Consider the following 49,865-nt stretch of genomic DNA (forward strand, 5'->3'; position numbering starts at 1 on the left):
GGTGCGAAGTTGTGTTACAACGACTACAACACCGACGGGATCAACGCGAAGTCGACGGGGATCTACAACATGGTGCGGGACTTCAAGTCCCGTGACGTGCCGATCGACTGTGTGGGTTTCCAGTCGCACCTGGGCACGTCGTTGTCCAGTGACTACCAGGCCAATCTTCAGCGTTTCGCCGATCTCGGCGTGGACGTGCAGATCACCGAGCTGGACGTGATGAGTGGCGGCAACCAGGCGAACGTCTTCGCCGGGGTCACCCGCGCGTGCATGAACGTCTCGCGCTGCACCGGCATCACCACGTGGGGCGTGCGCGACTGTGACTCGTGGCGTGGGTCGGACAACGCCCTGCTCTTCGAGTGCAGCGGTAACAAGAAGGCCGCGTACACCAGCGTCCTGAACGCCCTCAACGCCGGCCCCGCCATCACCCCGTCGCCGACGACCCCGGGCCCGACGACGCCTGGCCCCACCACCCCGCCGCCCACGACGCCTCCGCCCACCACCACGCCTCCGCCGGGCCCGGAGGGTTGCACGGCGGCGGTGTCGGTCAACTCGTGGACCGGTGGTTTCGTGGCCAGCGTGAAGGTCACCGCCGGTTCGGCCGGCACGAACGGGTGGAACGTCAGCGTCACGCTGCCCAGTGGCGCGAGTGTCACCAACACCTGGAGTGCGACGGCCAGTGGCTCCACCGGCACTGTCGGGTTCACCAACGTCAACTACAACGGTCGGCTCGCCGCCGGCCAGGTCGCCGAGTTCGGCTTCCAGGGCACCGGCAGCGCGGCTGGCATCACGCCCACCTGCACCGCCTCCTGACCGAGCACTACTGATCGAGCACTACTGACCGACCCGTCCCCGTCGGCCGGTGTGCGGGACCGTTCCTGGTCCCGCACACCGGCCGTTCGCGGTGCACGAACCGATCAGGAGTACGGCAGCCGCACCACCGACTGGTTACCGATGCCCACGGTGCTGGGGTTGTTGCCGATCGCCGACCAGATCTCCACCCGGACCGTGCCGTTGCGCAACGTGTCATGCGTGCCGGTGGCCGAGGCCAGGCCGGCGCTCTGGGTGTAGTGCTCGTAGCCGGGCACCGGGTCGGTGGCGAAGTAGCGCAGCGTCTCCACCCGGTCCCAACTGCCGTTGCCGGTGAGATCGTAGGAGATTCGCGCCTGCACACCGTTGCCGACCGACGTTCCGGCGTCCACGAACAGGTCGACAGCGGACTGCCCGCCGGCGTAGGCGAGGTTGAGGCCGGTCGCCGTGAAGACCTGGGCGTTGGTGGGCGTACCGTCGTGGTTGCCGTTGGCGGCCGCGACACTCGTCGTGGCCGCGCCGCCGGCGGCGCCCAACCCACCTCCGGGCAGCAGGTACCGGGTGGGACCGCCAGTCGTCGGCGGGGCCGTCGTGGGCGGGGCCGTCGTGGGCGGCGTGGTCGTCGGCGGCGTGGTCGTCGGTGGGGCTGTCGTCGGAGGTACGCCGCCGGAGGCGTTGCCCCCACTCCAGGTGTACGCCCCGGTGGTCGCCGTCCGGCCCGCTCCCACGGTGAGGGTGGTGCCGTTGGAGAACGTCACGGTGATCGGTGCGGCGGTCGGGTTCGACGCCACGTAGGTGCGCGCGCCGTTGCGCGAGAACACCGCCGACAGCGGGTGGTTGCCGGTCACCGTGGTGTCGACGGTGCCCAACGCCGCGAGGTTGCGGATCCAGTGGAAGGTGTGTGCCCGGCTCTCGCCCTCCTCCGGGGTGTAGCCGGGGTTCGCGCGGAGGTTCGCCAGCGCCGCGTCGGCGTCGCCGAGGGCCTGGAACTGCCAGAGGATGTCCTGCCACACCGTCGGCGGCCCGCCGTTGTTGCGGACCAGCTCGGCGTAGTTGGTCCGCACGTATGCCGGGTTGTTGCCCAGGTAGAGGTGCCCGCCGGTGATCGGCAGCAGGTTGATGCCCTGGATCATCTCCGGCTCGCCGCTGAACCAGGTGGCGTACGCGCCGCCGTCGCCCCAGACCATGCCGACAGTCGAGTGCCCGAAGGCGGCGGGGAAGTTCTGGTCGCTGACGTCGAACCAGTACTCCTGGATCGCGGCGGCCTGGGTGGTGTAGAGGAACACGCCGGCGTCGCGGACGGCGGTGTCGCCGGTGACCTGTCCCCACTGGATGAGGGCGCTGGCGAAGTTCATCCCCTCCGACGAGGACTCCTGGTTGTTGCCGGAGCCGAACGAGCCGTGCCCGGACGCCCAGTCGTGGCCGGCGTAGATGTCGAAGTCCCGCAGGTAGGGGAAGCGGGTGTCGTCGCGGCGGTAGTTGTTGGCGTCGCGGATCAGCAGGTCCACCATGCCGCCGTAGCGGCTGCTGGTGGCCCAGGTCGGGTCGAACTTCGCCAGGGTCGCGGCGGCGGCGATGAAGTAGCCGTAGTGGAAGTGGTGGTCGTTGAGTTCCTGGTCGGAGCCGTATGACGCCGGGTAGCCGATCAGGGTGCCCCAGTTGTTGTCGTAGTAGAAGACCCGGCTGGTCTTGCCGCTGGACGCGGTGAACCAGTCGGTGAGCGTGCCCCGGATGGCGTTCAGCGCGCTGTCGCGGGTCGCGGTGTCGTTGACCAGGTCGGCGATCTCGGCGATGCGGGCGGCCCGGCCGAGCCCCTTGCCGGTCCAGTAGGTGTCGTTGCCGCGCTGGTCCATCGGGTTGGCGCGGGCGGCGGCGAGGTGACTGTTCACCGTCGCCAGGTCGGTGCCGCTGCCGTCGCCGACGGCCGGCAACTCCGGCAGGATGCCCTGGAACGTCATGGCGGTACGGAACTGGTTGACGCCGGTGAGCACCCGCATCCGTCCGCGTGCCGACGGGTAGGTCGGCGTGATCGCGGTGGACCCGCTCAGCGACTTCCACTGGTGCGGGTAGAGGCTGACCACGGTCCGCGTGGCGGTGCCCTCCCGGGCGGTGGTGGTGAACGCGTACGTGGTGCTCAGGCCGCTGGTCGCCGGGTTGTACGCGTACGACACCTGGGTGCCGGTCACGTGGGCGTGCGCGTACCGGCCGTAGGTGGCGGCCAGGTCGGCGCGTTCCGTGGCGCTGGACGTCGGCGGCAGCAGGGCGACGGAGAAGTAGCCCCGACCGGCGAGAGTGGACGAGATCCGGCCCCCGGCGACGGTCCAGGTGGCGCCGCTGGGCGCGTACCCGACGTAGTCGTGACCGTTGACCCGGAAGCCGATGGTGGCGCCGCCCGAGGACCACACCTCGGGGGTGCCGGCGGTGCCGATCACCGCGTCGCCGCCGGTGGTCTGGAAGTACGCGAAGGGCAGTCCGTGGCCGATGGTGGCGCGCATGGTGCGGGTGCCGTCGCTCCAGTGTGGGCTGACCGTCCAGTCCGTCCAGCCGTCCACCTTGACCTGGGGCGCGGCGAGCCCGGCCACACCGACCCGGATGTCCTGCACGTAGGGGTAGTGGTATTCGCCGACGCCGGTCGCGGTGCCGCTGATGGCGGGCGTGGAGTTGGCGGAGAAGCCCAGGCCGTCGGTGAACGTGTCGTACGAGATCGGGTGGGCGTGCAGCGGTTCGCTGAAGGAGCAGTCGGTGCGCTTCCACAGCAGCGAGGACCACCAGTCGTTGGTGGGTATCGGCCCGGCCGGCGCGTTGGCGGTGGCGAACTGCCGGGGGTTGCTGGACATCGCGCCGCATCCACTGGGAAGCGGGCCGACCGCGGTGGTGGTGTAGCTGCCGGCGCCCACGGGTGCGGCCTCGGCGGCGCGGGTGACGGGGATCGCGAGACCGCCGACGACCAGGGCCAGAGCGGTGGCCGCGGCCAGGGCCCAGCGGCGGCGGGGGACGGGAGGTGTCATGGTGCCTCCATCGCGCGCCGGGATGCGGCCCTTGCCGGGCCCGACGCGGTGCGTCTGAATTGGGGGGAAGGTCAAGTGAGAGAGCGCTCTCACAGGTCACGGTAGTGGAGCACCGAGATCCCCGTCAATGTGTCGAACCCGTTGCGTACCGATGTCGCTAGGGTCTGGCGCCCGCTTCCGTCGCGGCGACCGACGCGCCGTCGTCGACGTCGCCCAGGAGCGCCTCGGGTGCCCGCATCCGCCACGCGTCGGTCACCAGCTCGCGCAGACGGTCCAGGTCCACCGCCGCCAGCCGCAGCAGCACCAGGGGCAGGCCGTGGTAGCCGGCCGTGGTGAAGAAGAGGTCGGGCTCGCCGAGCAGGAGCGCCTGCTTCTCGGCCTCGTCACCGACGAACAGCACGGCGATGTCGAGTCGGATCACCCGGGGCTTTCCGGGGACGCGCTCCGGGTAGGACCAGACGAAGCCCTTGTCGGCCACCCGGAAGTCGAAGCCGTCACTGGGATTCTCCACCACGTGCGGCAGGGCCAGCGCCACCCGGCGTACGTCGTCGGCGTCAGCCACCGAGGCCCCCCGCACCGTGCACGATCAGCATGTGCCGAGATTACGCGGTGGACAGGTCGACGGCGGCGGCACCGAGGATGGCCCGGGTGCCGCTCTCCTGCACGTAGCCGACGACAGTGGCGCCGCGCGGGTCGAGATCGGGGGGCGCCGCCAACTCCACCCGTCCCCGCTCGGTGTGCGGATCCACGGACGTGAAGGCGCGGACCACGTTGTCCTGTCGCAGCGTCCGTCCGGCGTTCTCCCCCCGGGCGATCTCGCTGTCCAGGCCGCGTTCCACGATCGCCACGTGCAGCACCGCACCCCGCGGCGGCTGCGCGGTCTGGTAGTCCACAGTCAGCCGCTGCCCGTCGAGGTCCGGTGCGGTGAGCGTGACCGGCGTGGTGGCGGTCGACGTCAGGGCGGAGGCGATCGCGCCGGCCGCACGCCGACGGTCGGACCCGACGAACTCGACGGTGCCGTTGACGACCATCTGCGGTGTGTACAGCCGTCCGGTGCCGAAGGCGCGGGCGTACGCCTCCTGCCGTGCGGTGTACGCCGCGTCCGCGAAGCGGTCGGGCCAGCCCAGATCGTCCCAGTAGTCGACGTGGAAGCCGAGGGCGAAGACGGGTTGCCCCCGTTGCCGGGCATCGCGCTCGATCTCGGTCAGCACCTCCTCCGCGGGAGGGCAGCTCGAACAGCCCTGCGAGGTGAACATCTCCACGACGGCGAAGCCGAGGTCCCTCGACGGGTTCGTCATGCGGCGCGTCTCCTCCCAGGTGACGACCGGCGACGCTGCGTTTCCCGTTGCCGTCCGGAGAATGCGCGCGGCGTCACCTCACCCCGGCCGCGCGGTGGGCGGGGGCGGGGTGGGGTGATTGGATGGGCGGGTGCAGATCACCGTGACAGACGCGCCGGAGCGGGAGCGTTTCGAGGCGCGCGACGAGGCGGGTGCGCTTGCCGGCTTTGTCACCTACCAGCTGACCGGCAGCATCATCGCCTACACCCACACCGAGGTCGATCCGGCGTTCGAGGGCAAAGGCGTCGGGTCGACACTGGCGCGCGCGGTGCTGGACGACGCGCGGGCCAGGGAACGGACAGTCGTGCCGATCTGTCCGTTCCTCGCCGACTGGGTCGTCAAACACCCGGAGTACGAGGGCATCGTGGTCCGGACCACCCGGAAGATCAAGTAAGCACCGCCTGACCGCACCCCTTCGGGAGAGTCCAGCGATGACAGCGTCCACCTTCCGCGCCCTGCACCACGGCCGTGCCGTGGGGGACCCGCTCGTCCTGCCGGGGCCCTGGGACGCGGCAAGCGCCCGGGTGTTCGCCGACGCCGGTTTCCCGGCGCTCGCGACACCGAGCGCCGGGGTCGCCGCCTCGCTCGGGTACGAGGACGGCGCGACACCGCCGGAGGAGATGTTCGCGGCGGTGGCGCGGATCGTCCGCGCGGTGTCCGTTCCCGTCTCCGCCGACGTCGAGGGCGGTTACGGCCTCGCCCCTGCCGAGTTGGTCGGACGGCTCCTGGAGACCGGCGCCGTCGGCTGCAACCTTGAGGACTCCGACGGGCACGGCACGCTGAAGGACCCGCGGCGGCACGCGGACTGGCTGGCCGAGGTGCGGGCGGAGGCGGGTGACGCGCTCGTCGTCAACGCGCGTGTCGACACCTTCCTGGTCGGGACGGGTGACCCCGCCGACGCGGTGGAACGTGCCCGCCTCTACGTGGCGGCCGGGGCCGACTGCGTATACCCGATCCTGGCGCCGCTGGCGGTGCTCCCGGCGCTGCGGGAGGGCATCGCGGGCCCGCTCAACATGGCCGCCGACCCGGACCGGGAGTCGGTGGCCGAGCTGGGCCGCCACGGCGTCACGCGCGTCACCTTCGGCCCCGGGATGCAGCGGTACGCGACGGGCGCGATCGGCGACCTCGCCGCGCGGCTGCGCGCCTGAGCGCGGGCCGCCCGCGCCACGGTCAACGGCGGCGACCACGCCCGCCTGCGCCGCCGTGGACGGCGGCGACCACGCCCGCCTGCGCCACGGTCAACGGCGGCGACCACGCCCGCGGCCCTGCGCAGCGGGCCCGGCGTCGCGGATCGGGCGGTCAGGCGGCGTCGGCGCGGGCGGCGAGGGCGTCGACCAGACGGCGGGCGGAGCCGGCCAGGTTCCAGCGTTGGGCGAGCGCCAGCAGCCGGTCCGGGTCGACCGGGGCGGTCGGCAGCGCGGTGGTCAGCTCCGGCAGCGGCACGTCCAGTGCGACACGGACCACCGTCGGCGCGACGGCCAGGTAGTCGCGTGCCGCGGCCAGCTTGGTGCGCAGGCCCGGCGCGAAGGACGAGTCGGAGTCGTCGAGCGCGGCCAGGATGCCGGCGATGGTGCCGTAGCGCTCGATGAGCCGGGCGGCGGTCTTCTCGCCGACGCCCGCCACGCCGGGCAGCCCGTCGCTGGGGTCACCGCGCAGCGCGGCGAAGTCGGCGTAGCGGTCGGCCGGCACGCCGTAGCGGGCCCGCACGGCGGCGTCGTCGCAGTCGTCGAGCTTGGCCACGCCGCGCCCGACGTAGAGCAGCCGGACCGGCCGGGTGTCGTCGATGAGCTGGAACAGGTCGCGGTCGCCGGAGACCACCTCGACCGGCCCCGGTTGGGTGACCGAGAGCGTGCCGAGCACGTCGTCGGCCTCGTAGCCGGTCGCGCCGACGGCGGTGATGCCGACCGCGGCCAGCACCTCCAGGATCATCGGCACCTGCGGGGAGAGGGTGTCCGGAACGATCTCGTCGCCCTGTGGCGCGACCCGGTGCGCCTTGTACGACGGCAACAGGTCGACCCGCCACGCGGGACGCCAGTCGTGGTCCAGTGCGCAGACCATCCGGTCGGCGCCGCGCCCGCGGATGAGGGTGGCGAGCATGTCGAGGAAGCCGCGCACCGCGTTGACCGGGGTGCCGTCCGCGGTGCGCGCGGCGGACTCCGGGATGCCGAAGTAGGCCCGGAAGTAGAGGCTGGCTGCGTCGATCAGCAGGATCGGGGGTCGGTGTGCCACGCCGGACAGCCTGGCACAAGCCCCCGACGATCCGGGGTACGCCCGGCCGTCGGCGGTGTCAGCGCCGCTCGTCGTGCCGGTAGACGGTCGCCCGCCGGGCCAGGTGCTGCACGAGGTAACTGGTCACCAGCAGCAGGATCGCGACCACCACCTCGACCCAGGCCGCGACGCCGTCGGCCACGGTGACGCCGATGATCAGCAGGACCAGGCCGACGAGCGCGAGGACCCCGGCCCACAGTTGACGGCGTCGGCGGGTGGCCGTCCGGTTCGCCTCGTTCGTTGCCACGTGATCCTCCCGGCCGGGTGGCCCGCGCGGGCGTCCCCGGAACCAGGCTATGGCCCCGTCCGCCGTTCGAAGGGGAAAACCCGCGGCGCTGGCGGATCCGCGCGCACGCGAAGTCGCGCCACGGGACAGCCAGGTTGGACCGGCATCGGTACGCTCGTCGCTCGTACGGTTCTGACGGGGGTGACGGTGAGTGTGAGTGACGAGACCCGGGCCTGGTTCGGGCGGTTGGTGGCTGACACGCGGGAGCGGTTCGCGGGGCTGGCCGAGCTCGGTGACGACCCCGAGCGGCTCTACGGCGAGGCGCAGTCCCCGGAGGGCGTCGTCGCGGTGGTGGCACCCGGGGGGATGCCGGTCCGGCTCACGCTGAGCACCTCGGCGTTGCGGCTGGGGCCGCAGGAGTTGGCGGAGCGCATCGTGGCGACCCAGCGGGAGGCCGCGGCCGAGGCCGGGCGGCGGCAGGCCGAGGTGGTCCAGGAGCTCATCGGCCCGGCCACCGGCGGGGCCGTCGACGTGCGGTCGATGGTCGACCGGGCTGTCGACAAGGGCCGGTTCCGCGCCGCCGCGGAGCAGCTCGACTCCGCCGACGACCAGTTCGGCAGGCGTCGGTGAGCGGCGACGGCTTCACCGTCCAGCCGGCGGCGCTGCGCGCGGCGGCCGCTGCTCAGGAGGCCGTGGCCGGGGCCGCCGAGTCGACCGCCCGCACCGTCGAGTCGGCCACCGCCCAGGGCAACCTCTTCGGCGTGATCGGGCAGATGGCCGGCCTGGATGCCGGCTACCGCGGCTGGGTGGCCGACGAGGTGACCTCGCTGGAGGCGCTCGTCCAGTACCTGCACGACCTGGCCGACGGGTTGCACGCCAACGCCGAGGCGTACGAGCACACCGACTCGGGCAACGCCGACCACCTGGCGAGCCAGTACCCGGAGCGGTCATGACCCAGCCCAACGCCGTCGACGTCGCCACTGGTTACCAGCAGGCCCGCGACACCTGGGACCAGGTCACCAGTCCTGCTTCCGAGGCGCTCAACACCGGGTTGGACGCGCTGCTCTACCCGTTCGTCTGGCCGCTGCTGCAATTGCTGGAGCTGTGCGTCGGCGACCCCGACCAGCTCGACGCGCACGCGGGTGCCTGGCGCAACGCCGCCACGCAGCTGCGGCAGGTCGCCGAGCGGGAGCGGCAGGGCCTGGACGCGTTGCGTCCGGAGTGGACCGGGCAGGCGGCCGAGGCGTACGCCAAGCGGATCGACGCGCTGGTGCAGGGGTTGGACGCGGCGGCCGCGGAGATGGCCCGGACCGCCGACAGCCTCGGTGACACCGCGATGGACCTGCGCGACTGCGAGGAGATCATCCGGACCATCATCCGGGAGCTGGTCGAGTGGCTGGTGATCACCTGGCTCGCCGCGCAGGCGCTGGCGATCATCACCGCCGGTGCGTCCGAGGCGGCGGCCGCCGTCGCCTCGGCGGCGGAGACCGGCATCGCGGTCAGCCGGACCACCCGGATCCTGGCGCAACTGCACCGGGCGCTGGAGGCGTACAAGGCCATGATGGAGGCCCTCAAGGCGCTGGGCACCGTCGGCAAGATCGCCGCGTGGACCATCAACAAGCTGTACGGCCCGAAGCACTGGCTGAAGGTGGGCATCAAGCTCGCCACCCCGCTGGACGGGTCGATCGTCGGCGAGGGGTTGGAGTCGGTCGGTGACCTGGTCATCAACTCCTCCGCCGACGAGTACGAGGACCGGCGCCGCGGTGACGACGGCGACGGCAGTCGTTGGCGGCGTACCGTGAGTTCCTGGACGGACCCGGCAGCCGACCGGGCGCCGTGACGCGGGGAGGATCGATGGACGAGCAGGCGGCGCGCCGAGCGGAGCTGCTCGCTCAGGTGGGGGCCGTGTTGGCCCCGGGCGAGACCCTGCGGGACGCGTGCTGGTTCACCCGCGTCCCGGGCCGCCGCTCGGCGGGGGAGGTGTTCCGTGCCGAGTTGAACCCGCTGCGGGTGGCGGAGGGGCTGGCCTGGGACGCCGTCGGGGTGACCGCCTCCACCGGCCCCGGGGTGGAGTGGTATCAGGCGGCCCGCAACGGGGTGCTCGGCGGCCCGCCCGGTTCGGTGGGCGTCGGGCTGGACGAGCGACTGCCCGAGCCCACTGTCGCCCAGGTGCTGGCGCTGACCAACCGGCGGGTGCTGGTGTTGCGCCGTCAGGGCGGGCGACCGGCCCCGACGCAGCCGCCCGCCGGCGGCGGTCTGCGGGATCGCCTCGCGGCGGCGGCCGGCCAGGTGCGGGCGGCCTGGCAGGGGCCCGGCCCGGTGGGCCGGGACGTGCCCCTGGAGGTGGCCTGGCAGGTGGGCGTGGAGTCGGTGGTCCGCCTCGACGCGCTGCCCGGCGGCACGATCGGGCGTCTCGCCGTGCTCTTCGCCGACGGCTCGTGGATCGTGCTCGGCCCGCCGGACGCCGCGACCGCGCTGCGGATGGCGTCGTCCCGCGCCGGATGATCCCGGTGGCACCGCCCCGACGGGCGTCGGCGGCAGGGCCACCGGGCCGGCCGTGCTTGTCATACTGGCGGTCCGCCAGCGGCGGAAGACTCCGGCCCGATCGTCGACGCGCAGGCCGTCGACCCCCGTTCGTCGAACCAGTGAGTCCCAATCTGGAACGCACTATAGTCGGGTGGGACCGACGGAGGTAGCGGGTGCGGCGAGAGGATCTCGCCGATGCGGACTGCGGCATCGCGCAGGCGCTCGGCGTACTGGGGGACTGGTGGACGTTCCTCATCGTGCGCGACGTCGCCGGGGGGACGACCCGCTTCGACGCGCTGCACCGTGAGCTGGGCGTCAGCCGGCGGGCGCTCACCGAACGCCTCGCCGCCCTGGTCGAGCACGGGGTGCTGGAGCGCCGGCCCTACTCGCGACACCCACCGCGCCACGACTACCTGCTCACCGCTCGGGGCGAGGGGCTGCTGCCGGTGCTGATCGCCCTACAGGACTGGGGAACGAGGCATCTCATGGGTGACGGTGACCTGACCGCCACGGCCGCCGCCGACTCCGCCGAGGCACGCCGGGTGCACCACCTGGTCGGGCGGCGACTGCCCGAGATCGTCCTGCCCGGTCCCGACGGTCGGCCGGTCGCGTTGGCGACGATGGACACCTGGGCGGTCCTCTACCTCTTTCCCGGGGCGTACGCGCCGGGGACGCCCGGCTATCCGCCGGGCTGGGCGGAGATCCCCGGCGCCCGGGGCTGCACACTGGAGTCGAGCACGTACGCCAAGCGTCACAGGGACTTCCAGGCCGCCGGTGTGCGGGTGCACGGGATCAGCACCCAGCGCCCGGACCAGCTCGCCGACTTCGCCGCGTACGCCGGGCTGCCGTTTCCGTTGCTGTCCGACCAGGACGGCCGGTTGGCCGCGGGGCTGCTGCTGCCGGTCTTCCGAGCCGGCGGTGTGACCCGGTTCAAGCGGCTGACGCTGCTTGTCGACCCGGCGGCGGTGGTGCGTGCCGTGCAGTTCCCGGTCACCGACCCGGCCGGCTCGGTGCAGGAGATGCTCACCCTGGCCCGCGCGCACGCGCGGGTCCCCGGCTGACGCGGGGCGTCGGCCGGGGACCGGGCGGGCCGTACGGTCAGGCGGGAAGCGTCCAGCGCTGGTTGGCGCCGGCGAAGCAGTCCCAGATCTGTAGCCGGGTGCCGTCGGCGGAGCTGTTGTCCGTGACGTCCAGGCACTTGTTCGACTGCGGGTTGCGCAACGTGCCGTTGGACTGGGCCTGCCACACCTGGGCGCCGCTGCCGTTGCACTCCCAGAGCTGGACCTTCGCGCCGTTGGCGGTGGAGCCGCTGGCGATGTCGGCGCACTTGCCGAGGGCGCGCAGCGTGCTGTCGCCGGCCACCGTCCAGGTCTGGGCGTTGGTGCCGTTGCAGCCGTAGAGCTGGATGGCGGCGCCGTTGGCGGTGCTGGCCGCCGCCACGTCGACGCACTTGCCGCCGAGGCCGGTGATCTGGCCGGTGCGACCGGTCGGCGGCGGGGTGGTGCCGCCCATGATCGTGTCGTACATGGCGCTGAGCAGTGAGGTCGAGCCGCTGGTGTCCTGGCTCAGCTCCCAGTTCATCACGCCGCCGGCGTTGGCCAACGCCCACTGCGTCTTGCGCTTGACCGTCGGGATGCCGTTCCAGCACTGCTGCGACCCGCCGATGGTGGCGCAGTCCCGGTTGGCGTTCGCCGGGTCCAGGCCGACGATGTACGAGTAGTTGTAGTAGACCGGGCGGCTGTAGAACGGGATGCCGAGCACCGCCTTGCTGGCCGGCAGGCCGCGTGCCTTCCACAGGTTGATGCTGTTGATCGACCAGTCGTAGTTGGCGTGGGGGTTGCCGCCGTCGTACGCCATGATGTTGAGCCAGTCGACCTGGTTGAAGACGGCCGTCTGCACACCCTGCACGCTGGGGCCCTCGGAGACCACGGCGGCGGTGAGCAGCTTGCCGCGGCTGTGCAGGGCGCCGCCGAGCTGCGTCATGAGCGCCGTGTAGTTGTTGGCCGAGGTGCCCGGGTCGGGGTACTCCCAGTCCATGTCGACGCCGTCGAGGTTGTACTGGTTGACGAAGTTGACCAGGTTGTTGACGAAGGCGGTCCGGCTGCCGGAGTTGGCGGCCAGGGCTTCGAACGCCGAGTCGTTGCCGTCGTTCCACCCGCCGACCGCGATCGACACCTTGACGTTGTTGGCGTGTCCCTGCGAGACCAGCGAGGACAGTCGGGCCCCGTCGACCCCCTGCAGGCTGCCGTCGCTGTTGGGCAGGACGAAGGCGTAGTTGATGTGGGTGAGCTTGTTGTACTGGATCGTGTTGATGTTGCCGGCCCAGGAGGGCATGTAGCCGACGCTCTTGAAGTTGTTGGGCAGCACCACGGCCTGCGCGGCGGTGGAGGTGACGGTGAGGGTGGCGCCGGCGGTGGCCAGCGCGAGCAGGCCGGCGGCGAGGGCGCGGCGCAGTGGTGAGGACATCGGGGGCCTTCCCGTGGGCGGGGGACGACGCCACCCGCGCAGGGTTGTCGCGGGCGGAGGTGCGGGACGCAGGAACGGGTGGGCCTCGAGGCAGCCAAATCTTAAAGAGTGTTAACTGTCCGCGTCAATCAACACCTGTGGATTTCCGGCGCCGGAACCGATATGGGGGTTTACCCAAACGACCGTTAAGCTTGTGCAACGGCTCACCACCACCCCCACGGAGCTCATCGCGCTATGACTGTCGACCGGATCCTGCCCACCGACGAGGCCCACGACCTGCTGGGTCTTGCCACCGAGCTCGCCGACCGCGAGCTCGCGCCGAAGGCCGCCGCCTTCGAGGAGCGCGCCGAGTTCCCCCGCGAGGTGCTCCGGACCCTCGGCCGTGCCGGCCTGCTCGGCCTGCCCTACCCCGAGGAGTACGGCGGCGCGGCCCAGCCCTACGAGGTGTACCTGCAGGTGCTGGAGATCCTGGCCAGCCGCTGGCTCGCGGTCGCCGAGGCGGTCAGCGTGCACACCCTGTCCTGCTACCCGGTGTTCGCGTTCGGCAGTGACGAGCAGCGCAAGCTGCTGCCGGACATGATCGGTGGGGAACTGCTGGGCGCGTACTGCCTCTCCGAGCCGCAGGGTGGCTCGGACGCGGCGGCGCTGAGCACCAGGGCGGTTCGGGACGGCGACGCGTACCTGGTGTCCGGCACCAAGGCCTGGATCACCCACGCGTGGACCGCCGACTTCTACAACGTCTTCTGCCGCACCGGCGGGTCCGGGCCGAAGGGGATCTCCTGCCTGCTCGCCGACGCGGGCACGGCCGGCATCACCCCGCAGACGCCCGAACGGACGATGGGGCTACGCGCCTCCCCGGTGGCGCAGATCGCCTTCGACGAGGCGCGGGTGCCTGCCGACCGGCTGATCGGCGGCGAGGGCGTGGGCTTCACCATCGCCATGTCCGCGCTCGACTCCGGTCGCCTGGGCATCGCCGCCTGCGCGGTCGGGCTGGCCCAGGCGGCCCTGGACTACGCGGTCTCCTACGCCCGGGAGCGGCAGCAGTTCGGCCGATCCATCATCGACTTCCAGGGACTGGGTTTCCTCCTCGCCGACGCGGCGACCCAGATCTCCGCCGCCCGTGCGCTGGCCCTCGCCGCGGCCCGGCTGCGCGACGCCGGCCGCCCGTACGCGATCGAGGCGGCCAAGGCGAAGCTCTTCGCCACCGACATGGCGATGCGGGTGACCACCGACGCGGTGCAGGTGCTCGGCGGCGCCGGTTACGTGGCCGACCACCCGGTGGAGCGGTACATGCGCGAGGCCAAGGTGTTGCAGATCGTGGAGGGCACCAACCAGATCCAGCGGATGGTGATTTCCCGGGCGTTGGCGAAGGGCTGAGCAGCGCCGGGTCGGCGGCGGTGGGTCCCACCGCCGCCGACCCGGCGGGTACCTCGTCGCCGTCGGGCCGTTTTCCCGGTAGGTTGCACGCCGTGGAGGAGATCGACCGCGCTATCGTCGCCGCGCTGACCGCCGACGGCCGACTGTCGTACACCGACCTGGCCGAGAGGGTGGGGTTGTCGGTGTCCGCGGTGCACCAGCGGGTGCGTCGGCTGGAGCAGCGTGGGGTGATCAGGGGGTACGCCGCCCGGGTGTCGTTCGAGGCGCTGGACCTGCCGCTCACCGCCTTCGTGGCGATCCGTCCGTTCGACCCGTCGCAGCCGGACGACGCGCCGGAGCGGCTGGCCCACCTGCCCGAGATCGACTCGTGCTACTCGGTGGCGGGGGAGGACTTCTACCTGCTGTTGGTGCGGGTGGCGAGCCCGACCGACCTGGAGCGGGTGCTCCAGGAGATCCGCACGTCGGCGAACGTGACGACCCGGACCACTGTGGTGCTGTCCACCCCGTACGAGAATCGGCCGCCGAAGATCAGCGCCGCGGCACCGGGGCAGCTCAACGCGGCGGCACCGAGTCGGTCGCGGTCCCGGGCGCCGGAGGAGCCGGCTGGTTCCAGCGCAGGATGACCTGCCGGCCGTGCTCGTGACCGAGCGCGCTGACCGTGGCGGTCTCCAGGCGCAGCCGCCCGCCGGCGGACGGGGGGAGGCCGATCCAGCGGGCGCCGAGGACCCGCAGGCTGTGCGCGTGCCCGACAAGTGCGACGGTGCCCTGGTCGAGCAGGGGGGTGACCCGCGCCAGTACCCGGTCGAGTCGTTCGCCCACCTGCGCGGGTGACTCGCCGCCGGGGCAGCCGTCGGTCCAGATGTTCCAGTGCGGCTGGTCGGCGTGGATGTCGACGGTGGTGCGGCCCTCGTACTCGCCGTAGTTCCACTCGCTGAGGTCCTCGTCGACGGCGTCGACGGTGAGGCCGGCGAGCTGTGCGGTGCGCAGCGCCCGGGAGCGGGGGCTGGCCAGCACTCTCGCGAACCGCCGCCCGGCCAGGAACGCGGCGAGGGTGCGCGCCTGTCGCTCGCCGTCGGGGGTCAGCTCCAGATCGGTGTACGAGGTGTGCCGCAGGCTGGCGCTCCAGGTGGTTTCGCCGTGTCGGATCAGCAGGAGCTCTCCCATGCGGCAAGTTAACCATCGTGTCCGGCCCCGGCAGGCGACCCTCCCACAACCTATCTTCCTAGGATGCCATAACGGGTGTGCCGACCGGCACCGCCGTTTCGACACCCGGAGAGCGGGCAAGCGAGCGAGGACAATCGCCAGACCGAGGAGGCGCGATGAGCTTCACCGAGAAGGCCAAGAACAAGGTCGAGCAGATGGCTGGCGCCGCACGGGAGCGCGTCGGCGACATGACCGACAACGAGCGGATGCGTGGCGAGGGCGCCAGCCAGGAGAGTGACGCGCGCGCCAAGCAGGCCGGTCAGAACATGAAGGACGCTGGTCGCAACGTGAAGGACTCGTTCACGAAGTGACCTGAGCGGCTCACGGGTCCCCGGGTGGCACTGCCGCCCGGGGGCCTGTCGCTGTCCGCGGCTAGTGTCGGCGGGTGACGGTGCTGCGTTCCCTGGTGTTGTTCGCGTTGGCGGCGTTGGCCGAGATCGGTGGCGCCTGGCTGGTGTGGCAGGGCTGGCGCGAACAGCGGGGCCTGTGGTGGATCGCCGCCGGTGTGGTCGCGCTGGGCTGCTATGGGTTCGTCGCCACGTTCCAGCCGGACGCGCACTTCGGCCGGATCCTGGCCGCGTACGGTGGGGTGTTCGTGGCTGGCTCGTTGGGCTGGGCGATGGTGGTGGACGGTTTCCGCCCGGACCGGTGGGACCTGGCCGGTGCGGCGCTCTGCCTGCTCGGCGTGGCGGTCATCATGTACGCCCCCCGGGGCGGCTCGGCGTAGCCGCGCCGTTCGGGTGATCGACTCGGGTTTGATGATGTCGGGGTGTCCAGGCGGATGGGACAGCGCGGTATTGGCAAACCCGAGTGGATCAGCGGCGACGACCGGTGATCCGGCCGGTCCGGGGCGGTGCCGAGGGGCAGTGAGCCTCGTTCACTTCTGCGATGATCTGCCGCGTGATTCGACAGTGGAGTCGCCCGCTGTGGGGCGTCCTGGTGGCGGCGGCTGTTCTCGGCAGCGCCGCGTGCTCGGCGTCCCGGGTGCCCCCGACGGAGCGACCGGCCTTCGTCGGCTCATCCGAGACCACGGCCGCCCCGTCGGTCAGCGCCACCGCGCCGCAGGGGGCGTCGGCCGTCCCGGGGGCGACGCGGGTGGGGACCCGGGCGCCGGTGGTGGATCACGGGCCACGTCGGGGCAACCGGGTCGCGTTGACCTTCGACGCGGACATGACCGACGCGATGTTGGCCAGTCTGCGTGCCGGTCGGGTGACGTCGTACGCCAACCTGCGCATCCTCGACCTGCTGGAGCGCGACGAGGTGCCGGCCACGTTCTTCCTGACCGGCAAGTGGGTGCAGCGGTATCCGGACGTGACCAAGCGGATCGCCGGCAACCCGCGCTTCGAGTTGGCCAACCACACCTACGGGCACGCGGCGTTCACCGCTGACTGCTATGACCTGCCCTCGCTGCCGGTGGACAAGTTGGCCGGGGACGTGGCGAAGACGTTCGAGGTCATCAAGCCGTACGGGGGTCGGCAGACCCGGTACTTCCGCTTTCCGGGGCTGTGCCACGACGCGGCGACGCTGGATGCCCTGGCGCCGCTGGGTGTGACTGTCGTCGACGGGGACGTGGTCAGTGGTGATCCCTTCGCTACCGCGTGGAAGCCGCTGGTGCGGGCGGTGTTGGATCACGTCCGCCCCGGCTCTGTGGTGATCATGCACGTGACCGAGGCGAACGCGGCGATGACCGACGAGGCGTTGCCGCACATCCTGGCCGGGCTGCGCGAGCGAGGGCTGGAGCCGGCGCCGTTGTCCGAGGTGCTGGCCGGCGGCTGAGGCTCAGCTCTCCCGCACGTCGTCGACAGTCAGGACGATCTTGCCGCGGCGGGATCCGCGTTCGGCCGCCTGGTGCGCGTCGGCCGCCTTCTCAAGGGGAAAGGCGGCGTCGATCGGTACCCTGAACCGGCCCTCGGTGAACAGTTCGGCTGCTGCGGGCAGGCCGTGGCGGCCGTCGGGTTCGCCCGCCAGTTGCCCCATCGACAGGCGGACGCCGTGCGTGGGGGCGGTGAAGTCGGCGAGGGTGACGACCGCTGTCGGGTCGCCGGTGAGGTGGAGCAGTTCGGGCAGGGACCCGGCGCCGGCGACGTCGAGGGCGCGGTCGACCCGGGTCACGCCGAGGGCGTCGAGGCGGTTCGTGAGGTCGGGGCCGTAGGTGAGCGGTGTCGCCCCGAGCTGGCGGAGGAGGTCGTGGTTGGCGGCGCGGGCGGTGCCGATGACGTTGATGCCTCGGGCGGCGGCGAGTTGGATGGCGATGCTGCCGACGCCACCAGCGGCGCCGTCGACGAGGAGCGTCAGGCCGGGCCGTAGGTCCAGCAGGTCGAGGGCTCGGGTGGCGGTCTCGATGCTGGTGCCAGCCGCGCCCGCCTGGGCCCACGGCATGGTGATGGGCTTGTGCGTCCAGAGCTGTAGTACCGCGAACTGTGCGCTCGCGCCGCCGAGTCTGGTCAGCTCGACGACGCCGAAGACGTGGTCGCCGACTGTCACATCGTCGACGTCGTCGCCGATCTCGTCGACGATGCCGGCCGCGTCGACCCCGGGAATGTGGGGCAGCGGTAGTTGGGCGCTCATCGGGGTGCGGCCGGAGCGGAGGCTGACGTCGGCGGGGGAGACCCCGGCGGCCTGGAGGCGGATGCGGATCTGGCCGGCCCGGGGGTGGGGCGCGTCGGTGGCGCCGAGGTGGAGTACCTCGGGGCCACCGAACCGGTCGTACTGGACGGCGAACATGAAGGGCTCCTCTGCCTGGGGTGAGGGGGCGGTGGTCGTACCGTAGGCGGGAAACGGAGCAGCTGTTCCGTTGTGGGGTCAAAGTGAGAGGGGAACTGGCCGAGGATGTCTCAGATGCGGCGTGCCGATGCCCGGTTCAACCGTGATCGGGTGGTGGCGGCGGCGCGGGCGGCGTTCGCGTCGGCGGGGCTCGGGGTGCCCATGCGGGAGGTGGCGCGACGGGCTGGGGTGGGGGTGGCGACCCTGTACCGGCACTTTCCGACGCGTACGGAGTTGGTCGCGACGGTCTTGGCCGAGCGTGTCGAGGACTGCGGTGTGCGGATGCGCCGCGCGCTCGACGACCCGGACCCGTGGCGGGCGCTGTCGGGGGTGGTGCGCGAGTTCGCTGAGCGGCAGATCCATGACCGGGCGCTCAACGAGGCGTTGTTGGGGCCGGGTGAGGTGGGTGCGGCGTTCCAGGAGGAGCGGCGGGAGCATGCGCGGGCGTTGAATGTGCTCGTCGTACGGGCGCGGGCCGCGGGTGTGCTGCGCGACGGCGTCGACGTGGGCGATGTCCGGGCCGGCCTGCTGGCCATCGCGTCGCTACGGCGGTTGCCGGCGACGACGAGTGCCCAGGTGATCGGTAGGGTCGCCGGTCTCGTGCTCGCCGGTATCCGCGCCTGACTGGTGCGGGCTGTCACGGTTTGTGGTCGCACCGGACATGGATTGGACGTGAGCTCAGGGGCAGAGCAGGACGAGGACCGCTTCCGGAGGACGCGGCTGACGTCGTCGCGGAGACCTTCCTGGTGACCAGTTCGGCGTGGGTGTGACGTCCCGGGTCGGGTGCGGGTGGATCGCGGAGTGGCAGCGGGCGCGGGCGAGCGGGGACGAGGCCGCGGTGCGGCGGGCCGCGGACGCGTTGCGGGGCAGCCACGGGTGGCGGGTGCTGCGGGATTTGGACGGGGCCGGTGACTGGGCGGAGGTGTTCTGGGAGTACGCCGACGAGGTCGCGGCGGGGACGGTGCGGGCCGGGTATGTGCGGGCCCTGGGCTGCCGGTGACGGGGAACGGCGGCACCCTCGGGGGGAATCCGGGGGTGCCGCCGTCGGTGGGTCAGTCGTCGCGGTGGTCGTGCCACCACTGCTGGCCGTCGGCGGGGAGGGTGTCGATCGGGTCGTAGTAGGCGTAGCGCTTGTTGAGCGCCTCCAGGTCGGCGGACTCGATGGAGGTGCGGTAGTTCTTGGTCCAGTAGGAGATGCCGCGTTCGCGGTCGTAGTCGGTAAGCATGTGTACCCAGCGTTTGCCGACGAAGGGCACGTCGCAGACGATGCGGGGGGTGGCGTAGCCGGGGAGGTAGCCCATGATGTCGTGCTGGAGTTGTTGGGCGTGCCAGACCGGGACGCGCCAGTGTTCGGCGTTGGGGATCATGTCGCACATGTAGAAGTAGTACGGCAGGATCCCGGCTTCGCCTTGGAGTGCGAAGCAGAGGTCGAGTAGTTCGGGTGTGGTGGCGTTGACGCCGCGCATGAGCACGCCCTGGTTGCGGACGTCGCGGACGCCGACGTCGAGGGCGGTCTGTGCGGCCTTGGCGACGAGTGGGGTGAGTGACTGGGCGTGGTTGACGTGGGTGTGGATGGCGAGGTTGACGCCGCGGCGGGCGGCGGTGCGGGCGACGCGTTCGAGGCCTTCGACGACGTCGGGTTGCAGCCAGTGTTGGGGTAGGCCCATGAGGGCCTTGGTGGCGAGTCGGATGTCGCGGACCGTCTCCAGTTCCAGCAGGCGCATGAGGTACGACTCGAGGTTGCGCCAGGGGACGTTGGCGACGTCGCCGCCGGAGACGACCACGTCGCGGACGCCGGGGTGGGCCTTGAGGTAGGCGATGTGGGCGTCGTAGCGGTCGACGGGCTTGAGGGTGAGTTTGAGTTTGTCGACGGCGGGGGTGGAGTTGCCGACGAGGTCCATGCGGGTGCAGTGCCCGCAGTATTGCGGGCAGGTGGAGAGCAGTTCGGCGAGGACCTTGGTGGGGTAGCGGTGGGTGAGGCCTTCGGCGACCCACATGTCGTGTTCGTGGAGGCTGTCGCGGCTGGCGTAGGGGTGTGACGGCCAGTCGGTGCGGCGGTCGGAGGCGACGGGGATCATGTAGCGGCGGATGGGGTCGGCGAGCAGCGCCTCGGTGGTGGGGGTCGCGAACGGCACCATCGTGTTGATCATTTGGGGTGGCACCAGCATGGACATGGTGGCCAGGGCCTGTTGGTCGGCTTCGAGGTCGGCGTAGAAGGTGTCGTCGACGAGGTCGCCGAGGACGGCGCGGAGTTGTTTGGTGTTCTTGACGCAGTTGACGCGTTGCCACTGGGCGGATTCCCACTGGTCGCGGGTGACGTGGCGCCAGCCGGGGAAGCGGGTCCAGTCGGGTTCGACGAGGGGGCGGCGGACGTATTCGTACGGTTGCCCGGCGGTCGGTGTGGGGACCGGGGCGTGACGGGGTTGGGGGATGGTCTGGGTCACGGCCCCTCCTCGGTGGTGCTGCTGATCATCGGAGCCCGAACGCTACTGGAAAATATTCGGTACAGAAACTAGTCTGCCGTAAGTTTTCCCGTCACGCGAGCCTTGACCGGGGCTTCGGGCGGCTGGGCAGGGGAGGTTGGCGTGACGTCACCGGTGGGACTGCACCGCGTCGTGCAGCCGGCGGGGGTGCTGCCGCAGGCGGCTTGGCGCCTGGACGCGTCGGCGGCGATCGCGCCGAACGAGGTGCGGATCCGGGTGCGGCGGCTCAACCTGGACGCGGCGAGTTTCCGACAGTTGTCGGAGAAGCACGGCGGGGACGGTGCCGCGGTCCGCGCCGAGGTGCTGGAGATCATCTCCACGCGGGGCAAGATGCAGAACCCGGTGACCGGGTCGGGTGGGATGCTGATCGGCACCGTCGAGGAGGCCGGTCGGCGGTCCCCGCTGGGGCTCAGGGTGGGCCAGCGGGTCGCCACCCTGGTGTCGTTGACCCTGACGCCGCTGGTGATCACCGACGGGCTGGCCGGCTGGGACGGGCGCAGCGAGCAGGTGCCGTGTGACGGGTGGGCGATCCTGTTCGCGCGGTCCATCGCCGCGGTGCTGCCCGAGGACGAGGACCCGCAGTTGTCCCTGGCGGTGCTGGACGTGTGCGGGGCGCCCGCGTTGACCGCGCGGGTGGTGTCGCGCTACGTCGAGGATCGTGGTCGCGTCGGTGATTCGACGCCGGTGCGGGTGGCGGTGATCGGTGGGGCCGGTAAGAGCGGGTCGCTGTCCCTCGCGGCGGCGCGGCGGGCTGGTGCCGCGCGTACCGTCGGGGTGGTGCCGGTGGCGGCGGAGCGCGACGCGCTGACGGCCGCCGGTCTGGCGTCGGTGGTGGCGGTGGCCGACGCGCGGGACCCGGTGGGGTTGTCCACGGCGGTGACCACCGCCCTGGGGGCGCCGGCGGACGTCACCGTGGTGTGCGTGGACGTGCCGGGGTGTGAGCACGGGGCGGTGCTGGCCACCGCGGACGGCGGCACGGTGATCTTTTTCTCGATGGCGACGAGCTTCTCCGCGGCCGCGTTGGGTGCCGAGGGGTTGGCCGCGGACGTGACGATGCTGGTGGGCAACGGGTACGTGCCGGGGCACGCGGAGTTGGCGTTGGGGCTGCTGCGCTCCGAGCCCGGGGTGCGTCAGCTCTTCGCGGCGCGGATCGCGGCACACTGAGGTCATGACGAACCCCTCGACGTTGTACCGCGGCGGCGTGCTGCACTGTCCCGCCGACCCGAGCGCCACCGCGCTGCTGGTGTCCGGTGGGCGGATCACCTGGTTGGGGACCGACGGTGACGCGCCGCCGGCCGACCGTGTGGTGGATGTGGGTGGTGCGCTGGTGACGCCGGCGTTCGTCGACGCGCACGTGCACGCCACCGACACCGGGTTGGCGTTGTCCGGGCTGGATCTGGCCGGGGTGCGCTCGGCGGGGCAGCTGCTGGACGCGGTGGCCGGGTTCGCGGCGGGTCTGCCGGCGGACGCGGTGGTGCTCGGGCACGGCTGGGACGAGTCGGTCTGGTCGGATGCGACGGTGCCGGACGCGGCGGCGTTGGGCCGGGCGGCCGGTGGGCGGCAGGTGTACGTGTCGCAGGCGTCGCTGCATTCGGCGTTGGTGTCGTCGGCGTTGTTGGCGGCGTGTCCGCAGGTGGTGGGGGCGACCGGGTACGACGCGTCGGGGTGGTTGCGGCGCGACGCGCATCATGTGGTGCGGGCGGCGGCGCAGGGGTCGGTGAGTCGGGCGCAGCGGGTCGCCGCGCAGCGGGTGGCCCTGTCGCACGCGGCGTCGTTGGGGATCGCGGCGGTGCACGAGTGTGGTGGGCCGGAGATCTCCGACGAGGAGGACTTCACCGGTCTGCTGGGCATTTCGGGTGCGGGGTTGCCGGAGGTGTACGGGTACTGGGGTGAGTTGGGTGGTGCGGCGCGGGCCCGGGAGTTGGGGGCTGTGGGTGCCGGTGGTGACCTGTTCGCCGATGGTGCGTTGGGTGCCCGTACGGCGCACGTGTCGCAGGCGTACGGCGACGGTGACGGTTGTGGGCACGGCTACCTCAGCGCCGAGCAGGTGCGTGATCATCTGCTGGGCTGCGCGGCGCACGGTTTGCAGGGCGGGTTCCACGCGATCGGTGACGCGGCGATCGGCACGGTCCTCGACGGTTTCGCGCAGGCGGCGCGGACGCTGGGGGTGGAGCGGTTGCGTGCCGCCCGGCACCGCATCGAGCACGCGGAGGTCATGAACAAGCGGTTGATCGCCGGGTTCGTGGAGTACGGGGTGGTGGCGAGCATGCAGCCGGCGTTCGACAGGTTGTGGGGTGGCGCGGGTCGGATGTACGAGTCGCGGCTGGGTCTGGACCGGGCGTTGGAGTCGAACCCGATGGGTGCCATGCACGGTGTGGGTGTGGCGTTGGCGTTCGGGTCGGATTCGCCGGTGACGCCGCTGGACCCGTGGGGGTCGGTGCGGGCGGCTGCGGCGCACCACAACCGGGCGCAGCGGATGAGTGTGCGGGCGGCGTTCGCCGCGCACACCCGTGGTGGGTGGCGGGCGGTGCACCTGGACACCGAGGGGGTGCTGGCGCTGGGTGCGCCGGCGACGTTCGCGGTGTGGTCGACGCCGGCGGGGGTGGAGCGGGGTCTGCCGGTGTTGCTGGCCGAGGACCCGGAGTTGCGGGGTCCGGACGATCCGACGCCGTTGCCGGTGTGTCGGCGGTTGGTGCTGCGCGGTGAGGTCATCTACGAGGAAGGGTCATCATGACCGGGAAGCTTGATCTTGATCCGGTGTTGGTGGCGCGGGCGCGGGAGTTGGCGCGGCGGGCCGGGCAGCCGGTGGTGGACCTGGCGCGTAGCCACACGACGGTGTCGGTGGAGCGGGCGGTGCTGCGGTTGGCCGGGGTGAGCGGCGCCGACCCGGACGGCATTCCGTGGGTCAACCGGCTCGTCGACGCGGTCGCCGCGGATGTGGGGTTGGGGCACGGGGTGGCGGTGCCGGTGTTCGACGCCCTGGCCCGTGAGGGAATCACGGATGTGACGTTGCTGGCGCAGAAGGCCGCCGCCGGGTCGGTGCGGTTCGCCGTGCCGTCGGGTCGGGCCGCCACGGCTGCCCGGTCGGCGGCGCGCAGGGCGGTCGGTGCGGGCATTCGGCGGATCGACAGGCGGCGCGCCGAGCGGGACCGTCTGGTCAAGCGCCACGGTGACCCGAAGCAGCGGCCGTGGATCTACCTGATCGTCGCCACGGGTGACATCTACGAGGACATTCCGCAGGCGCAGGCGGCGGCGCGCGCCGGTGCGGACGTGATCGCGGTGATCCGTTCCACGGGGCAGTCGTTGTTGGACTACGTGCCCGAGGGCGCGACCCGGGAGGGGTTCGCCGGCACGTACGCCACGCAGGAGAACTTCCGGTTGATGCGTGCGGCGTTGGACGAGTCGTCGAGGGAGGTGGGCCGCTACGTGCGGTTGACCAACTACGCGTCCGGGTTGTGCATGCCGGAGATGGCGACCCTGGCCGGGTTGGAACGCCTCGACATGATGCTCAACGACTCGATGTACGGGATTCTGTTCCGCGACATCAACCCGGTGCGCACGTTCGTCGACCAGCGGTTCTCCCGGCAGGTGCACGCCCGGGCGGGGATCATCATCAACACCGGTGAGGACAACTACCTGACCACCGCCGACGCTGTCGACGAGGCGCACACGGTGACGGTGTCGCAGTTGCTCAACGAGTTCTTCGCGCACGAGGCGGGGTTGGCGGACTGGCAGTTGGGGTTGGGGCACGCGTTCGAGATCAACCCGGAGGTGCCGGAGTCGTTCCGCCTGGAGTTGGCGCACGCCCTGTTGGCGCGGGAGTTGTTCCCGGACGCGCCGTTGAAGTGGATGCCGCCGACGAAGCACATGACCGGTGACGTGTTCCGGGGCAACCTGCTCGACGGGTTCTTCAACCTGGCGGGGGCGCTGACCGGTCAGGGCATCCTGCTGGTGGGGATGATGACCGAGGCGGTGGTGACGCCGTGGTTGTCGGATCGGGACATCGCCCTACAGAACGTGCGGTACGTGTTGGGTGCCGCCGGTGGGTTGCACGAGGATTTCGTGCCGGCGCCGGGTGGGTTCATCCGTCGCCGCGCCAACCAGGTCCTCGGTGAGGCGCTGGACCTGTTGGAGCGCATCGGGGAGCAGACGTTGCTCACGGCGATCGCCGAGGGCACGTTCGGGATCATGAAGCGGCCCGCCGACCGGGGTAAGGGCCTGGACGGGGTCGCCGCGCACGAGGCCGACTACTGCAACCCGGCCACCGACATCCTGGAGGCTGCCGCGTGAGCGGGGAGAAGCAGATCGTGCGGCCGTACGGGGACACCACCGGTGACGGGATGGTGCAGGTGTCGTTCACCCTGCCGGTGGGCCACGACAAGCGGGCCGAGGGCGCGGCGGTGCAGTTGGCCAACAAGATGGGCATCGACCCGGCGATGGTGGTGCACGCCAAGGGCATGGGTGACGGGTTCACGTTCTTCGTGGTGTACGGGCGGGTCAACCACCTTGTCGACCTGGGCGCGGTGCAGGTGGTGGAGCGGGACTTCGCGCTGCTGTCGGCGAAGGACGTCAACACGGTGATCAAGCAGCGGTTGCGGCGCAAGCTGTCGGTGGTCGGGGCGTGCATCGGCACCGACGCGCACACCGTGGGCATCGACGCGATCCTCAACGTCAAGGGCATCGCGGGGGAGAAGGGCCTGGAGTACTACCGGGAGTTGAAGGTCACCAACATGGGTGCGCAGGTCAGCGTGCCGGAGTTGGTGGAGACCGCCCGGGTGGAGAAGGCCGACGCGGTGCTGGTGTCGCAGGTGGTCACCCAACGCGACGCGCACCTGCACAACACCCGGGAGATGTCGGCGGCGTTCCGGGAGGCGATGCCGGCGGGGCGGCGGCCGCTGCTGATCGTCGGTGGTCCCCGGTTCGACGAGTCGATGACCGACGAGTTGGGCGTGGACCGGATCTTCGGTCGGGGCACCACGCCCGGCGAGGTGGCCAGCTACCTCGTGCACGCCCTGATCACGCAGCGGAAGGCGAACGTATGACCGACGCACGGCTCGGGTTGACGGTGACGCACCGGCGGTATGTGCCGTACTCGCACGCCCACTACGCGGGCAACCTCGTCGACGGGGCGTACGCCCTGGGGTTGTTCGGTGACGTCGCGACGGAGGTGTGCATCCGCACCGACGGTGACGAGGGTCTGTTCGCCGGGTACTCCGACGTGCGGTTCAGCGCCCCGATTCACGCCGGTGACGTGGTGGAGGTGACCGCGCGGGTGTCGCGGGTCGGCGCCCGCAGCCGCACCCTGGAGTTGTCCTGCGCGGTGGTGTGCCGGGGCCGCCCGGACCGCTCGGCGTCCGCCGCCGAGGTCCTCGATCCGCCGATCGTGGCGGTCACCGCGACCGGCACCGTGGTCGTGCCGCCCGCCAGCGTGAGTCGCGAGGAGTGAGCCGGGTTTGCGAGCCCCGCGGTCGCGAACAGGGAAACCCGTGAGCCTGGCGGTCTGCGCGGACGTCGGGTCCACGTACACCAAGGTGGCGGTGGTGGACCTGGTCGCCGGTGTCCTGGTCGGCGCGGCTGCCGCGCCGACCACGGTGGGTACCGACGTGCTGCACGGCCTGGACACCGCGGTCGCGGCGGCCACCGTCGGGCTCGGGGTGCGCGACGTGCCGTGGTACGTGTGCTCGTCGGCCGGCGGTGGGCTGCGGCTGGCAGTGGTCGGGTACGAGCCGCTGGTCACCGCGCAGGCGGGCCGGCGGGTCGGGTTGTCCGCCGGCGCGCACGTGGTGCACGTCGCGGCCGGTCGGCTCGGCGCGGCGGACCTGACGGCGTTGCGGGCGGCCCGCCCGGACGTGGTGCTGCTCGTCGGGGGCACCGACGGCGGTGACGCCGACACGGTCACCCACAACGCGACCCGCCTGGCCCGCGCCCGGTGGCGGGTGCCGGTGGTGTACGCGGGCAACGCCGACGTGCGCGCGCAGCTCACCGGGCTGCTGGAGGCCGCCGGGGTGCCGGTGACCGGGGCGGAGAACGTCCTGCCGCGCATCGGGGTGCTCGCCCCGGCGTCGGCGCGGGCGGCGATCCGCGCGGTGTTTTTGCGCCACGTCATCGGCGGGAAACGGCTGTCGAGGGGCACCCGGTTCGCGCGGCTGGTGCGCGCGGCCACCCCCGACGCGGTGCTCACCGGTGTGGAGGTGCTCGCCGACACCGTCGGCGGTGACCTGGCCGTGGTCGACGTGGGTGGCGCCACCACCGACGTGTACTCGGTGCTCACCCCCGACGAGCGGGCCACCGGGCCCGGCCGGGAGGTCGCCGGCAACCTGTGGCGGGCCCGCACCGTGGAGGGTGACCTGGGTATGCGCTGGAGCGCCCCCGGGGTGGTGCGGGCCGCCGCCGAGGAACGGCTGCTCGCCGCCGACGAGTTCGACGACCTGGGCGTCGCCGCGGCGCGTCGGGCGGCCGACCCGGCGTTTCTGGCTGTGGACGACGTCGAGCGGGCCGTCGACGCCCGCATCGCCACCCTCGCGGCGACAGTGGCGGTGCGCCGGCACGCCAGGGGTGCCGCCACCGGTGAGCGGGCCGGGCGGGACCTGCGCGACGTGCGGCTGTTGGTGGGCTCCGGTGGGGTGCTGCGGCACGCGCCGACCGGCGCGTCCGGGCAGGTGTTGGCGGCTCTCCTCGCCGATCATGCCGGCGGGTGGGCGTTGCCGCGTGCCGCCGCCGCCGTCGTCGACGCCGACTACGTGCTGGCCGCCGGGGGGTTGCTCGCCGCGGAACATCGGGGCGCCGCGCAGGCGTTGCTGCGTCACCATCTGCGCACGCATTGAGACTCGCCGACCCGACACGCCGTGGCGCAACACACGACAGGCCCGGGTGGGTTGACAACCGACGGGGGTCGGCACGTACCGTCTTTGAGTCCTACCACGGGAAGCGGCTGTTGTTCGCTTCGTCCTCTCGTCCGCTGGCCGAGCGACATTTTTGAGCGTCATCGTCGCGGCGGCCAGGTCCAGCGGGCGGGGGTCGGCGGGGCGGCGCGAACCGGCCGCGGTTACCGGTGTACGGGCAGGGTGAGGTGCACGGCCAGTAGACAACGGCCCGGCGGGGGCAGCCAGTCCACGCCTGGTCGGTCCGAAGGTCGTCGTGCCCCATCCTCGCCACACCGGCCGGGAAGGGCCTGGGAGCATCGGGGCGCGGCGTCAGCCGCGCCCCGATTTCATGTCCGCCGGGCGGTTCGTGCCGGGCGGCCCGAAGCGGCTGGTCCGCAGCCCAGCCAGGTAGCCTTCGCCCTGTGATCGAGGTGAAGCGGTGACGATTCTGGACCGGGATGAGACCCCCACCCCGGCGGCGGTGCTGCCCCCGCCGGTGATCACCGGTGGGCCGCTGCCGCTGGTCCTCGCCGTGCCCCTGGCCCTGGCCGCCGGGCTGGCCCTGCTGCTGGCGTTCCCCCCGTACGGGGTGTGGCCGCTCGCCCCGGTCGGGGTGGCGTTGCTGGCCGCCGCCGCACACCGTCGGCGGTTGCGTGCCGGCGCGGGCCTGGGCTTCCTGACCGGGGTGGCGCTGTTCGCCCCGATGCTGGCCTGGACGAACCTGCACACCGGCTACCTGCCGTGGGTGCTGCTGTCGCTGCTCCAGGCCGGTTACCTGGCCCTGCTGGGCGCGGCCACCGCCTGGGTGTCGCCGCTGGCCGACCGCGGCCGCTGGGCGTGGCCGGTGCTGACCGGGCTGCTGTGGGTGGGGCAGGAGGCGCTGCGTGACCGCACCCCGTTCGGCGGGTTCCCGTGGGGGCGGTTGGCGTTCAGCCAGGACACCTCGCCGCTGCTGCGCCTGGCCGCGTGGGGCGGCGCCCCGCTGGTGACGTTCGCGACGGCGCTCGTCGGCGGGTTGCTGGTCACCGCCGCCTGGCGGGGCTGGGTCACCGCCCGGCACACCCCGCGCGACGCCACACCGCCCGCTGACGGCCGGCCGGGGGTCACGCCGGCACGCAGGTGGGCGTCGGTGGGCGCACCGGTCGTCGTGGCGGTCGCGGTGGCCGTCGGGGGTCTGCTCGTGCCGGTGGCCACCGCCGGGTCCGGCGCCACTGTCACCGTCGCGATCGTGCAGGGCAACGTGCCGCGCCTGGGCCTGGACTTCAACGCCCAACGGCAGGCGGTGCTCAACAACCACGCCGACGCGACCATCGACCTGGCCGCGCGGGTCGCCGCCGGGCAGGAACGGCAACCCGACCTGGTGGTGTGGCCGGAGAACTCCAGCGACATCGACCCGCTGCGCAACCCCGCCGCCGGGGCCCGCATCTCCCAGGCCGCCGACACGGTCCGCGCGCCGATCCTGGTCGGCGCGGTGCTGCTCGGCCCCGGCCCCGGGCAGGTCCGCAACGCGGGCATCCTGTGGCGGCCCGGCACCGGCGCCGACCTGGGTCAGCTGTACACCAAACGCCACCCGGTGCCGTTCGCCGAGTACGTGCCGCTGCGTGACATCGCCCGGAGGGTCAGCAAGCAGGTCGACCTGATCCGCAGCGACTTCGTCGCGGGAAGCACCCCGGGTGTGGTACGGGCGGGGCCAGTCGTGCTCGGTGACGTGATCTGCTTCGAGGTCGCCTACGACCACGTGGTCCGCGACACCGTCGACGGCGGCGCGCAACTGCTGGTGGTGCAGACCAACAACGCCACCTTCAACGTGGCCGAGGCCCGCCAGCAGATGGCGATGGTCCGGTTGCGGGCGGTGGAGCACGGCCGGCCGGCGTTGATGGCGTCCACTGTCGGTGTGTCCGGGTTCGTCGCACCCGACGGGCGGGTAAGCGATGCCACCGGGTTCAACACCCGGGAGGTCGTGGTGCGGCAGTTGCGGCTCGACGACGGGCGTACCCTCGCCACCCGCCTCGGCTGGTGGCCCGAGGTGACGCTCGCGGCGCTGGCCGTGGCGGCCCTGGTCGGTGCGGCGGTGCCGCGCCGGCGGCAGCGGGTCAGGCCCGGATAGCAACAGCCGGTACGCCGGCGGGAGCGGAGGAACCGTGATCCAGGCGACCGATACGATCCGACGCCCGGACGAGGTGCCGGGGGTGGGCCGGGTGCTGGTGGTGATCCCCACCTACAACGAGGCCGACAACATCGCCGTGATCGTGGGCCGTCTGCGGCGTGCCGTCCCGGCGGTGCGGATCCTCATCGCCGACGACAACAGCCCCGACGGCACCGGCGCGATCGCCGACGCCCTCGCCGACGGCGACGCGCACGTGCGGGTGCTGCACCGCCAGGGCAAGCAGGGCCTGGGGGCTGCGTACCTGGCCGGGTTCGCCTGGGCGCGCGAGCACGGCTACCAGGCGGTGGTGGAGATGGACGCCGACGGGTCACACGCGCCGGAGGACCTGCCGGCGTTGCTGGACGCCGCCCGCGACGCCGACGTGGTGATCGGATCCCGGTGGACCAGCGGCGCCCGGGTGGTCAACTGGCCGTTGCGGCGGCTGCTGCTGTCGCGCGGCGGCAACCTGTACGCGCGCCTCGCCCTGGGCATGCCCGTCGCGGACGCCACCGGCGGTTACCGGGTCTACCGGATCAGCGCGTTGGACGCCATCGACCTGGGGTCGGTGACGTCGCAGGGTTACTCGTTCCAGGTGGAGTTGTCCCGGCTGGCGCACCGGGCCGGGGTGCGGATCGTGGAGGTGCCGATCACCTTCGCCGAACGGGAACGCGGCGACAGCAAGATGAGCCCCCGGATCGTGGCCGAGGCGCTGTGGCGGATCACCACCTGGGGTGTGCAGGACCGCCGCCAGGCGGTGCGTCGTGGCCTGCACGGCACCCCCTCCGGTCAGGTCCGGTGGCCGTGAGCGGGGCCGTGTCATGCTGGATGGGCGGGGCACGCCCACGGTGCCCGCACAGAATGGCGATGAGGTGAGATGCGCCGAGGACTGAGGTTCGTGCCGTTGGCCCTGTTGCTGGCGGTGGTGCTGGAGTTGGCGGTGTTCGTCGGTGTCGGGCGGGCGCTGGGGTTCGGCGCGGCGGTGCTGCTGGTGTTCGCCGCGTCCCTGCTGGGGTTGGTGCTGTTGCGCCGGGAGGGGATGCGCGCCTGGCGGGGTTTCCGCGCCGCCGCGGCGGCCGGGCAGCCACCCGGCGGGCAGGTCACCGACGGGCTCGTCGGGTTGGCCGGTGCCCTGCTGCTGGCGGTGCCCGGCCTGGTCAGCGGTCTGGTCGGGTTGCTGCTGCTGGTGCCACCGGTGCGCCGTCTGGCCCGCGCCGGTGTGCGACGGGCCACCGAGCGGCGGGTGTCGTCGATGGTCGCCGGTGACCTGTTCGGCCCCCGTACGGTGCGGGTGCGCCAGGGTGCGCCCCAACCGACCCCGCAACCGCAACAGCCGGTGGTCGTCGACGGCGGTCGGGCCATCGAGGGTGAGATCGTCGAGCCCGGTCGCCACTGAGACCACGTGCACGGACACGGCGACGCCCCCGGGAGAACCCGGGGGCGTCGGTCGTTGTGCGGCTCAGGCGCGGCCGCGGCGGGTCCGAACCTCCTGGAGGCGTTCCTCGAGGATGTCCTCAAGCTCGGCGATCGAGCGCCGCTCCAGCAGCATGTCCCAGTGGGTACGCGGCGGCTTGGCCTTCTTCTGCTCCGGCTCGCTGCCGTCGACGAGTCGGGCGACGCTGCCGTCGAACTTGCATTCCCAGGTCGTCGGGACCTCGGCGTCGACGGCGAACGGCACCTCGAACTGATGGCCCTTGGCGCAGAGGTACTCGCGGGTCTGACGCGGCGCGAGCTCCGTGTTGCGGTCGGATTCGTAGCTCACCGCGCCAAGGCGGCTTCCGCGCAGCATACGCTCGCCCATGATCGACTTCCCCTCGTTCGTGGTGCTGGTCTTCTGGGTGTAACGGTGCGTTCCCGTCGAGCCATTCCCGCCCGAGGGCGTGAGGCGTCCACGGGGGTGGGCCGCGACCCAAGGGTAGCCGGCCGGGACGCGTACCCGACCAGGTGATCCCCAGCCGGGCCGCAACGGGGTGTATCCGCTGCCACCGGGGAGGTTAACCGCCCGGAGGTCGCGAAGGTTGCGCCGTGTCCGGCTCGGCCGGTGGCGGCACCGACCCGAGCCGGGCCAGCGCCACCGCCAGGTCGCTGACCTGGTCACCGAGCTGCGCCACCCGCCGCTGGGCCAGGTCCCGGTCGGTCTCGGCGGCGTCGAGTCGTACCGTCAGGGCGGTGACCTGGCTCTCGGCGGTGCCCGCCGCCTGCCGGGCCGCGGTCAGCTCGGCGGTGAGCGAGTCGCGTTGCGCGGCGGTCGCGGCCAGTTCCGCGCGCAGCCGCGCCGCCACCTCCGCGGCCTCCTGCCGGGCGGCGTCGACCTGCCGGGCGGCGACCTGGGCCCGGTCGCGGGCCCGGTCGGCCTGCTCCCGCGCGCGGGTGGCGTCGGCGGCCTCGGCGCGGGCGCGCGCCGCGTCGGCGCGGGCCTGCTCGATCTGACGCCGCACGTCCTGCACCTCGGCCTGCCACCGCCCGGCCCGCTCGGTCGCGTCGGCGGCGACCCGGGTGGCCCGCTCGGCGTCGGCGCGCACCGCGTCGCGTTCGGCGGTCAGGTCGGCCACCCGCTGCCGCTCGGTGTCGCGTTGCGCGCGCAGGTCCCGCACCTCGACGCGGGCCTGGTCGCGGTCCCGTTCGGCCTGGTCGCGCAAAGCCTGCGCGGCGCTGACGTCGTGTCGGGCCTGGTCGCGGGCGGCCTCGGCGCGCTGCGCCCGCTCGTCGGCGGCGGTGGCCTGCTGGTGCGCCCGCTCGGCGCGTCGGCGGGCGTCGTCGGCCTCGGCGAGAGCCGCGCGGGCCTGCTCGCGGGCGCGCGCCGCGTCGGCGGCGGCGGTCTCGGCGTCGTCGCGGGCCTCGTCACGTTCGGTCTGCGCCGCCGCGACCTCGGTGGCGGCCTCCGCACGAGCCTGCGCGATCTGCCGCTGCACCCCCACCGGCGACAACTCGGCGTGCAGCGACTCGGTCAACGTCTCGACGATCTGGTCGAGGCGGTCCACCGCCTCCCAGGTGCGGGCCACCTGCCCCGGCAGGCCGGGGGCGTTGCGGTGCCGCATCCGGCTGTTGCGCGAGGCCCGCTGGCAGGCGCCGTCGTTGTCCCGGCAGTAGCGAAATGGTCGGCCCGCGCCGACCCGCTGCGGCACCGGTGCTCCACAGTGGGCGCAGGGGCGGGTCTCGGTGGTGGTGGGCTGGGCATCCATCGAGGTGGCAGTCTAGTGCCGCGGCGCCGGCCGCCCGCACCGCGCCAGGGTCAGCTCGCCGCCCGGGCGGCCGCGTCCAGGGTGTAGCGGCGTTGCAGCAGCAGCGCCGCGAGCATCGCCACCGCCGGCAGCAACCCGAAGCCGTAGCGGACCGCCGCCAGCGCCGCGTCGGGCTGCGTCGGCGACTCACCGGCCGTCGACGCCACGAAACCACCAACGGCCAGGCACAGCGCGTACGCGTACGGGCCCAGCGCCGCTCCGGTGGCCTCGGTGGCCGTCCACACCCCGGTGTAGGTGCCGGCACCGCTGGCGGCGCCGCCAGCGGTGGTGCTGGTGGCGGCGCGGATCACGTCGGGCAGCATCGAGAACGGCAGCAGTTGCATGCCGGCGAACGCCACACCGAGCACCGCCACCGCGCCGACGAGCACCGGCAGGCCGACCGGGCGACCCACCGCCAGCACCAGCGAGCCGAGGGCGAACGCGCCCTGCGCGCCGAGCAACGCCCGCTGCTTGCCGACGCGGCGGGCCACCACCAGCCAGGCCGGGGTGACCAGCAGCGCCGGGGCCACGAACGCGGCCACCAGCACCGTGGTCAGACCGGGCGCACGCAGCTCGTACTCGGCGTAGTAGGGCACCCCGGCGAGCACCAGGTGGGTGGTCGTGGACATGGCCAGGTACGCGGCGACCAGCCACCGGAACTGCCTGTCGCGCAGGGCGGTGCGCAACGCCCGCCGCCCGCCGTGCCCGGACGCGGCGCTGGCCGCCGCGGACCCGCGCAGCCGGGCGATGCCGGCGACGCCGACAAGCATCGCCACCAGCATTCCCACGGCGAGGACCACGCCCATGCGCTGGTAGCCGCCCCGGGTGGCGGCGTCGCCGCCGGTGAGCAGCGGGGCCAGCAGCCCGGAGACCAGGATGCCCAGGGTCAGTACGACCATCCGGAACGCCATCAGCCGAGTGCGTTCGTCGTAACCGATCCGCAGGTCGGCCGGGGTGGCCAGGTAGGGGACCTGGTAGGCGGCGAACAGCAGGTTGCCGGCGACGAAGAACACGGCCACCCAGGCGGCCGCCGGCGCGCCGGTCAGTCCGCCGGGCACCGCGAAGAGCGCGGCGAACGCGACAGGCAGGGCGCAGCCGAGCAGCAGCAGGCGTCGACGGTCGCCGCGTCGGGTCTGCTCCACGTCGGCGCGGTGCCCCACCCAGGGGTGCAGCAGCACGTCGGCGATCTTCGGCAGCAGCAGCGCGAGGCCGGCCAGCCACGGCTCGACCGCCAGCACGTCGGTGAGGAAGTACAGCAGCAGCAGGCCGGGCACCGTCACCCAGATCCCCATCCCGAGCGACCCGGCGGCGAAGCCGGCCAGGGGGCCACGGGGTAGCGTCGCGTCGGTGGCGGCCACGGGCCGCCGGTCCAGCCCGGTCATCGCCGCATCCCCTCGGTAATCCAACGGTTGCTGGATTCTAGGGGCAGAATGGCGGCCATGACCATGCCCCGACGCCGTCCCGGTCGACCACGGCGCGAGGAGACCCGGCCGACCCGCGAGGTGGTGCTCACCGCGGCGACCGCGCTGTTCGCCGAGCGTGGCTTCGACGCCGTCGGGCTGCGGGAGGTCGCCGCCGCCGCCGGGGTCGACGTCGCCACCGTCGCCCACCACACGGGTACGAAGGCGGCGCTCTACGACGCCTGCTTCGCCCGGGTCTTCGCCGCCGAGCGGGAGGTGCTGACCGAGGCCGCCGCGCAGGCCCGTGCCGCCCTCGACGGGGGGCCGGACGCGGCGCGGCGGGCGCTGCACGAGCTGGTCGACGTCTTCGTCGACTTCCTGGAGGACCGCCCGGAGACCACCGCGCTGTGGCTGCGCCGCTGGTTGGAGCCGCAGCGGCACGCCGACCTCGACCAGCGCTACGCCGAGCCGTTGTACCGGCTGGTGGCCGAACTGCTCACCGCCGCGGCGGCGACCGGCGCGCTGGCCGAACCGACCCCGCACATCACCGTCCGGAGTCTGGTGTGGGCGACGCACGGGCATGTGGTGGCGTTGGCCGCCGGCGCGCCCGGCGCCCGGGAACGGCGCGAGTTCCGCGCGTTCGTGCATCGCCTGCTCGACGGGTTGTACGGGTCGTCGGCCCCTTGACGCGTCGTCGCCGCACGACGATTATCCATCGGACGTTGGATTACGTGGGGGGCGGCGATGGGCGGACCACCTCGGGTGGCGGTGATCGGCGCGGGCGCGGCCGGGCTCGCCGCCGTCAAGGCACTGCGCGACGCCGCGGTGCCGACGATCGGCTTCGAGGCCGCCGACCAGGTCGGTGGCCTCTGGGTGTACGGGGGACCCGACTCGCCCGCGTACCGCACGCTGCACCTGAACACCAGCCGTGGACGCACCCAGTTCGCCGACCATCCGATGCCGGCCGACTGGCCCGACTACCCCGATCACCGCAGGGTCGCCGGCTACCTCGCCGACTACGCCGACCACTTCGGGTTGGGCGACACCATCCGACTGCGGCACACCGTCGAGCGGGTCACCCGGGATCCCGCCGGCACGTGGACGGTGGCCGCGAACGGGCCGCACGGGCCGGTCTCGGTGACAGTGGACGCCGTGGTCGTCGCCAACGGGCACAACCGGGTGCCCCGGCTGCCCGACCCGTCGTACCCCGGCACGTGCACCGCCGAGCAGATGCACAGTCACGACTACCGGGGCCCGGAGCAGTTGACCGGCAAGCGGGTCCTGGTCGTCGGCGGCGGCAACTCCGCGATGGACATCGCGGTGGACGCCTCGTACGCCGCCACCCGCACCCTGCTGTCGCTGCGCCGAGGCGTCTGGGTGGTGCCGAAGTACCTGCTGGGCCGCCCCTCGGACACCCTGAACGGGGCGCTGGCCCGCCGACTGCCGTGGCGACTGCGCCAACGCATCAGCCAGGCCACGCTGAGCGCCACGGTCGGCAGCCCCGCCCGGTACGGGCTGCCCGCGCCGACGCACGGCTTCCTACAGGATCATCCGACGCTCTCCGACGGCCTGCTGTCCCGGTTGACCCACGGCGACGTCGAGGCCCGCCCCGGCGTCGCCGCCCTGGACGGGGACCGGGTCGAGTTCACCGACGGTCGCCGCGACACCGTGGACCTGATCATCTGGTGCACCGGCTACCGGGTGGAGATCCCGTTCCTCGACCCGGAACTGCTCGGTGGGGGCGGCGACAGCCTGCCGCTGTACCGGCACGTGTTCCACCCCGACGCCCCGGGCCTGACGTTCGTGGGGTTGATGCAGTCCACCGGTTCGGCGTTCCCGCTGGTGGAGGCGCAGGCCAAGTTGATCGCCGCGCACCTCGCCGGCCGGTACGCACTGCCCGACCCGGACCGCCAGCGGGCCGTCTGCCGGGCCGAGTTGCGGGCCGCCACCGCCCGCTGGGGGCAACGCCGTCCGGCGATGCGCGTGGACTTCGACGTGTACCTGGCCGAGCTGACCCGCGAGTTGACCGCCGGAACCCGCCGCGCCCGGTCCGGTGCGCCTGGCGCAACCGGCGCCGCCGGCGCAGGCAGTGCGGCCGGTGCGGCCGGTGCTGGCTCGTCGGTCGAGGTGCAGCGGTGAAGGGTCGGGTGGCCAACGGGCTGGCTGGCCGGCGGGTGCTGTTGACAGGTGCGAGCGGAACCTTCGGCCGGCACCTCGGCGCGGCGTTCACCGCCGCCGGCGCCCAGGTGGTGGGGCTCGACCTGCACGCCCGCCCCGACGCCGACCTGCCGGTGCTCGGTTGCGACCTGACCGACCCGGACGCCGTGCCGGCGGCGGTGCGGGCCGCTGCCGACCGGCTCGGCGGGCTCGACCTGCTGATCAACAACGCCGGTGTGGGTGGCCCCGCCCCGGCCGAACTGGCACCCGACGAGGTGGTCCGTCGACAACTGGAGGTCAACCTGTTGGCCGCGTGGCGGACCACCGCCGCGGCGCTGCCGCCGCTGCTCACCGCACGCGGCCGGGTGATCTTCGTGGCGAGCCGGATGGCGGTCCTGCCACTGCCGCTCGCCGCCGCGTACGGGGTCAGCAAACGGGCCCTGGTCGCGTACGCCGACGCGCTGCGCCACGAGGTCGGCACGCACGTCGGGGTGAGCGTGGTCTACCCGAGCATGGTCGCCTCACCCATCCACGACAGCACCGCCGAGGCCGGGCTGTCCCTGCGGGGAGTGTCCCGTCCCGAGCCGGTCGAGGGGGTGGTCGCGGCGATCCTGCGCGCCGCCACCGCCCGCCGGGCGCCTCGGGACATGGCGACCACCCGGCGTGGACGGCTGGAGCTGGCCGTCGGGCGGCACGCGCCCGCGCTGGCCGACCGGCTGGTCCGTCGTACCCTCGCGGCTCGGCTCGCCGCCGGTGACCTGGACGCCGCGCCCCTGGCCGCCGGAATGCGCCGCCGCCACCTGGGGCAGTGAGGCGCCGCTCGCGGGTGTGGCGCGCGGTGGTCCGCCGCCACCGGGCGGTGCGGCTCTGGTCAGGGTGTGGCGACCGCCGCGCGGGAGCGGTCGGCGGCGATCCGGACGGCCAGCGCGGCCAGGGCCGTCCCGGTCACCCAGCGCTGCACCCGCAGCCACCCGGGTCGGCGGGCGAAGAACCCGGCCAACGAGCCGGCGCTGAGCACGATCAGCGTGTTCACGATCAGTGCGACGGTGATCTGGGTCAGGCCCAGCAGCAGACTCTGCGTCGCCACGTGCCCCCGCGTCGGGTCGATGAACTGGGGCAGCACCGACACGTAGAGGATGGCGATCTTCGGGTTCAGCAGGTTGGTGACCAGGCCCATGGTGAACAGCCGCCGGGGCGGGTCCGGCGGCATCGGCGCCGGCGTGAACGGTGAGTGCCCACCCGGACGCAGGGTCCGCCAGGCCAGCCAGAGCAGGTAACCGGCTCCGGCCAGCTTCACCACGGCGTACAGCGTCGGCACCAGGACGAAGACGGCGGCCAGGCCGGCGACGGCCGCGGTCAGGTAGACGCCGAACCCGGCGGCCACCCCGAGCAGTGACACCAGCCCGGCCCGGCGGCCCTGCGCCACCGAGCGGGACACCAGGTAGACCATGTTGGGGCCGGGCGTGAGCACCAGTCCCAACGCCACCACTGTGATGCCCAGCAGCGCACCCGTACCGACCATGACGTTCCCCCCGTTCGGCGTCTTCGCACCGACCGTAGGCCGGGCGACAGTGTCGACCGAGTGCCACCTGGCAGGACGTGGCCCTCGATTCGGACACCCGGGTCGAAACCACCCCGGCCGGTGCCGCCGGGAATGGTCACGGCCGCTGACGCGCTGATCCGCGGCAGGTGCGTGTCGCCGTCCGGAGGCGGCGCGTTACGGTGGCCGGGGGAGGTGCCGCAGGGTGACCGAGGCGTGGGAAGCGGCAGTGGAGGCGCAGATCCGGGGAGCCGTGCAACGCGGCGAGTTCGACGACCTGCCCGGCATGGGCAAGCCGATCCCCGGTCGAGGAGCACCGTACGACGAGTCGTGGTGGATCAAGAGTTTCCTGGAGCGTGAGGCGCTGCCCAGCGACCTGCTCCTACCCACCCCACTGCAACTGCGTCGGCGCATCGAGCAGGTCCCCGACGAGGTCCGCGACCTGCCCACCGAGCAGTCCGTCCGCGACTTCGTCGGCCAGTTGAACACGCAGATCGTGGCCTGGCTGCGCAACCCCGACGGTCCGCGCGTGGCGGTGCGTCCGGTGAACGTCGACGAGGTGGTGCGCCGCTGGCGTGCCGAGCACGCCCCGCCCCGCGTCCCGACGTCCCCGACCGAGCGGGTGGGCGCCGTCGCCGCGCCGCGCCGGTCCCGCCGTGCCTGGTGGTTGACCTGGCGTCGCCGTTCGCGCTGACCCGGGCGGCGCGGGCCCTGTGCGGCACCGCCAGACTGGTCGGATGGTGATCGAGTTGCGGGTGTCCGGCGCCTCCTCGCTGCCGGGCCTCACCCTGCGCCAGTGGCACGACGACGACCTGGATGCCCTGCTGGAGGTGTACCGGGACCCGGTGTTGCGCCGGTGGACCCGGGTGCCGGTGACCAACCTGACCGAGGGGCGGCAGTGGCTGGACCGGGTGCGCCAGGACTGGGACGCCGGTCGGAGGTACAGCTTCGCGGTCGTCGAGGACGACGCGGACGGCCCACGGCTGGCGGCGAACGTGGTGCTCAAGACGGTCAGCCCGCACTGGCCGGAGCCCGAGGTGGGCTACTGGACGGCGGCGTGGGCGCGCGGTCGCGGCGTCGCCCCGCGGGCGGTCACCGCGCTGAGCCGGTGGGCGTTCGACGAGTTTCCCGCGATGAGGCGCCTCGACCTGCTGCACCAGGTGGACAACGTGGCGTCCTGCCGGGTGGCGCAGAAGAGCGGTTACGTGTTCCAGGAGGTGCTGCCGGCTCGGCCTCCCTTTCCGTTGGACGGTCACCGGCACTCACTGACGCCCTGAGGGTCAGCTCAGCGCCGCCTGCCACCGCCACGAGGTGCGTCGTGCCCGGCCGGGCAGGTCACCGCGGCCGGTCATCCACAGCAGAACCTCGGGCGCGGCGCCGTCCGGGGCGTCCGGGAAGAGCCGCCGCAGCACCGCCGCGCTCAACCGCGGCGGTGGCTGCCAGGGCACGCCGAGACCGCGGGTGATGTCGTGGGTGTGCAGCAGGGTCTCGGCCACCCCCATCGCGGCGAAGCCAGTCGGGTCGCAGGGCCCGAAGTGCCAGGCCCGCGCGTGCGCCGGGGCGGCGTCGACGGCGGTGGCGAGCAACCCGGCGCTGGCCCGCACCACAGTGAGGGTCTGCGCCGGGCTCGCGTCGGGGGAGACCCGCAGGTCGTACGGCAGGTAGCTGTCAGTGGGACTGGCGACGACCTGGCCGGCGTACGCGAGCAGGTCGTGCGCGACGTGCGCGGCGGTGGTCCAGCAGCTCCACGTCAACGTGCCGGCGGGCACTGACCAGTCGCGCTCGCGGTGCGGGTGCAGCACCCGTGTCATCTCGTCGGCCGCCTGGAGCAGGTCGGCACCGGTCAGTGCGGACATTCGTCGAGCCTCGCATCGCGACTCGGGTACCGCAACCGAGATTTGCCGCTGTGCCCGGAATTTTCAATCCTCTGCCCAGATCTTGCAGAAGCCTGTTTAATTTCCGTACGCTGCCGTGGTGAGCGAACACCCGCTGGTTCAGGCGACCCAGCTGACGAAGATCTATCCGCCGCGCGGGTCCACAGCGGAGTTCCACGCCGTCGACGGCATCGACTTCGAGGTCCAGCGGGGCGAATCGTTCGGGCTGCTCGGCCCCAACGGCGCCGGTAAGTCCACCACCATGCGGATGATCGCCGCGACGTCGCCGATCAGCGGCGGCAGCCTGCGTGTGCTCGGCATGGACCCGATGCGACAGGGGCCGGAGATCCGCGCCCGGCTGGGCGTCGTGACGCAGGACGACTACCTGGACAACGAGCTGACCGTCCGGGAGAACCTGCACATCTACGGGCGGTACTTCAGCCTGCCGCGAGCCGTCATCCGGGACCGCGCGACCCGACTGCTGGACTTCGCCCAGCTTCAGGAGAAGGCCGGCGACCAGGTCGAGACCCTCTCCGGGGGTATGCGCCGACGGCTGACCATCGCCCGTTCCCTGATCAACGAACCCGACATCCTGCTCCTCGACGAGCCCACCACCGGCCTCGACCCGCAGGCCCGCCACGTCCTGTGGGACCGGCTCTTCCAGCTCAAGCAGGAGGGTGTCACGCTCATCCTCACCACCCACTACATGGACGAGGCCGAGCAGCTCTGCGACCGGCTCATCGTCGTCGACCACGGCCGGATCGTCGCGCAGGGCTCACCCCGGGACCTGATCACCAGGTACGCCACGCGCGAGGTCCTGGAACTGCGGTTCCGCCTCGACGAACGGGACACCGTCGCGGAGAAGCTGCGCACCTCGGCCCTGGCCACCGGCGGCAACGACAGCGACGGGCGCGTCGAGCTGCTCCCCGACCGGGTGCTCGTCTACACCGCCGACGGTGAGGCCGCCCTCGCCGCGGTGCACGCCATGTCGCTCACGCCGCTCACCGCCCTGGTCCGCCGCGCGACGTTGGAGGACGTGTTCCTCACCCTCACCGGCCGATCGCTGATCGAGTAGCAGGGAGGACCACCGGTGCTGCACGCCTTCGCATACTGGGTCACGCGCTACCGGCGCACCTGGCGCGGCTCGATCGTGATCAACGTACTGAATCCGTTGCTGTTCCTCGTCGGCATCGGCGCCGGCCTGGGCGCGCTTGTCGACGACAACGCGCCAACCCAGATCGCCGGCGTCTCCTACGCGGCGTTCTTCGCACCGGGCATGCTGGCCGCCGCCGCGATGCAGAACGCGTTCCTGGAAGGGGCCGCGGGAGTCGCCCGAGCCGCGGGTTTCGGGGCCTACCGCAGCGCCACCCCGACGCCCCTGCGACCGGAGCAGCTCGCCGCCGGGCACCTGCTCTTCATCACCGTCCGGGTGCTCATCGCCAGCGGCGCCTTCGTCGCGGTGATGGCCGCGTTCGGGTTGATTCGCGGCTGGTGGGCGCTCGGCGCCCTGCTCGGCGCGACGCTGACCGGAGCCGCGTTCGCGACGCCGGCCGCGGCGTGGGCGGTCGGCGTCCGCAAGCTGCGCCACATCGACACGGTGTTCCGCTTCGTCATCATGCCGCTCTACATGTTCTCCGGTACGTTCTTCGCCGTCTCGCAGCTACCGGAGTGGATCCGGCCGGTGTCCTATGTGCTGCCGCTGTGGCACGGGGTGGAGCTGTGCCGCACCCTCAGCCTCGGCACGGCCACGATCACCGGCAGTTGCGTCCACATCGCCTACCTGCTGACGCTCGCGGTCGGCGGCTTCCTGGTCGCCCGGGTCACCTACCGCCGACGGCTGCACCAGTGACGGCCCACCCACCGAGCCTCGGGGAGACAGCATGAGCACCGTCGTCGTGCCGGCCTGGACGGGCCGCCGAGCCCTCGCGCTCGTCGAACGCAACGCCATGATCTACCGCCGGTCGCTCACACCGCTGCTCAACGCGCTCGTCGAACCGATCCTGTACCTGCTGTCGATAGGTGTCGGCGTCGGGCTGCTCGTCGGCACGGTCCCCGGGGTCGACGTCCCGTACGCCGTCTACGTGGCGCCGGCGATCCTGGCCACAACCGCGATGAACACCGCGTTCAACCAGACCAGCTTCGGCGTCTTCACCCGGATGCGGGTCGAGAAGACCTACGAGGCGATCCTGCCGACACCGCTGTCGGTCACCGACATCGCCGTCGGCGAGGTCACCAGCGCGATGATCAACGCGCTGGTGACGTCGATCGGTTTCCTCACCCTCATGGCGATCGCCGGGCTGGTCACCTCACCCTGGGCGCTGCTGGCCCTGCCGGCGTCGGTGCTGGTCTCCTACGCGTTCGCCGCCGGCGGGCTGGCCGTCACGACGTACCTGCGCGACTTTCCCGACTTCCAGTACATCCAGCTCTTCATGCTGCCGATGTTCCTGTTCGCGACGACGTTCTATCCCCTGTCGGTCTATCCGGAGGCGGTGCGGCCCCTGATCCAGGCGCTGCCGCTCTACCACGGCATCGAGCTGGTTCGCGAACCGACGCTGGGCCGACTCGGCTGGGACCTGCTCATCCCGGTGGCCTACCTGTTGGCCTTCGGCTCGATCGCGATGGCCGTGGCCACCCGTCGAATGACCCGGGCGATGCTGCGCTGAGCGACGGGTCGGGGGTGCCGGAAGGCGTGGGCGCGCCGCGGATCAGGATGACGCTGTATGCCGCGATCCACACCAGCCAGGCACCGCGCATCCCTCGGGATCGACGGGTGACGGTGGTCGGTCAGTACGCAATGTCGAGGTGTTCGACTCCGCACCTGGCACAGGCCGACCACTGGTCGGCCGCGCCAACTTCCTGCTGTCACAGCTCGGGTTCCACGTCGCGCAGACGTTCGCCGCGCGGCTGACGCCACTGGGCATCGCGCCGAACCACTTCGGGCTGCTCACGCACCTCGAGCGAAGTGAAGGCAACACCCAGCAACAGCTCGCTGACGCGCTGGGCATCCACCGCAAGGTCATGGTCGGCCTGCTCGACGACCTGGAGCAGCGCGATCTGGTCGAACGTCGGCGGCATCCCGGCGACCGTCGCGCCCACGCCATCCACCTGACCGAAGCCGCGCGTCAGCTGCTACCCCGGGCACGCCAGGTCGCCGATCAGCACGAGGACGAGATCCTCACCCCACTCGACGCCGGCGAACGTGCCCAGCTCGTCGCTGTCCTGCGACGGCTCGCCGAGCACACCGGGAACCCGGACGGTGTCCACCCGGGCCTACATCAGTCGGCCGCCCGATCTCGCCACCCCGACGGCTCGTCGGCTTCCGCATAGCGCCGCACTCTCGCGGGCCGCTTCGGCCGACCGTTACCTCCGCGCGTCGGTCGGGTCGTCGGCGGCGAAGTCGCGAACGGCCGTGCGGATGGCCTCGCCGTACGGGTCATCCGGCAGGTGCGCCAGGTGTTCGCTGGCCCGAGCGAGATGTTTCCGGGCCTGGGCGGGATTGCCCAGCCGTCGGTGGCAGTCGGCCAGGTTCAGGTGCAGCGACGGCAGAAAAGCCTGGACCTGGAGCGAGGACAGGTGGCGCTGGGCGCGTTCGTCGGTCAGGTCGGCCACGGAGGCCAGGGCACGCTCGTCCCAGCTCAGCTCCGCCTCGGTGGTGTCCTGGAGATCGGCGAGGTAGTGGGCGAGCGTGCAGCGGTGGAAGGCGTCGCCGGTGGGGCCGATCTCGTCCCACAACGCGGTGAGGGCGTCGCGGGCGGGGCCCTGCTGCCCTGATCGCCCGAGCTGCACGGCCTCGCCGATCCGGGTCATTGTCGGATCGGGTGTCGGTTGGTCGTCCATGTCGCCGATGGTCGGGCCTCGACCCGGTCGAGGGTCAAACCGCGGCGGTGACGCCGGCCCGCACTTCGGCCGTCGCGGACGCAGATCGCGCACCGATGAGGTTTGCGCGCCGTGCCCGTCTGTACGTGTGAGATCGACTGACGAGAGGCGGACACGATGCGGAAACTGATCTTCGGCATGAACCTGAGCCTGGACGGCTACATCGCCGCGCCCGGTGACGACCTCGGCTGGAGCGTACCGAGCGACGAGCTGTTCCAGTGGTGGTCCGACCGGGTGGGGGCGACCGGCCTGGCGCTGTACGGGCGCAAGCTGTGGGAGGCGATGAGCTCCCACTGGCCCACTGCCGACCAGCAGCCCGGCGTCACACCGGCGGAGATCGAGTTCGCCCGCCGCTGGCGGGACATGCCGAAGGTGGTGTTCTCCTCGACGACCCGCACCGTCGACTGGAACACCCGCCTGGTCATCGGCGACGCGGTCACCGAGATCACCCGGCTCAAGGCCGAAGACGGCGGCCCCATGGACATCTGCGGCGCCACACTTGCCGCAGCGGCCATGCGGGCCGGGCTGATCGACGAGTACGTGCTGGTCACCGCACCGGTCCTGCTGGGCGGCGGCACGCCGTTCTTCACAGCCCTGGACAACTGGGTGAACCTGAACCTGGTGGAGACCCGGACGTTTCCCGGTGGCGTGGTGCTGACCCGATACGAGACGAGGCGATGAGCACGCGGTGTACCGGTCGACGACACGTGTGATCACCGTGTCGGTGGCAGGTCCAGCCAGGGTTTGTCGGCGGCGTCGAATCCGGTGAGCTCGGCGATCTTCCCGTCGACGACGTGCAGGACCGCGATGGCGAACAGCCGGTACTCCGGGTCGTCGGGGGTGCGGAGGTACAGCGCGGCGGCAGGCATGCGGTTGACCGTCGTGGGGATACCGCGCCAGTCGTCGTGGCCGCGCTGGAAGAGCCCGCCGGAGACCCAGCCGTCCACCGCGTCCTTGGCCGTGGTGGTCACGGTGCCCGGGTCGGGCAGCATCGCGAAGCGCAGGCCGTCGCGCAGGAGGGCCGTCAGCCCGTCGAGGTCGTTGCGCTCATGGGCCCTGATGTACGACGTCACCGCGCTGCGCTCCTCATTCGACAGCTCGTGGGTGGAGGGACTGCGCCAGTCGAGGCGGCGGTCGGGCAGCCGCTCGCGCATCGTCACACGGGCCCGCTGGAGTGCGCTGGTCACCGATGCGACGGTCAGCTCGAGGGCGTCGGCGGCTGTCGACGCCGGCCAGCCGAGGACGTCGCGCAGGATGAACACCGCCCGCTGCCGCGGCGGCAGGTGCTGGACGGCGACGATGAACGCCAGCTCGATCGTCTCCCGTGCCACCACCGACTCCTGCGGGTCCTCGGGGAGCATCCGGTCGGGGTACGGCTGCAGGTACAGCAGCTCGGAGTCGGGGTCCGGCAGCCCGGACGGTACGGGTGTGCGGTCGTTGCGCTTCTCCAGGAAGTCGAGGCAGGCGTTCGTCGCGATCCGGTACAGCCAGGTCCGCAGGGCAGCGTGGCCCCTGAACGACTCCCGCTTGTGCCACGCTCGCAGGAACGTCTCCTGCGTCATGTCCTGAGCGTCCTCGTAGTTCGCGAGCATCCGGTAGCAGTGCACCCGCAGCTCACGCCGGTGGCGCTCGGTCAGGAGCGCGAACCGCCCGGCATCCTCCGCGCGGACCGCAGCGATGAACGTGGCCTCGTCGGCGCCCAGCCGTCTGGCGTCGGTCATGGTCGTTGATCCTTTCACCGGTGCGTAAGGGCCAACAGAACCGACGGCGTGGCGGAGGATTTCTCATCGGTGCGCGGCCGGCTCGGCCAGGTCGGCGTGTGGCCCGCGCCCGGGGGATGGGTGCCGGCCACACGCCGCCGACGGTCCGCACAACGCCTACACGGACCGGCCGGCCATGCTGTCACTCGCCGGCGACGTCGCCGGTCTCCGGATCCTGGACGCCGGATGCGGCGGCGGCCACTACGCGGCCGAGTTGGTCGGCCGGGGAGCCGAGGTGGTGGCGGTGGACGGCAGCGCGACGCTGGTCCGGCACGCCCGGGCTCTGCTCGGCGATCGCGCCGACGTGCGGCAGCACGACCTGGACGCCCCGCTGAAGTTCGCGGCCGACACGATGGTAGTCGGACTCATCTCCAGCCCGCACCTGACAAGCGCCCCGCGACTTCGCCATGAGCATCGGCAGGCTGGCCCCGGCATCGAGCCCGCAATGCCAGTGTTCGCACAGGTACCACCCTTTCTCCGGGCACGCCGCCGGCGGCCGTGTGCTCGTCCACCAGGGCGTGGTCCTGGCCATACGACAGCCGCGCCAGCCCGGTGCCCGGGCACACGTCGCGCGGGCTGACGAGCTGGCCCGGCCCCGGGCGGTCGCTGGCCGGGCAACCGCACGGGGGGCGCGGCCGGGCCATCGACCCTGATCCGCTGAGCCCGCCCCGGCGAGCTCGCGCCCCTCAGGCCTGGGCGATGATGACGTCGAGCGCCGAGCGGACGGACGCCGGGCGGTGCCCGATGAGAGTTTCCAGCGTCGGGTCGGTCACGGCGAACTCGCCCCGGCGTGCCGCGCGGTACATGCCGAGGGTGAAGTCGGCTGCCGCCGCCGGAAGGCCCCGCGCGATGGCATCGGCCCGCCACCGGTCGTCGTCCGCGACGACGCGCCTGATGGTGCGGCCCGTGATGGCACTGAGGACGCCAGCCACCGCTTCGAGGTCGAGCATCTCCGGCGCGGTCAGCGGGGCGGTGACCCCGTCGAGCGCGCCCTCCTCGGCGAGCGCGACGGCCGCCGCCTCGGCCAGGTCGGCGTGTGCGGTCCAGGAGACCGGACCGTCCGCCGGCGCCACGAGCTGACCGGTCTCCAGCGCCGTACCGATGGCGAAGCTGAGCGTGCTCGCGTAGAAGCCGTTGCGCAGCGCGGTGAAGGGGACGCCCAGCCCGGCCAGGTGCTCCTCGGTCGCGGCGTGCGTGAGCTGGGCGGGGAAGAGTGAGTCCCGGGATGCCGCCTGGTGGCTGGTGTAGAGGATGCGCTTGGCTCCGGCGGCGTGGGCGGCGTCGATGGCGGCCAGGTTCGCGGTGACCGCACCGCTGCCGCGGATGGCAGCGGACACGACAAGAACCTTCTCGGCACCCTCGAAGGCGTGTTGCAACGTGGCCGGTTCGGTGAAGTCTCCGGCGCGGACCCGGACGCCGCGCGCGGCGAGACCCGCAGCCCTGGTCACGTCGCGCACGCTGACGCCCACGGTTTCGGCGGGAACCCGATCGAGGAGCCGATCGACGATCTGAGACCCGAGCTGACCGGTGGCGCCGGTGATGACGATCATGATGAGCACTCCTTGTTATCGGTGTTATCGCCGCGACGTTAGCAGCGATAGGCAGACGATAACAAGTTGCTGTTAGCATTGATTCATGACTCCGGCGCAGGACACGGCAACCCGGGACGACGTACGGCTCGGCATCGTCACGGCAGCCAGCCAACTGCTGCGTGACAAGGGCGCGAACGCGGTGACGACGCGCGCCGTGGCCGAGGCCGCAGGTGTGCAGGCACCCACCATCTACCGCCTCTTCGGTGACAAGGACGGCCTGATCGATGCCGTCGCGGAACACGTCATGGCCACCTACGTCGCGGCCAAGGCGGCAGCGGCGCAGGCCGCCGAGACTGACCCCGTGGCGGACCTGCGCCACGGGTGGCGGGTGCACGTCGAGTTCGGCTTGGCCAATCCTGAGTTGTACGCACTCATCGGCACACGAGGGCGCGGCGGGCAGTCACCGGCGACCGCCGCGGGCATCGAGGTGCTGCGCACCCGCGTACGACGACTGGCCGCGACCGGCCTGCTGCGGGTCGACGAGCAGCGGGCCCTCATGATGATCCACGCCGCCGGCAACGGCACCATTCTCGCGCTCCTGGCGACGCCCGCGCAGCAGCGCGACAGTGGTCTGAGCGACGCCATGTTCGATGCCGTGCTCGGCAGCATCCTGGTGAGCACCCCGGCGACACCCGACACGACAGTGCGGGCGGTGGCGGTCACCTTCGCCACTGTGGTGCCCGACCTCCCGGGGCTCAGCGATGCCGAACGCGCGCTCATGACGGAGTGGCTGCACCGCTCGCTGGGAATATGACTCGACGGGCAGACCGCTCGGCATGTAGCTTGCGGCTGACCGTGACACCACCCGAGGAGGTGAGACCCATGAACGCTGTGTCGATGTGGGTGCTCCCCCTCCCGTCATGGCCGAGCGACTGACGTAGGTGTCGCCGGGAGCGCCTCGCCAATAAGGCATTCTCGAAAGGCGACACCATGCCTGCTCTGCACGTCCCCGCCGACCGCGCACCCCTGGACTTCGACGTGATCATCGTCGGATGTGGGCCCACCGGTGCCATGCTCGCCGCCGAACTACGGCTGCACGATGTACGGGTCCTCGTCCTGGAGAAGGAGACCGAGCCCACGTCGTTCGTCCGCATCGTCGGTCTGCACATTCGCAGCCTTGAGCTGATGGCGATGCGCGGACTGTTGGACCGCATCCTCCCGCACGGACGACGCCGTCCGGCCGCCGGCTTCTTCGCCGCCATCGCCAAACCCGAGCCCACGGGCCTGGATTCCGCGTACGCCTATCTGCTGGGCATTCCGCAGCCGGTCATCGTGAACCTGCTCGAAGAACACGCGATCGACCTGGGTGCGCAGATCCGGCGCGGTTGCGCGGTCGCCGGTGTCGAGCAGGACGACGCGGGAGTCACCGTCGACCTGGCCGACGGGGAACGGCTGCGGTCGCGCTATCTCGTCGGCTGCGACGGCGCGCGCAGCACGGTACGCAAACTGCTCGGTGTCGGCTTCCCCGGCGAGCCCGCCCGGACCGAGACGCTGATGGGCGAGATGCAGGTAAGCGTGCCACCGGAGGAGATCGCCGCGAAGGTGGCCGAGATCAGCGAAACTCGTCGCCCCTTCTGGCTCCGGCCCTTCGGCAACGGTGTCTACAGCGTCGTGGTCCCCGCCGCCGGAATCAGCGACCGCGCGGAGCCACCCACCCTTGAGGATTTCCAACACCAGTTGCGCGCCATCGCCGGGACCGATTTCGGTGTGCACTCCCCGCGCTGGTTGTCCCGCTTCGGGGATGCCACCCGGCTGGCCGAACGGTACCGGGTCGGGCGGGTGCTGCTGGCCGGCGACGCGGCACACATCCATCCACCCATCGGCGGGCAGGGCCTCAACCTGGGCGTACAGGACGCGGTCAACCTCGGCTGGAAGCTGGCCGCGCAGGTCCGGGGCTGGGCGCCGGACACGCTGCTGGACACCTACCAGGCCGAACGTCATCCGGTCGCCGCCGACGTGCTGGACAACACCCGTGCCCAGGCGGAACTGCTGTCCCCCGAGCCGGGCCCACAGGCCGTACGCAGGCTGCTCACCGAACTGATGGACATCGACGAGGTGAACCGCCACCTCATCGAGAAGATCACCGGGATCGGCATCCGGTACGACTTCGGCGCGGGCCCGGACCTGCTCGGCCGCCGCCTGCGCGACATCGCTGTCAAACAGGGCAACCTCTACGGTCTGTTGTATGGCGGCCGGGGTCTGCTGCTGGACCGCACCGAACGCCTGACCGTCGGCGGCTGGTCGGACCGGGTCGCGTACCTGTCGGATCCCACCGCCGAGGTGGACGTACCCGGTGTCCTGCTGCGCCCCGACGGGCACGTCGCCTGGATCGGTGACGATCAGCAGGACATGGAGGAGCACCTCTCCCGCTGGTTCGGCGAGCCCGCCCACTGATCTCCGGCCGGCGGCCCCGACGTCGAGATTGAGCAGGGCCCAGACCTACCAGCGGCGACTGGCGAGGCGCTGAGGCATGTGCCTCGAACCGGCACCGCAGTCGGTCGTTACTGACCTGAGCTGACGCCAAGGCGCCTCGCGGCCCGCCGGTCGTGGATGACTGGCCTTGATCGACTCGGGTTTGCGGAAGTCGGGGTGTCCGGTGGTCCGGGATGCCCCGACTTTCATGAACCCGAGTCGATTGTGCCCGCTGGTGGCGGCTCGGGGTGGCCGCCTCGTCCTCGATCCGCTCGGCCGCACGGTCGGAGAGCGGAGCAGCATCGTCGAGAGAGGCCGCTCCTACCCGTCAGCCGGCGTGCCGGGAAACCACCCTCGCACCCCACATCGCCGCCCCGGCACCTGACGTGACTTTCAGAGTGCCTCACGTCGGGTGCCGGCAAGCGCGCCATGCCCCAGACGAGCCGTGATGCTTCACAGCACCGGCTAGCTGTGCTGTCCAGGGACGTTGGTCAACCTGGTGATCGGTGGTAGGCCGCCAGTGGCGGTGTGGGGTCGGTGGTGATTGTAGTGATGTAGGA

General features: G+C 72.2%; 54 protein-coding genes and 1 pseudogene. 37 read left to right on the top strand and 18 right to left on the bottom strand.

What is annotated here, in order from left to right:
* A partial coding sequence (locus tag AB0A95_RS29940; protein WP_357559075.1) for an endo-1,4-beta-xylanase occupies window positions 1-813 on the top strand: 813 nt, incomplete at its 5' end.
* A 104-nt stretch (window positions 814-917) separates the two neighbouring features.
* On the opposite strand, the gene AB0A95_RS29945 is transcribed toward AB0A95_RS29940, so the two are convergent.
* The 3 genes from AB0A95_RS29945 to AB0A95_RS29955 form a co-directional block, all read right to left on the bottom strand.
* A complete protein-coding gene (locus AB0A95_RS29945) occupies window positions 918-3,818 on the bottom strand; it encodes a glycosyl hydrolase (RefSeq protein WP_357559076.1) in 2,901 nt (966 codons plus the stop codon).
* Window positions 3,819-3,975: 157 nt separating this feature from the next.
* Window positions 3,976-4,380: an MmcQ/YjbR family DNA-binding protein gene (locus AB0A95_RS29950; RefSeq protein WP_357559077.1), complete on the bottom strand. Its 405-nt coding sequence runs from the start codon at window positions 4,378-4,380 to the stop codon at window positions 3,976-3,978.
* A 40-nt stretch (window positions 4,381-4,420) separates the two neighbouring features.
* Window positions 4,421-5,116, bottom strand: a complete 696-nt coding sequence (locus AB0A95_RS29955) for a DUF1223 domain-containing protein (protein WP_357559078.1) — start codon at window positions 5,114-5,116, stop codon at window positions 4,421-4,423.
* Between the two features lie 130 nt (window positions 5,117-5,246).
* Here AB0A95_RS29955 and AB0A95_RS29960 point away from each other — a divergent pair, with 130 nt between their 5' ends.
* Together AB0A95_RS29960 and AB0A95_RS29965 are read left to right on the top strand one after the other, a co-directional pair.
* Complete coding sequence (locus AB0A95_RS29960) at window positions 5,247-5,549, top strand: GNAT family N-acetyltransferase (RefSeq protein WP_357559079.1); 303 nt, start codon at window positions 5,247-5,249, stop codon at window positions 5,547-5,549.
* A gap of 37 nt (window positions 5,550-5,586) precedes the next feature.
* Complete coding sequence (locus tag AB0A95_RS29965) at window positions 5,587-6,303, top strand: isocitrate lyase/phosphoenolpyruvate mutase family protein (protein WP_357559080.1); 717 nt, start codon at window positions 5,587-5,589, stop codon at window positions 6,301-6,303.
* A 151-nt stretch (window positions 6,304-6,454) separates the two neighbouring features.
* On the opposite strand, the gene AB0A95_RS29970 is transcribed toward AB0A95_RS29965, so the two are convergent.
* Together AB0A95_RS29970 and AB0A95_RS29975 are read right to left on the bottom strand one after the other, a co-directional pair.
* Entirely contained in the window at window positions 6,455-7,384 is a 930-nt protein-coding gene (locus tag AB0A95_RS29970; RefSeq protein ID WP_357559081.1) for a 5'-3' exonuclease, read from the bottom strand.
* A gap of 58 nt (window positions 7,385-7,442) precedes the next feature.
* Complete coding sequence (locus tag AB0A95_RS29975; protein ID WP_357559082.1) at window positions 7,443-7,670, bottom strand: hypothetical protein; 228 nt, start codon at window positions 7,668-7,670, stop codon at window positions 7,443-7,445.
* Window positions 7,671-7,862: 192 nt separating this feature from the next.
* Here AB0A95_RS29975 and AB0A95_RS29980 point away from each other — a divergent pair, with 192 nt between their 5' ends.
* From AB0A95_RS29980 to AB0A95_RS30000, 5 genes are all read left to right on the top strand, one after another.
* Complete coding sequence (locus AB0A95_RS29980) at window positions 7,863-8,279, top strand: YbaB/EbfC family nucleoid-associated protein (protein ID WP_357559083.1); 417 nt, start codon at window positions 7,863-7,865, stop codon at window positions 8,277-8,279.
* Window positions 8,276-8,602, top strand: coding sequence for a type VII secretion target (locus tag AB0A95_RS29985; RefSeq protein WP_357523766.1), 327 nt, complete (start codon window positions 8,276-8,278; stop codon window positions 8,600-8,602). The genes AB0A95_RS29980 and AB0A95_RS29985 overlap by 4 nt, the downstream gene beginning before the upstream one ends.
* Entirely contained in the window at window positions 8,599-9,489 is an 891-nt protein-coding gene (locus AB0A95_RS29990; protein WP_357559084.1) for a WXG100 family type VII secretion target, read from the top strand. The genes AB0A95_RS29985 and AB0A95_RS29990 overlap by 4 nt, the downstream gene beginning before the upstream one ends.
* Window positions 9,490-9,503: 14 nt before the next feature.
* Entirely contained in the window at window positions 9,504-10,154 is a 651-nt protein-coding gene (locus AB0A95_RS29995) for a hypothetical protein (protein WP_357559085.1), read from the top strand.
* A gap of 194 nt (window positions 10,155-10,348) precedes the next feature.
* Window positions 10,349-11,236: a winged helix-turn-helix transcriptional regulator gene (locus AB0A95_RS30000; protein WP_357559086.1), complete on the top strand. Its 888-nt coding sequence runs from the start codon at window positions 10,349-10,351 to the stop codon at window positions 11,234-11,236.
* A 37-nt stretch (window positions 11,237-11,273) separates the two neighbouring features.
* Here the strand turns inward: AB0A95_RS30000 and AB0A95_RS30005 are convergent, their stop codons facing one another.
* The gene (locus AB0A95_RS30005) at window positions 11,274-12,641 is read right to left on the bottom strand and encodes a glycosyl hydrolase family 18 protein (RefSeq protein ID WP_357559087.1); all 1,368 of its coding nucleotides are present in this window, start codon (window positions 12,639-12,641) and stop codon (window positions 11,274-11,276) included.
* Between the two features lie 234 nt (window positions 12,642-12,875).
* On the opposite strand from AB0A95_RS30005, the gene AB0A95_RS30010 reads away from it, so the two are divergent.
* Window positions 12,876-14,018 (top strand): acyl-CoA dehydrogenase family protein, encoded by a 1,143-nt coding sequence (locus AB0A95_RS30010; protein ID WP_357559088.1) that lies wholly within the window; start codon window positions 12,876-12,878, stop codon window positions 14,016-14,018.
* 92 nt (window positions 14,019-14,110) lie between these two features.
* Window positions 14,111-14,641: an Lrp/AsnC family transcriptional regulator gene (locus tag AB0A95_RS30015; protein WP_357559089.1), complete on the top strand. Its 531-nt coding sequence runs from the start codon at window positions 14,111-14,113 to the stop codon at window positions 14,639-14,641.
* On the opposite strand, the gene AB0A95_RS30020 is transcribed toward AB0A95_RS30015, so the two are convergent.
* On the bottom strand, window positions 14,571-15,182 hold the full coding sequence (locus AB0A95_RS30020) for a histidine phosphatase family protein (protein ID WP_357559090.1): 612 nt from the start codon (window positions 15,180-15,182) through the stop codon (window positions 14,571-14,573). The genes AB0A95_RS30015 and AB0A95_RS30020 overlap by 71 nt on opposite strands.
* Window positions 15,183-15,337: 155 nt before the next feature.
* On the opposite strand from AB0A95_RS30020, the gene AB0A95_RS30025 reads away from it, so the two are divergent.
* The 3 genes from AB0A95_RS30025 to AB0A95_RS30035 all read left to right on the top strand — a co-directional run bounded on the left by AB0A95_RS30025 (window position 15,338) and on the right by AB0A95_RS30035 (window position 16,997).
* The gene (locus AB0A95_RS30025; RefSeq protein ID WP_357223182.1) at window positions 15,338-15,532 is read left to right on the top strand and encodes a CsbD family protein; all 195 of its coding nucleotides are present in this window, start codon (window positions 15,338-15,340) and stop codon (window positions 15,530-15,532) included.
* Between the two features lie 74 nt (window positions 15,533-15,606).
* The gene (locus AB0A95_RS30030) at window positions 15,607-15,948 is read left to right on the top strand and encodes a YnfA family protein (protein WP_357559091.1); all 342 of its coding nucleotides are present in this window, start codon (window positions 15,607-15,609) and stop codon (window positions 15,946-15,948) included.
* Window positions 15,949-16,121: 173 nt separating this feature from the next.
* Window positions 16,122-16,997: a polysaccharide deacetylase family protein gene (locus AB0A95_RS30035; RefSeq protein ID WP_357559092.1), complete on the top strand. Its 876-nt coding sequence runs from the start codon at window positions 16,122-16,124 to the stop codon at window positions 16,995-16,997.
* Between the two features lie 3 nt (window positions 16,998-17,000).
* Here the strand turns inward: AB0A95_RS30035 and AB0A95_RS30040 are convergent, their stop codons facing one another.
* Entirely contained in the window at window positions 17,001-17,945 is a 945-nt protein-coding gene (locus AB0A95_RS30040) for an NADP-dependent oxidoreductase (RefSeq protein ID WP_357559093.1), read from the bottom strand.
* 114 nt (window positions 17,946-18,059) lie between these two features.
* Here AB0A95_RS30040 and AB0A95_RS30045 point away from each other — a divergent pair, with 114 nt between their 5' ends.
* A complete protein-coding gene (locus AB0A95_RS30045; RefSeq protein ID WP_357559094.1) occupies window positions 18,060-18,608 on the top strand; it encodes a helix-turn-helix domain-containing protein in 549 nt (182 codons plus the stop codon).
* 136 nt (window positions 18,609-18,744) lie between these two features.
* Window positions 18,745-18,984 (top strand): hypothetical protein, encoded by a 240-nt coding sequence (locus AB0A95_RS30050; protein WP_357559095.1) that lies wholly within the window; start codon window positions 18,745-18,747, stop codon window positions 18,982-18,984.
* Between the two features lie 52 nt (window positions 18,985-19,036).
* Here AB0A95_RS30050 and AB0A95_RS30055 read toward each other — a convergent pair whose 3' ends face one another.
* The gene (locus AB0A95_RS30055) at window positions 19,037-20,428 is read right to left on the bottom strand and encodes a lysine 2,3-aminomutase (protein WP_357559096.1); all 1,392 of its coding nucleotides are present in this window, start codon (window positions 20,426-20,428) and stop codon (window positions 19,037-19,039) included.
* 153 nt (window positions 20,429-20,581) lie between these two features.
* Here AB0A95_RS30055 and AB0A95_RS30060 point away from each other — a divergent pair, with 153 nt between their 5' ends.
* The 9 genes from AB0A95_RS30060 (at window position 20,582) to AB0A95_RS30100 (ending at window position 30,869) form a co-directional block, all read left to right on the top strand.
* Window positions 20,582-21,631 carry a zinc-binding alcohol dehydrogenase gene (locus AB0A95_RS30060; protein WP_357559122.1) on the top strand — a complete coding sequence of 350 codons (1,050 nt, stop codon included), beginning with the start codon at window positions 20,582-20,584 and terminating at the stop codon, window positions 21,629-21,631.
* 4 nt (window positions 21,632-21,635) lie between these two features.
* Window positions 21,636-23,201 (top strand): amidohydrolase family protein, encoded by a 1,566-nt coding sequence (locus AB0A95_RS30065; RefSeq protein ID WP_357559097.1) that lies wholly within the window; start codon window positions 21,636-21,638, stop codon window positions 23,199-23,201.
* On the top strand, window positions 23,198-24,757 hold the full coding sequence (locus AB0A95_RS30070; RefSeq protein ID WP_357559098.1) for a lysine 5,6-aminomutase subunit alpha: 1,560 nt from the start codon (window positions 23,198-23,200) through the stop codon (window positions 24,755-24,757). The genes AB0A95_RS30065 and AB0A95_RS30070 overlap by 4 nt, the downstream gene beginning before the upstream one ends.
* Window positions 24,754-25,509 carry an OAM dimerization domain-containing protein gene (locus tag AB0A95_RS30075; RefSeq protein WP_357559099.1) on the top strand — a complete coding sequence of 252 codons (756 nt, stop codon included), beginning with the start codon at window positions 24,754-24,756 and terminating at the stop codon, window positions 25,507-25,509. Before AB0A95_RS30070 ends, AB0A95_RS30075 begins: the two co-directional genes overlap by 4 nt.
* Entirely contained in the window at window positions 25,506-25,913 is a 408-nt protein-coding gene (locus tag AB0A95_RS30080) for a hotdog domain-containing protein (protein ID WP_357559100.1), read from the top strand. Before AB0A95_RS30075 ends, AB0A95_RS30080 begins: the two co-directional genes overlap by 4 nt.
* A 40-nt stretch (window positions 25,914-25,953) precedes the next feature.
* A complete protein-coding gene (locus AB0A95_RS30085) occupies window positions 25,954-27,291 on the top strand; it encodes a glutamate mutase L (protein WP_357559101.1) in 1,338 nt (445 codons plus the stop codon).
* Window positions 27,292-27,811: 520 nt separating this feature from the next.
* Window positions 27,812-29,437 (top strand): apolipoprotein N-acyltransferase, encoded by a 1,626-nt coding sequence (gene lnt, locus AB0A95_RS30090; RefSeq protein WP_357559123.1) that lies wholly within the window; start codon window positions 27,812-27,814, stop codon window positions 29,435-29,437.
* Between the two features lie 34 nt (window positions 29,438-29,471).
* Window positions 29,472-30,281 (top strand): polyprenol monophosphomannose synthase, encoded by an 810-nt coding sequence (locus AB0A95_RS30095; RefSeq protein WP_357559102.1) that lies wholly within the window; start codon window positions 29,472-29,474, stop codon window positions 30,279-30,281.
* Between the two features lie 69 nt (window positions 30,282-30,350).
* Complete coding sequence (locus AB0A95_RS30100) at window positions 30,351-30,869, top strand: FxsA family protein (RefSeq protein WP_357559103.1); 519 nt, start codon at window positions 30,351-30,353, stop codon at window positions 30,867-30,869.
* A 63-nt stretch (window positions 30,870-30,932) separates the two neighbouring features.
* Here AB0A95_RS30100 and AB0A95_RS30105 read toward each other — a convergent pair whose 3' ends face one another.
* The 3 genes from AB0A95_RS30105 to AB0A95_RS30115 all read right to left on the bottom strand — a co-directional run bounded on the left by AB0A95_RS30105 (window position 30,933) and on the right by AB0A95_RS30115 (window position 34,076).
* Window positions 30,933-31,274 (bottom strand): RNA polymerase-binding protein RbpA, encoded by a 342-nt coding sequence (locus tag AB0A95_RS30105; protein ID WP_030327608.1) that lies wholly within the window; start codon window positions 31,272-31,274, stop codon window positions 30,933-30,935.
* A gap of 193 nt (window positions 31,275-31,467) precedes the next feature.
* Complete coding sequence (locus tag AB0A95_RS30110; protein WP_357559104.1) at window positions 31,468-32,655, bottom strand: hypothetical protein; 1,188 nt, start codon at window positions 32,653-32,655, stop codon at window positions 31,468-31,470.
* 50 nt (window positions 32,656-32,705) lie between these two features.
* A complete protein-coding gene (locus AB0A95_RS30115; protein WP_357559105.1) occupies window positions 32,706-34,076 on the bottom strand; it encodes an MFS transporter in 1,371 nt (456 codons plus the stop codon).
* A gap of 57 nt (window positions 34,077-34,133) precedes the next feature.
* Here AB0A95_RS30115 and AB0A95_RS30120 point away from each other — a divergent pair, with 57 nt between their 5' ends.
* From AB0A95_RS30120 to AB0A95_RS30130, 3 genes are read left to right on the top strand one after another with little or no spacing between them, the layout of a single operon-like run.
* Window positions 34,134-34,781, top strand: a complete 648-nt coding sequence (locus tag AB0A95_RS30120; protein ID WP_357559106.1) for a TetR/AcrR family transcriptional regulator — start codon at window positions 34,134-34,136, stop codon at window positions 34,779-34,781.
* Window positions 34,782-34,838: 57 nt separating this feature from the next.
* Window positions 34,839-36,233 (top strand): NAD(P)-binding domain-containing protein, encoded by a 1,395-nt coding sequence (locus tag AB0A95_RS30125; protein ID WP_357559107.1) that lies wholly within the window; start codon window positions 34,839-34,841, stop codon window positions 36,231-36,233.
* The gene (locus AB0A95_RS30130) at window positions 36,230-37,063 is read left to right on the top strand and encodes an SDR family NAD(P)-dependent oxidoreductase (RefSeq protein WP_357559108.1); all 834 of its coding nucleotides are present in this window, start codon (window positions 36,230-36,232) and stop codon (window positions 37,061-37,063) included. Before AB0A95_RS30125 ends, AB0A95_RS30130 begins: the two co-directional genes overlap by 4 nt.
* A gap of 59 nt (window positions 37,064-37,122) precedes the next feature.
* On the opposite strand, the gene AB0A95_RS30135 is transcribed toward AB0A95_RS30130, so the two are convergent.
* On the bottom strand, window positions 37,123-37,773 hold the full coding sequence (locus AB0A95_RS30135; protein ID WP_357559109.1) for a LysE family translocator: 651 nt from the start codon (window positions 37,771-37,773) through the stop codon (window positions 37,123-37,125).
* A gap of 223 nt (window positions 37,774-37,996) precedes the next feature.
* Here AB0A95_RS30135 and AB0A95_RS30140 point away from each other — a divergent pair, with 223 nt between their 5' ends.
* A complete protein-coding gene (locus AB0A95_RS30140) occupies window positions 37,997-38,485 on the top strand; it encodes a DUF1992 domain-containing protein (protein ID WP_357559110.1) in 489 nt (162 codons plus the stop codon).
* Between the two features lie 43 nt (window positions 38,486-38,528).
* A complete protein-coding gene (locus AB0A95_RS30145) occupies window positions 38,529-39,068 on the top strand; it encodes a GNAT family N-acetyltransferase (RefSeq protein ID WP_357559111.1) in 540 nt (179 codons plus the stop codon).
* Between the two features lie 3 nt (window positions 39,069-39,071).
* Here the strand turns inward: AB0A95_RS30145 and AB0A95_RS30150 are convergent, their stop codons facing one another.
* Window positions 39,072-39,647, bottom strand: a complete 576-nt coding sequence (locus tag AB0A95_RS30150) for a maleylpyruvate isomerase N-terminal domain-containing protein (RefSeq protein ID WP_357559112.1) — start codon at window positions 39,645-39,647, stop codon at window positions 39,072-39,074.
* A 151-nt stretch (window positions 39,648-39,798) separates the two neighbouring features.
* Between AB0A95_RS30150 and AB0A95_RS30155 the strand changes: the two genes are divergently transcribed.
* The 4 genes and pseudogenes from AB0A95_RS30155 to AB0A95_RS30170 all read left to right on the top strand — a co-directional run.
* Window positions 39,799-40,740 (top strand): ABC transporter ATP-binding protein, encoded by a 942-nt coding sequence (locus AB0A95_RS30155; RefSeq protein ID WP_357559124.1) that lies wholly within the window; start codon window positions 39,799-39,801, stop codon window positions 40,738-40,740.
* A 15-nt stretch (window positions 40,741-40,755) separates the two neighbouring features.
* Complete coding sequence (locus tag AB0A95_RS30160) at window positions 40,756-41,514, top strand: ABC transporter permease (protein ID WP_357559113.1); 759 nt, start codon at window positions 40,756-40,758, stop codon at window positions 41,512-41,514.
* A gap of 31 nt (window positions 41,515-41,545) precedes the next feature.
* Window positions 41,546-42,328: an ABC transporter permease gene (locus AB0A95_RS30165; RefSeq protein ID WP_357559114.1), complete on the top strand. Its 783-nt coding sequence runs from the start codon at window positions 41,546-41,548 to the stop codon at window positions 42,326-42,328.
* Window positions 42,329-42,467: 139 nt separating this feature from the next.
* Window positions 42,468-42,698: pseudogene (locus tag AB0A95_RS30170) on the top strand (MarR family winged helix-turn-helix transcriptional regulator); the annotation flags it as partial.
* Between the two features lie 96 nt (window positions 42,699-42,794).
* Here AB0A95_RS30170 and AB0A95_RS30175 read toward each other — a convergent pair.
* Entirely contained in the window at window positions 42,795-42,929 is a 135-nt protein-coding gene (locus tag AB0A95_RS30175) for a hypothetical protein (RefSeq protein ID WP_357559125.1), read from the bottom strand.
* Window positions 42,930-43,025: 96 nt separating this feature from the next.
* Window positions 43,026-43,502, bottom strand: coding sequence for a hypothetical protein (locus AB0A95_RS30180; protein ID WP_357559115.1), 477 nt, complete (start codon window positions 43,500-43,502; stop codon window positions 43,026-43,028).
* A 156-nt stretch (window positions 43,503-43,658) separates the two neighbouring features.
* Between AB0A95_RS30180 and AB0A95_RS30185 the strand changes: the two genes are divergently transcribed.
* Entirely contained in the window at window positions 43,659-44,222 is a 564-nt protein-coding gene (locus tag AB0A95_RS30185) for a dihydrofolate reductase family protein (RefSeq protein WP_357559116.1), read from the top strand.
* 32 nt (window positions 44,223-44,254) lie between these two features.
* Here the strand turns inward: AB0A95_RS30185 and AB0A95_RS30190 are convergent, their stop codons facing one another.
* Entirely contained in the window at window positions 44,255-45,262 is a 1,008-nt protein-coding gene (locus tag AB0A95_RS30190; protein WP_357559117.1) for an RNA polymerase subunit sigma-70, read from the bottom strand.
* Between the two features lie 175 nt (window positions 45,263-45,437).
* On the opposite strand from AB0A95_RS30190, the gene AB0A95_RS30195 reads away from it, so the two are divergent.
* Entirely contained in the window at window positions 45,438-45,881 is a 444-nt protein-coding gene (locus AB0A95_RS30195; protein WP_357559118.1) for a methyltransferase domain-containing protein, read from the top strand.
* A gap of 106 nt (window positions 45,882-45,987) precedes the next feature.
* On the opposite strand, the gene AB0A95_RS30200 is transcribed toward AB0A95_RS30195, so the two are convergent.
* The gene (locus AB0A95_RS30200) at window positions 45,988-46,851 is read right to left on the bottom strand and encodes an NmrA family NAD(P)-binding protein (RefSeq protein ID WP_357559119.1); all 864 of its coding nucleotides are present in this window, start codon (window positions 46,849-46,851) and stop codon (window positions 45,988-45,990) included.
* A gap of 85 nt (window positions 46,852-46,936) precedes the next feature.
* Here AB0A95_RS30200 and AB0A95_RS30205 point away from each other — a divergent pair, with 85 nt between their 5' ends.
* Window positions 46,937-47,647: a TetR/AcrR family transcriptional regulator gene (locus AB0A95_RS30205; protein ID WP_357559120.1), complete on the top strand. Its 711-nt coding sequence runs from the start codon at window positions 46,937-46,939 to the stop codon at window positions 47,645-47,647.
* Window positions 47,648-47,823: 176 nt separating this feature from the next.
* Window positions 47,824-49,287 carry a rifampin monooxygenase gene (rox, locus tag AB0A95_RS30210; RefSeq protein ID WP_357559121.1) on the top strand — a complete coding sequence of 488 codons (1,464 nt, stop codon included), beginning with the start codon at window positions 47,824-47,826 and terminating at the stop codon, window positions 49,285-49,287.
* Window positions 49,288-49,865: the final 578 nt, after the last annotated feature.

Origin of the sequence: Micromonospora sp. NPDC049230 (assembly GCF_040647875.1) — a bacterium.
GTDB lineage: Bacteria > Actinomycetota > Actinomycetes > Mycobacteriales > Micromonosporaceae > Micromonospora.

Coding starts and splice junctions, on each gene's coding strand:
- AB0A95_RS29945 (WP_357559076.1), bottom strand. CDS start 3,818: ATGACACCTCCCGTCCCCCGCCGCCGCTGGGCCCTGGCCGCGGCCACC.
- AB0A95_RS29955 (WP_357559078.1), bottom strand. CDS start 5,116: ATGACGAACCCGTCGAGGGACCTCGGCTTCGCCGTCGTGGAGATGTTC.
- AB0A95_RS29965 (WP_357559080.1), top strand. CDS start 5,587: ATGACAGCGTCCACCTTCCGCGCCCTGCACCACGGCCGTGCCGTGGGG.
- AB0A95_RS29990 (WP_357559084.1), top strand. CDS start 8,599: ATGACCCAGCCCAACGCCGTCGACGTCGCCACTGGTTACCAGCAGGCC.
- AB0A95_RS29995 (WP_357559085.1), top strand. CDS start 9,504: ATGGACGAGCAGGCGGCGCGCCGAGCGGAGCTGCTCGCTCAGGTGGGG.
- AB0A95_RS30005 (WP_357559087.1), bottom strand. CDS start 12,641: ATGTCCTCACCACTGCGCCGCGCCCTCGCCGCCGGCCTGCTCGCGCTG.
- AB0A95_RS30010 (WP_357559088.1), top strand. CDS start 12,876: ATGACTGTCGACCGGATCCTGCCCACCGACGAGGCCCACGACCTGCTG.
- AB0A95_RS30020 (WP_357559090.1), bottom strand. CDS start 15,182: ATGGGAGAGCTCCTGCTGATCCGACACGGCGAAACCACCTGGAGCGCC.
- AB0A95_RS30025 (WP_357223182.1), top strand. CDS start 15,338: ATGAGCTTCACCGAGAAGGCCAAGAACAAGGTCGAGCAGATGGCTGGC.
- AB0A95_RS30040 (WP_357559093.1), bottom strand. CDS start 17,945: ATGTTCGCCGTCCAGTACGACCGGTTCGGTGGCCCCGAGGTACTCCAC.
- AB0A95_RS30045 (WP_357559094.1), top strand. CDS start 18,060: ATGCGGCGTGCCGATGCCCGGTTCAACCGTGATCGGGTGGTGGCGGCG.
- AB0A95_RS30065 (WP_357559097.1), top strand. CDS start 21,636: ATGACGAACCCCTCGACGTTGTACCGCGGCGGCGTGCTGCACTGTCCC.
- AB0A95_RS30070 (WP_357559098.1), top strand. CDS start 23,198: ATGACCGGGAAGCTTGATCTTGATCCGGTGTTGGTGGCGCGGGCGCGG.
- AB0A95_RS30080 (WP_357559100.1), top strand. CDS start 25,506: ATGACCGACGCACGGCTCGGGTTGACGGTGACGCACCGGCGGTATGTG.
- AB0A95_RS30100 (WP_357559103.1), top strand. CDS start 30,351: ATGCGCCGAGGACTGAGGTTCGTGCCGTTGGCCCTGTTGCTGGCGGTG.
- AB0A95_RS30105 (WP_030327608.1), bottom strand. CDS start 31,274: ATGGGCGAGCGTATGCTGCGCGGAAGCCGCCTTGGCGCGGTGAGCTAC.
- AB0A95_RS30110 (WP_357559104.1), bottom strand. CDS start 32,655: ATGGATGCCCAGCCCACCACCACCGAGACCCGCCCCTGCGCCCACTGT.
- AB0A95_RS30115 (WP_357559105.1), bottom strand. CDS start 34,076: ATGACCGGGCTGGACCGGCGGCCCGTGGCCGCCACCGACGCGACGCTA.
- AB0A95_RS30120 (WP_357559106.1), top strand. CDS start 34,134: ATGACCATGCCCCGACGCCGTCCCGGTCGACCACGGCGCGAGGAGACC.
- AB0A95_RS30125 (WP_357559107.1), top strand. CDS start 34,839: ATGGGCGGACCACCTCGGGTGGCGGTGATCGGCGCGGGCGCGGCCGGG.
- AB0A95_RS30135 (WP_357559109.1), bottom strand. CDS start 37,773: ATGGTCGGTACGGGTGCGCTGCTGGGCATCACAGTGGTGGCGTTGGGA.
- AB0A95_RS30145 (WP_357559111.1), top strand. CDS start 38,529: ATGGTGATCGAGTTGCGGGTGTCCGGCGCCTCCTCGCTGCCGGGCCTC.
- AB0A95_RS30150 (WP_357559112.1), bottom strand. CDS start 39,647: ATGTCCGCACTGACCGGTGCCGACCTGCTCCAGGCGGCCGACGAGATG.
- AB0A95_RS30165 (WP_357559114.1), top strand. CDS start 41,546: ATGAGCACCGTCGTCGTGCCGGCCTGGACGGGCCGCCGAGCCCTCGCG.
- AB0A95_RS30180 (WP_357559115.1), bottom strand. CDS start 43,502: ATGGACGACCAACCGACACCCGATCCGACAATGACCCGGATCGGCGAG.
- AB0A95_RS30185 (WP_357559116.1), top strand. CDS start 43,659: ATGCGGAAACTGATCTTCGGCATGAACCTGAGCCTGGACGGCTACATC.
- AB0A95_RS30190 (WP_357559117.1), bottom strand. CDS start 45,262: ATGACCGACGCCAGACGGCTGGGCGCCGACGAGGCCACGTTCATCGCT.
- AB0A95_RS30195 (WP_357559118.1), top strand. CDS start 45,438: ATGCTGTCACTCGCCGGCGACGTCGCCGGTCTCCGGATCCTGGACGCC.
- AB0A95_RS30200 (WP_357559119.1), bottom strand. CDS start 46,851: ATGATCGTCATCACCGGCGCCACCGGTCAGCTCGGGTCTCAGATCGTC.
- AB0A95_RS30205 (WP_357559120.1), top strand. CDS start 46,937: ATGACTCCGGCGCAGGACACGGCAACCCGGGACGACGTACGGCTCGGC.
- rox (WP_357559121.1), top strand. CDS start 47,824: ATGCCTGCTCTGCACGTCCCCGCCGACCGCGCACCCCTGGACTTCGAC.